Below are 55,249 nucleotides of genomic sequence, written 5' to 3'. Positions count from 1 at the left end.
GCCACTAATCCATCTCTAGCAAGCTAGAGACTTCATCGTTCGACTTGCATGTATTAGGCACGCCGCCAGCGTTCACTCTGAGCCAGGATCAAACTCTCCGTAAATAAAATCCAAAAATATTTTTAGATTAATTTAAGTGAAAAGCTGTATCCAAAAACTAGCTCAATTAAAAAATGAAATCTTTAAAATCTTAAAACAATAAGAAGTAATAGACAAGTTGTTAATTAATCAAACTAATAATAAAAATTAAATTTATTTTAAAATATAATTTAAAATCTGTTAGTTTCTTGCTTAGTTATCAAAGATCACTATGCTAAATTAATTTAATTAACTTAGTTTCAAAGTATTAAAATTAAACCTAATCTAATCATAGAACATCCGATTTTGATTATAGTTTTATTCCTAAATTCTCAAAAAAGGAAATGAAATAATACAAATCTAATACTTAAATAAAACTTAAAAATATAAAGTATTTTTATAAATATATATTAATTATATTTTAAACTTTAAATAGTTTCCTTTCTCTTTTTTAATATATCTGCTAATAAAAAAGCTAATTCTATTGCTTGGATAGCATTTAATCTAGGATCACATTGTGTAATATAATTATTTACAAGTCCAGATTCTGTAATTTTTTGTCCTCCTCCTATACATTCTGTTACATTCTGACCTGTCATTTCTAAATGGATTCCACCAGCATAGCTATTTTCTGCATCATGTATATCAAAAAATGCCCTAACTTCACCCAAAATATCATCAAACACTCTTGTTTTATAACCATTACTTGCTTTAATAGTATTACCATGCATTGGATCAATACTCCATAAAATATTTCTACCTTCCTTTAACACATCCCTTAAAACTAATGGAAAGTTATGCTTGATTTTATCTACACCCATTCTAACTATGATATTTAATCTACCACTTTCGTTATTAGGATTTAGAACATCACACAAACCAATAATTTCATCTTTAGTAATACTTGGACCAACTTTTACACCTAAAGGATTCTCTACACCTCGTAAAAATTCAATATGTGCTTCATCTAATCCTCTGGTTCTCTCGCCTATCCAAAGCATGTGTGCAGAACAATCATAATACTTGCCACTAAGACTATCTTGTCTACATAATTGTTCTTCATAGTTAAGCAATAAAGCCTCATGAGAAGTATAAAATTCAACTTCATTAAATTCTCTTGCTTTATCTAAATCTATTCCGCAAGCTTCTATGAATTTTAATGTTTCTGTAATTCTTTGTGCTAGTTCTTCAAACTTTTGACCAAAAGAATTATTTTTAACGAACTCAAGATTCCACTTATGAACTTTACTTAAACTCGCAAACCCACCTTGTGCAAAGGCTCTAAGAAGGTTAAGAGTTGAGGCACTTTGATTATATCCTTGTAACATTCTCTCTGGGCTTGGTTCTCTATCATCTTTTGTAGTCTCTATTCCATTTATTATATCTCCACGATATATAGGAATTTCCACTCCATTAACATTTTCTGTATCACTAGAGCGAGGTTTTGCAAACTGACCTGCTAATCTACCTACTTTTATTACAGGAGAGCTGCCAGCATATGTTAAAATTGCACTCATTTGAATTATTACCTTAAACATATCTCTAATGTTAATTGCATTAAATTGTCTAAAAGATTCTGCACAATCTCCACCCTGAAGCAAAAAAGCCTTTCCTTTTACTGCTTTTCCTAAATGTTCCTTTAGTTTTTCTGCTTCACCTGCAAAAACCAATGGCGGGTAGGTTTTTAATTGTTCTTCAACACTTTTTAATAAATCTTTATCTTTATATATTGGTTGCTGCTTGATATTAAATTTTCTCCAACTTTTTGGATTCCACTCTTTCATTATAATAATTCCTTAATAATAAATTTTATAAGGAATCATATTATCAAAATAGTATTAAAAATTGCAAGAATACATTAATATTTAAAGATTATTTTCCTTCATAAACCTGTCTTGGACGAGTTATTCTTGCTCCTGATTTAATATGTTCTATTACTTGTGAGCACCACCCCGGCATTCTTCCTATAACAAATATAGGAGTAAATAAACTAACTGGAATTTTTAAAGCTGTTAAAATTATACCCGAATAAAAATCAACATTTGGGTATAGTTTTCTTTCTATAAAGTATTCATCTTTTAGTGCTACTTCTTCAAGCTTTTCTGCTATATCACTAAATTTTGCATTCATCTTTATGCCTTTTTTATCAAGCTCATCTTTTAAATTCTTTATTGCTTTTGCACGTGGATCATAACTCTTATAAACACGATGCCCAAACCCCATTAATCTGAATGGATCATTTTTATCTTTTACCCTATCTATAAATTTAGGAACATTGCTTACATCGTCAATTTCTGCTAATTGATTTAATACTTTCTCATTAGCTCCACCGTGAGATGGTCCCCATAAAGCATTAATCCCCGCACTAATTGCAGCATAAGGATGAACCCCTGTTGAAGCTACATTTCTTACAGTTGTTGTAGAGGCATTTTGTCCATGCTCTGCGTGAAGGCTAAAAATCTTATCCAGTGCTTCCACCTCTAAAGGGTCTATCTCAACTTCACCATCAATATTAACGCCTAATTTCCCATAAGGAAATGCCCTAAGCATATATAAAAAATTTTCCACATAAGAACGAGAAATATCTGGGTAAATATAAGGATAACCTATGGAATTACGATAAGAGAATGCAACCAAAGTAGTAATTTTTGCAATCATTCTTTTTGCCATCATTTGATAACCATTATCATCACTTATATCTACATAATCTTTATAGAAAGTAGATAATGCACCGACAGCTGAAGAAAGATTTGCCATAGGATGAGCTCCATCTGGAAATGCTTTAAATATATTTATAAGCCCCTCGTGTAAAAACCCTAGTTGTCTTAATTCTAAATCAAATTCTTTAGACTCTATATCATTTTTTGGTAATTTATCACTTATTAATAATTGACAAATATCTGTAAATTTATATTTAGATACCAAATCTTGAATGGGAATCCCTCGATACAATAAAATACCATTATTTCCATCTATATAGCTAATAGTTGATTTACAGCCTGCTGTCGAAGCATATCCGGGGTCATAAGAAAAAATGCCTGTTCTCTCAAATAGCTTACCAAAATCAATAGCCTTTGGACCTCTTGTGCAATTAATCAAGTCAAAATTAAATTTTTCACCAGTTGAATTATTAATAAGTGTAATAGTATTATTTTCCATTGTAATCTCCTAAATATAATAATATCATTGATTATATTATCAATATTAATCATAATAACAAAAAGCTTTAGCTTTAAAAATAAAATTTAAAAACTAAAGGGCTTAATAAAATTGAAAAATTACAAATTGTATAAGTTTATTAAGATAACTTTAGATTAATATTTTAATTATAAGAATCATTAAGCAATAAAATAGCTATATTAAAAAGATTGAAGTTTGATGTTATTATAATAATAGATTACTAGTTTAAAATTATGGTATTTTAGATTCTAAATTTTTAGTTTTAGAAGAATCTATGCCAATATGAGTTTCTATTATTTTTAGTTTCTTATCTATGCCAACACTTACAGTTACTTGATTTAGTAAAACCCAAAGAGATAATAAACCAATAAAGAGTGAAATAAATACTGAAACTAATGAAATTTTAATTGCCAAAATTGCTTTTTTGTAAATCTTATTAATATCATCTGACATAATATTTCCTTAATAAAAATTTAATAATTACACTTATTATCATACCAAATACTGCACTCATAACAACACAAGCACCAATGCTTAAATTGTAATAATAAGAAATAAATATACCTGTAATAATAAATAAAAATGAAAGCATAGAAGAGAATATCATCATTTGTTTTAATGAATTTACAAACATTCCTATGATATAAGCTGGAATACTGAGTATAGCTAAAACTAATATCAAGCCAGCTACACTCATACTCATAACAATTCCGAGCGATATAAATATAAAAATAACCAATAGAAATAAATTAACATTAATATTTTTTAATTTACAAAAAATTTCGTCATAAGAAATGCTTAAAATTTCTCTATAATAAAATCCAATAAACAATAAAAGCAAAATATCATATATACTAATCACTAAAATATCTTTACTAGAAACTGCTAGAATTGAGCCAAATAAATAGCTTGTCATATCACTTGCATAACCCGGGGTAATATCTATTAAAATTACCCCTAAAGCCATACCAAAAGCCCAAGAAGCTGCAATAAAAGAATCTATATTAGTTTTTTTATATAAAATAAAATATAGCAATACTAAAGACATTACAACGCTTACAATAGATGCTCCTAACATAGTATTAAAGCCAAAATAAAGTGCTAATCCAACTCCACCAAATGCACTATGAGCTACTCCACCACTTAAGAATACCACTCTATTTGAAACTATCAAAGAACCTATAATTCCTCCACAAATAGAGATTAAAAATGCAATAATAATTGCATTTTTAATAAATTGAAATGCAATAATATCAAACAAATATCTTCCTTAAATCATTAATAGAACTACTTTAAATCGCTATAAAATCTATCAATATCAAAGCTTTTATTTAGATATTTCACTATTTCTATAGTATCAATTTCTGCATTACCAAGACAGCTAGTAGCTCCTGGTGATGGGGTCATATTAAATGTTAATCCTTTTTTTGTAATTATCTTTTTCTCTCCTAATTCAAGTTTTTTAGAACTCATATCAATAACTTGCGGTCTAACTTCACCAAAACCTTTTGCATAAGTTAAATCCTGTAATTTTAAAGAAGGAATAATTTTTCTTGCATCTTTGATAAAGATTCTTTTCCCAATAATAGGCAGCTCAAAAGCAATATTTCTAAAAACATAGCTTCTAATTTCACTATCTTTTAACAAATCCAATCCAACTTTTAAAGCACCTAATTTAAAATCTATTAATAATAATTCACTACTTAAATTACCAAATAAATGTTCAGAACGTTCTAATTTTGGCATAGTAATAGCTGTAGGTCCAAGCCTCGTATGACCACTTAGTGCAATATCTGGATCTCCGTGTAATGCAGCAAATGGTAATTTTGGATTCTGAACTGTATAAACTTTTCCTCTTAAAATACTACCAGGAACAAAATAAAAGCTTCCTGCAACAGGAAGACAGCCTAAATCTTTACCATACCCGCATTTTTGAGCAAGAGGAAGAGAATATGAACCTGCATTTACAAGAATAAATTTAGCATTTATTATGCTATTATCATTAGATTGTATCATATAGCTTCCATCTGCATTTTGTTTGATTTTAGTAACCTTAAAATTAGTTATTATTTTATTATTTGGATTTGCTTTTATAGCTTCTTTTGCAAAATTATCACTTAAAACCTCAAAATTCATTCCACACCAAGACTCATTATAGCCAGATGCTACGACATTTTCTATTCTATCATCACCATTCATAGATTCTATAATTTTTGGTTCAATTTTCTTAATCTCATTTTTATTGAAAAATTTAAGTCCATCAAAAATTTCACTAAATTCTTTATGTCTATTTGTTATAAACTCACATTCCTCATCACCAACACCAATAGCTAGTTTTTGCATTTTAAAAATTGCCTTATTTTGAAGACCTTTATTTAGTGCATAATGCATTAATTTATCTGCTGAAATTTTAACTTTTTTTGCTTTCTGTGCTGTGTAATTCGTCTCTATTGAACCATCGTGAATTGTTTGGGAATTTGCCTTAGAGCTAGAGCTAATAGAAGCTAGTTTATCACATTTCTCAAGTAAAACAATTTTGTTAATATCTGTATATTCACTTAAAGTATAAAAAGTAGCACAACCTGAGATTCCACCACCAATGATTGCAACATCAAAATTGTTATCCATTTTGATTCCTTTCTTATTTAACCTTTATTCTTTCTATTAATTTCTTCATAAAAACGTCCATAAATTCCTAATTTATTTTTAAAACTATCAAAATCTACAATTTCATTATTTATAAACAAAACCTTGTTTACATATTCAGATAAATTAGAAATATCATGACTAATAAGTATTATAGTATGATTAATATTTATTTGTTTTAATAACTTATAAATTTCTTTTTGTGTAAGCATATCTATATTTGATGTTGGCTCATCAAAAATTAATAATTTTGGCTTACCACATAACGCCCTAGCTATCATTACACGTTGTCTTTGACCACCTGATAGACTGCCTATTGCTCTATATTTTAAATTCTCTATTTCTAATTTTTGCATTATATCCAATGCTTCCAATCTATCATTCTTTGTGATTTTGTAACCAAATCTGCTCTTCTGCAAAAACCCCATCAATACTACATCAAAGGCTTGTATAGGAAAATCCTTATTTATGCCTGTATCCTGAGGAGTATAGCCTATAAGTGAATTTTTGCTAAATAAGGTTACATTAGGATATATTATACTTCCACTAGTTGGTTTCAATAATCCTAATAAAATCTTTGCAAGAGTGCTTTTACCTCCACCATTTGGTCCAATAAATGCTATAAAATCGCCTTGAGAAATGCTAAAGTTAATGTTTTTTAACACAAAATTTACATTATATTTAAAATTAATATCCTTGCATATTATAATCTCACTCATCTTTACTCTTTTGATAATAAATCAATAAAGTAATTTATATTATTTAGCCAATCATATTCAAGTGGATCAACGACATCTATTCTTATCCCTGCTTCTTTTGCTATTGCAATAGCACTTTTTTGTGAAAATTGAGGTTGGACAAAAATCGTTTTGATGTTGTATTTTTTTATTAAATCTAATATATCTTTTGTATGAGATATTTTTGCCTCTTTACCATCTAGTTCTATTGAATATTCAATCAAACCAAGCTCTTCTGCAATATAATTCCAAGCAGGGTGATATACTAGAAAAGATTTATTTTTATCTTTTATTTTATTTTTTGCATCTAAAAATGCTTTATCAATTTTTTCTAAAAAATCATTTAAATTTTTTTCATAGATTGCCTTATTGTTAGAATCTAGGTTTATTAAAGTTTCTGCAATCTGTTTAATATGACTCTTTGATAAAACAAATGAAAGCCAAATATGTGGTGCGTGTTTATGACTATGATTATTGTTGTGATTGTGATTAAAATATTTTTTAGATTCCATTTCATTTAATGGTGGAACTATTTTCATATTTTTATTTACAGCTTTAAATCTATCCAACCACGCATCTTCAAAAGGCATACCTATATTAAAATAAACACTTGATTTATTGAGCTCTAATAGCTGTTTCATACTTGGTTCATAAGTCTCTGGGCTTTTTCCTTTATCAACCATAATATTAACATCTACTAAATCTCCTGCAATTTGTTTTACAAAAAAAGCCTGTGGAATAATACTTACACTAACATTAATCTTTGCATATAATGTTGCACAAAATAATAATGTAATTATAAAAAATACTCTCATGTTATACCCCTTTAGTAATTATAGTATGTAATTTTAAAATTTTAAAATTAACATAAATAACTAAAATTATCTATATTTGATAAACATTAAATTAATTTATTTTAAAAATATTTAATAATATTAACTCAAGACTTAAACAATTATGAAATTAATATTTCCTCTTTTATCTTTAATCCAAACCCATCTAATGCAATATATTGTTTATTTTTATGTGTAACTAATAAATTAAAGTCTGTAATTTTTAAATATTTTAGAATCTGTGCCCCTATACCAAAGGTTTTATTTTCAATAATATTAGTATTTTTATCTCCATTAATAAAAATAAAATATCCCCCATTTTTTTTAAAAAATTCTATTGATTTAGACAAAATACTAAACTCTTCATTTTCAAGAAGTCCTAAAATGTTATTGAAAGTATGAAATTTAATATTAGGAGATTCTGAAAACTTATACACTATATGCTTTAATCCCAAATGATCTATAAATACAATTTTATTGCAATCAATTCCAAAAAAAGAGGTGTTTCTCTCTTCTATTTTATTGACTAATTGCTCATATTGAAGCTTATAATAAACTAAGTCAGATACATATAGAATCTTTAGATTATGCTTTTTTGCGAACTTAATAACAAAGTCATCATTATTATTAGCCATGCTACCATCATTTTTCATTAATTCACAAATGACAGAAATAGGCTTTAATCCAGCTAATTTACAAATATCAACACTTGCTTCAGTATGCCCTGTTCTCACTAAAACACCACCTTTTTTTGCAATCAAAGGAAAAATATGTCCAGGACGTGCAAAATCACTTGGTTTAGAATCCTCATTACATATTAATTTTATAGTTAAGTCCCTTTCAAATGCTGATACACCAGTCTTAGCACTTTTAGCATCAACTGAAACTGTAAAAGCTGTCTCGTGATTTGAGCTATTATCATTTACCATTAATGGAAAATCTAACTTTTTTGCTATATCGCTAGTAATTGATACACATAACACTCCTCTAGCTTCTGTTACTAGAAAATTTACTTTTTCAGGTGAACTAAATTCTCCTGCATAAACTATATCACCTTCATTTTCTCTATTTTCATCATCCATTATTATTATCATTTCACCATTTTTTATAGATTTTATTGCTTCATCTACCCTTTTTAACTGCATGAAGATTCCTTAAAAATAGTTTATTAAATCAAAAATTATAGCAGAAATTCTACTTGACAATGCTAGATTAAATTAAATATAATTCCAGTTTCATTGCATTTCTTTAAATATATTATTGGGGTATAGCCAAGTGGTAAGGCACCTGGTTTTGGTCCAGGCATTCAGAGGTTCGAATCCTTTTACCCCAGCCAATTTATATATTTATTTTTTATTTTATTTATTTAAATATTTACTTCTTTTATTGACGCGGGATAGAGCAGTTCGGTAGCTCGTTGGGCTCATAACCCAAAGGTCGATGGTTCAAATCCATCTCCCGCAACCAATTAGAATAACTCAAAATAAAACTTAGTTAAATATACAATTAAATTATTTAAAATGTAACTTTCTTAAACCTTGATTAAAATATTTGATTTTAAAAATAAATTAAAACAAACTGTAAAATTTTTAAAAATACTTATAAACTTAGATAAAAGTAAAAGAAAGAATACAAGAAAGCTAAGAAATAAAATATAGACTTCTAAATTTTCTCGTAATTAACTCTTAATATCTTATACTCGTTACTTACCGTAGCATTATGATAAAGTAATTTATATGCAGTTTTTGTTTGGCAGATACTTAATAATTACAAACTTGATACTGACAAAATTTATACAAACTTAATAATAGAAATTAAAGCCATAAATAAAAAATATTTAGCTTTAAGCATAATTAGATAGTTCTTATAAAGGAAAAAGCTGTTGATAATTGACTTAACTCTAGCATAGAACAATATTTCAAATATTATTGATAAATAAGTTTATCTTAGAAAACTAATGAAAGAGTTGTTTGTAGCAAAGCAAGGATTTTTGTTGCCCCATAAAGTGCGGAAGTTAATCAAAGAGCTGTTTATAATAGAATATAAAAAAGAAAAAACTAAACTTATATATGATATGTTTCAAAGAAATATAAGTTAAAATTATTTCTTTATTTAAAATATTAATTAAAGAATTAAGAAAAAATAAGGAAACATAGCATTTATAAAAAAATAAAAATTGAAAAAGGAAATTAAGGTTTGAAATTTTATATAAAACCAACAGAAGAACACCCTAATAAGACAAAAGAATGCTCTTATAAAAGAGGGGATTCTTAAGCTTTTTACAGCAGAAAGCTATGAAGAAACAGCAAAAGAAGAAAGGTTAAGTAACAATTTAAATGAAGATTATGAAGTGGTAGAGTTTGAAGTAAATGATAATTTAAAAATCAAAGCTTTTAAAACAATGCTTGAAGGAACAGAAACTTATAGGCAAACACCACTAGATCCAAACATCATCACCAAACCTTTACTATATACAAGCAAAACAAATCCCCAAAGGCTTAGATTCCCCAAACAAAAGTAAGCAAAGGCAAATATAGGAATCCTTAAGGCTTATAAAAAGGATAAGCACACCCCCATACTTTCTTAGAAGACTTCACAGCCTTAAGCAATCTACACAATGAAATCTATAACATAGATATAGAGCAAGAAATACAATTAAGAGCTTTTGTTTATGAGGAGCAAAAAACTTATACCCCCTTGAAAGAAATAAAAGATAATACCAAGCAAATTAAACAAAATCACGCCTTACAACAAGGCAACATCACCAAAACCATTATCACAGATAAATTAAGATATAATGACATAGCAGAGGAAGAGATTAAATGGGCTTTTAAGGGCTTTTAAGGTTGTAGAGGGAGCTTACTTGGCTGATGAGAAGAATACAAGTGAAAAATCCTAAAGAAAATAATAATAAGAATCCTAAGACGAAATAATGCCTTTCCTTCTCTTGGAAGCAAACAAATCTTTAAAATCTCAAATAAATAATGAGAATATAAAAAAAGGATTCTGACAATAAAGCAAACATTTCTCCTAAACTCTCCTCTATCCCAAAAGATTATATAGAATTAGAGAATAAAAAAGGGGTTTGTATTACTTTAAAGCTAAGTGATATATTTGATAAAGAACTCTTAAACAACAATGCAGATAAAAAACACTCATTGATAAAAACATTATCTTCTTTGCTTATGCAATAAGTCCTGCCTATTGTATTTATAATAAAAAAGATAAAAAAATCTTAAAAGATAGAATTACCTCCATAGAGCTTAAGATAGTAGAATCTCGTTTTGTCTTAGAATTTGATGGAAAATCTCTTATATTATTAGAGAATGAGAGAAAATTAGGAGAATGGGAGGCAAGAAGTGGAATACCATTAGAGACACTACAAGAAGATTCTAAAGAAAACAAACAAAGAGAGAGATTTGCAATCAAAGCCAATGATACAACAAGCTTTTATCATGATGAGTTTTTACATAAAGAAGATTCTACCAAACCCACAAAAGAAAGTGTGCATTCTATTAAGATTACTTATAATCCCAACGCATTAAACTTACAAAAAAATCCAATGTGATTTTAAAGAGGAGTTATGTTATTTCTTCCAACACTTACAACTAAAAGAAGATTCTATAATTCCTTTAAGGATAAAATATCAAAAAAGAATCTTAATTCTTATAGAGAGGTTTAAACAAACAAGTGAATCTACAAAGGGAAGAATGAATATTTATAAAGATAACAAAAGAGTAGATAAGAATGGAAATATTATAGGAGAGAAAACAAAGCAATATGAATATTTTAACCCTAGTTCTTTACTAGATAAAGAACCCTATGCCTATATATTAGAGAGACAAGGTCCTGATGCAATAACAGGAGAGATTAAGCTTAGAATCCCTAGTGGGAGATATGATACAACTTGGCATAATGGGGGGGGGTAAGTTTAGAAATACTCTAAAACTTCATAATGATTTTATAGGAGTAGATAGAAATATCCTTATTCATAATGGTAATTCTCCTAAAGATTCTAATGGGTGTTTATTAATAAATAAAGTTTTTAAAGATAAGATACAAACTACAATAGAAGTAGATAATATTTTACAAATAGGTAAGAAAGGTGAATTAAAAGAACTTATAAAAAATGAATTTAAAAAACTATTAAAATAACAAAAGATAAAAAAGAATTTGTAGATATAAACAAATTTGTACAAAACAATATTGAAGTTAGGATAGAGAATGGATTTAAGAGAGAGGGTAGGGGTATGAGGTGGAGAAAATACCTATTCTTTCAAAAGAGCAAGATAGAAAACAAAGTATTATTAACAACACACCTACTATATTTAATATTGAGGGGTATGAGGAGGGTTGCTCTAGCAATATTCCTTAGCATCAGAAACACGATTTTGAGGAAGTTGCAGAAAATCAATATATAATTGATAAATTGTATGTAAAAATATTGAAACAAATCATATAGACCATAATAGATTAGTTAAGGCAATTATTTACCTAGAATCTACATGGATATTATGACGCTTATTATCCTTGAAATAAAACTTTTCATCCTAATGAATGTAAATTATGATTATTGGGTAGAGCTAGCAAATCAATTTAATTTCACAAAAGAACAAGTTAAAAAATAATAAAGAAATAAATATTAGAATGGGTTATGAATTGGTTAAAAGAATCATTGAAAGATTAGAAAATCCAACGATTGAAAAAATCGGCACACTCTATAATTCTTTAGCTAAAGAGAAAATAGCAGGTTATGGGAGGATATTAAAATATTATTATGAAGAACAAAGTTGGCTAAAGCCAAAGCCTCCAACTTTTCAAGACTTCATAGAGTTTATGCAAAACAATCCACCCTCTACAAAAGGATTTTAGATGTTAGGTATGTCGCTTCAGTATTGGTTTAATGGTGATTGTCTTATTGATTGTTAAGAGAAAATCTTTCATATTTGGTTTTTGGTTTGTTTTCTTCCATTTTCTAGCTTCATATATATGGTGAATCCTCAACTCTACATTATGCGTATGGAATGGGAACTCAAGAAGTAAGAGAAGTTTGGTTTGGGATTCTCTTTGCAAGTTTTGCTTGGGCAATGATAATGTTTTTCACACATTGATAATATATTTTATTTTTAGAGTTTTATTTGTTTATTTAATGAAAGATTGGTTTAAATGATTGAAAAAATAGATATCACTCATTCAAGCATTAATAACACTACAAACCTTAATCAAGATTCCATTACAACACAAGCTAATCTAGAATCCAAAGATTCTACTAATTCTACTTATACTCTAAAAACTACTTTACAAAAAGATAAAGCTTATTCTACTCTAGGAATAGAATTAAAATCTCCTAAAGATTTAGATACCTTTAATAATAATGGAAACTTTAATATTAAACTAACAAATATTGATTTAAAAGAAATAGAAAATAAAAGTAATAATGCAATCACTAAAGATTCTACAATCTTTATTTATACTAAAGATTTAAAAACAAAACTTTATTGCTAAATTAAAAGATAATGCACTCTTCTTTAATATTAATCTTGATAGAAACATTACAAAAGATGAATATAATATATAAACTTAATAGAACCTAAACTTATCTTTCTCTCTTTTATCCCTTTTAGAAGTAATTATGAAGCAAACAATAATACACAAAAGCTACAAATCACTTCTGAATATTTAGAAAAAGGATATATACAAAGAGAGTTTAGAATACCACTTGTTGATTTAAGAAAAAGTGAGATGGTTAGAGAGTGAGAGAATCTTATTATCAAAATAAACTCTTAGTGAATAATGTCTATGCAGAAATAAAAGAAAGAAATAATATAGATAATAAATAGATAATAAGATAATATAGATAATAAAGGCATTACAAATAATAAAGACTATGTATTTAATCTCTTACTATTCTCTAACTTCTAAAAACATTCCTAATCAATATCAATCCACACAATAACAACACAATCTATTCACAAAATAATCCCTATCAATCTATTCTCATTACTCTTAAAGCTTATTATAACCAAGATACTATTCCTAATAAAAATCAACACACAGAAAAACAAAAGTAAATCTATCAACAACAAAAGAAAGAAACAAAATGGGGATATATCATAGGAAGCCCTAATCAGTCTATACCTGTAAAAGAAAATAAAACATTCCAAATACTCAAAGACAAATATGATAATGAACTTCAAGGTGAGGAAAAACCTACACTTTAAACAAGAATGGCTTAATCAAACAATAAGAATCTATGCCTTTATAGAAAATCCCAATCATAAAGTAGGCAATACCTTTTATTTCTACACACCTATGGAGTTTAAAGAAGAGGGATTAATTGATGTAAGTGATGAGTTATTTGCTTTGCTGATAGGGGCAAAAGCAAAAGCTGTTTATCATCATATCTATAATGCAATAAATGAAATTGCTAATCTTGGTAGGGGCAAGCTAGATAAAATAGATGAAATACCAGCAAGGATGCTTTATAGCCAAGAAACAAGAAGTGGTATAATGAAAAACTAGAAAGAATATGGAATCCATTTCGCGAAATAAAAGACTTAAGACAACAAGCAGAAAGATTATACGAGTTAAGAAATAGTATTAAGTAACAAACTAGAGACTTTATGGAAGATAGAATTATGGCTTTGTGGTTAAACATTAAGCCAAACTCAAAAATCAAGCCTTTTTAATTTTATGTCAAAAAATATAGCAAAGAAATCAAAAGTTAAAATGATGTATATAGAAAAATCATTGGTAGTTCTAAAAAAGCAAACCCAAAAGTCAATAATAAATATCTTAAAAAATAAGGAATAATTATGGATAAGCAAAATGATACCAAAGAATTAAGTGATAGAGAGTTTTTAGAAAAAAGAGACCCCAATAATATTATTTGGTATGAAAAAGTATATGATTGAGGGTAATAAGAGGTGGCAATTTGAAATATTGGGATTTGGTTATTCAGATGCCTTTGAGTATTGTCAAGATATATGGTTAGCTTTTCATTGTAATATTGTTTTGATAGATTTTAAAGACCTCATAGATACTATGGCTTGGGATTTTAGCATTAATGATATACGATGTGTGTGATATTATGATGATTTTTCTGCCCATCATTATGTTTTTCCATTCAATGAAACTAAAGAAAATCTCAATAGACTTGAAGAGTTTGTTAAGATTATCGTTAATGAACTTAACAGACTTGCGATAGAAAAAAGCATTGAGCCTTGTATCTAAATAGACGAACTTATCTTAAGAGAGATTAGGAGATAGGATCTTAACACTTGAGGAAAGAGCAAAATTTCACTTTAATTTTCGCAATCAAGTTAGACAGGCAGCACGAGAGAAAATGAAAGATAGAAAAAAGGCAAGAGAGCTTGAGATGAAAAAGAAAAACAAAACTTGGGAATAGTGGGTAAAAGATTTAAAGAGGGATAAGGGATTTACAACAATGGAAGAAGTTTATCATTATACTATTGAATCTTCAGGTAGAACAAGAGCAAGCGTTAATGAAAAATTAGGAGTAAAGCCAAAATAAGAGGGATAATATAATATTTAATTTTATAAAAATATATTTAATAGGAGAAAAATAATGCAAAATAGAGAGACAGAAAAAATTACTTATTAGAAATCTTATTGAGAAAAACACAATCATTTAGATTATCATATAGAAAATATTTATGAAGATGCTTGCCCCTACTGCCTTGAACTCTAGCAAAATATAAACATTATAATGTAGTATTAGACAAGAAAAACTTAAAGAATGCTTGATAGGACAAGGGTTAAAACAAATAGACAAATTCAATCATCATAGATGCTCCTATAAAGAAGATAAACTTAAAAATAAACGAGATAGTGCTTCAACAAAATAAGCTTATCTTAAAGATAGAAAGATTATACAAACTCACAGGATAAGTTTATTATAAAATTTATAGATGATAATTAATTTGTATATATTTTAGTGTGTAAAAAATATGTTATATATTATTAAAAGTGTAAGAACATAAAAAGAAAAATCTAAGATTCTATGTAGAGCTTGATTGGGAAGAATTTTATTTAAAATTTCCTTTGATGAGGGAGCTAGGGGGGGGGAATGCTAAAAATACAATTACAAAAACCTAGCTATAGCTATCAAGGCATACTTAATCCAATAATACCAACATACAATGGAAAGATTCTAACAACAAGGCATACCTAATCCAATAATACCAACATACAATGGAAAGATTCTAACAAAAGGTTTTTTAGCAGGGATACAAAAATTTATCGAAAACAAAAAAGATATTATCAAAGAAATAAGAGATGATAAATCCACTCTGCAAGTAACTGCCAATCTCTTAGAGATAGTAAATAATCCAAAAGAAGCAAATGTCAATAATAAGATATTTTCTATCACTGCAGATTCTACCAACCTAAGAGAATGCCAAAAACTACTTGATGATATAAAACCAAGCAATTTAAGGCGACATCAAATGCAATATTATGGCATTTCTGATACTTACTTTGGAATGGGATATATTGCTAATATATTAAATGAAAAATCAAACCAAGCCATAGCCCTAGTTAATCAGTTAATCCTGTTAAGATCTCCAATCATAGGGTGGGGGATAACCCACAAAAGTGTTACCTCTTTAAGTAAAATTTCTATTTTGAATCCAAAATCCAAATTTTAGATAAAATACTCGCATAGGACACTTTCTACGCCCTTTCTGGTAAATTTCAAATCTATTATGTCCTAGATAGATTTGAGGTAGAAAAAATAAATGATAAAGAAATAGCTACTTATCCTACGCAAATAAAAGCTTATGTTGATGATGGATTTGATTTTATCATTGAAAAGCCCGAAGATGCGAATCAATTTGTAGGTGTATGGAATTATGAGACTATGGAGTTTATTATGGATAAGAGTTCTTTTGCATTGGCGAGGGAAATAGCTCATAAATATATATCTTTGGTAGATACTACAGATAACATCAAACAACCAAACGAAAACACAATGTTTAATCAAGACTACAACAACACCCAAAATTATTTTAACTTGGGCTGTGATTTTAGAATCCTTACTTCTAGCTTCAAAGATATAGAAGTGTATCCTTTATCAATGCCAATAAGTGTGAGGATTGATGAAAATGTGTGAGCTAAATGAGAAGCTATATAGTCCATCACATATTGATGATATATTTCCCATTCTTGTAGGTTATGGGGTAATACTTTTTATTTGGCTTGCAATTAAGCCTATTTATAAAACGATACATAAAAAAGATTTTATAAGATATTGGGGTGTTTGTGGTATAGCATATTGGATATTAACAATCGTTCTTTGGAAAATTTATAAGTTTTTTAAGCTTGATGCTCTTATCTTTGAAGTATGGGCATTATCTATTGTTTTTTGTATTGTGTCTGTTGTGTATTTTATGGTTTTTAGATTTCTTAGCCACCAAGAAATCATCAAAGAATCTTTGAGTAAAAAGGAAAAAATAGGGATTATTCTAGCAAGTTTTATACATTTTTTAATTTCACCGATACTCACCATACCTATTGTAATTATACTAAGCGAGGCAATAAGAGAATGTTAAAGATACAAAACAATTACCAAAACACCCAAAATTATTTTAACTTAGGCTGTGATTTTATCGTTACAAGCAAGACTTTCAAAGATATAATAGTGCCACAAGATTCTGATTCAAAATGGATATTTATGATAAAAATAAAAAAGGCAATCAATGACTGATGGTTGGGGATTTTTAGTGTATATAATCATATATCCTATGATTTTTATTGGTATTATATCATTTTTTGTTGCTTTGCTTCTTCTTTAAATGGCAGAGCTTTTGTAATTTCTTATATTCAAAAAGTTTTTGGATTGCTTGGCTATTTCCATATTATTTATTGTTAATTATTGTCTGTATTACCAATGAATGGGGACTATTGAAACTTTATATTTGCATATTGTCTTTACCCATAGTATATCAATCAAGAAAATGGTATATGACTAATAGAAAAAATAAAGCAATAAATATTTTTTTCAATTTGGATTATTCCAATAAGCATTATTTCACTCTTCATTCATCTTGGAATCATAGCTTTATATTTGTTCTTTAAAGCACAAGGATAAAGCTATGTTTAACATTGATTAAACAAAATTATAATACAAAATAACATATAAATATATTTTACAGGAATCTGATAATAAAAAATGCAGAAATATTTGAGTGTGAAGTTGTAATTGTAATAAAAAGGAAATAGCTATTATTTTCTATTTTAATTTTGATAAAAATAGGTATTATCCAAACAGAAAAACTTTTTTTATTGCATTATGTTATATACAAATCTTTAATGCTTCTATCCTTATTTATACTTGCATACATAATGTATGTAAAATTTCTTTCAAAATCCATTGCCAATAAATTTATATATACTTTCCTAAATATAATTATAAAAAATCTACTTGATTAACTTAAATTAAAAATGGCAGCTTGTCACATATTATAGAATTATATATTTAAAATATAGATTGTAACATTGATATATTTTTTAATGATTATTAATATTTTATTTTGATTTTATTTAATCTAACTAAATGTGTTTTATATAAAATTTAGATATTTTGTAGGTGGTGTCCCCAATTGGATTCGAACCAATGGCCTTACGATTAGGAATCGTATGCTCTATCCTGCTGAGCTATGAGGACTATTTTATACAAATGATAGCGATAGATTATTATAATCTATCGCTATTTAACGTAGCTTATTTTTTGCTAACTTTAATTTTAGCAACTTCGTCTTTAAGTGCTTTACCAGCCTTAAATTTAGGAACCATTTTTTCTTTAGTTTTATAAGTTTTATTTTGTCCAGGAATTTTTCCTTCTTTAGCAGCTTGAACTGCAGTCTCAAATTTGCCAAAACCAACTAACTCAACGGTTTCTTTTTTTACTAATACTTTTCTAACAGCATCTGTAAAAGCAGTAATGGCTTTTTCAGCTTCTTTTTTTGTGTCATACCCACCAACTTTTTTCACTTCTTCAATAAATTCAGACTTGTTCATTTTCTTCTCCTTTATATTTTTTATTATGAACGCCGTAATTATAATATATTTTTGATAATTTGCAATACTTAATTGCCTAAATTTCGTTACTTTTAGAATTTTTACATTAAAAAACAAGCCAAAATACAATATTTTAATGATATTAAAACCTATATTTGTAAGCAATTTAGACTAAAACAACTCTTTAAAGTTAGTTATTAAAATATTTTTTATAAAATTATAGAGTTATTTTTTAGAAGAGATTAAAACATTGAAAACCTTTAAAATATTAATTATTGGCATTTTTATTATTACAAATATTCTTATGTGTAACGAACAAAACACATTAGATATTCTTAAGAATACTAAGTTAAAAGAAACTTACTATGAACCCACAAGTAAAGGTGGGTATTTAGGATTAAGTGTTGGTATACTTTTTGTTGCATCTTTTACAACCGCAGGAATCCTCTATACTATGCCAGAAAAAGTTACTAAGTGGAATAAAAAGGAGATAAAATATATTTTTAGAAACTATAAAAAGAAGGTTTCTAAAGGTCCTGTTGTAGATGACGATGAATTATGGTTAAATTACATAGCTCATCCATATTTTGGGGCATTATACTACATTCAGCCTAGAATGGCAGGATTTGATTGGAGTGAATCTGTATTCTTCTCATTCCTTGCATCGACATTCTTTTGGGAATATGGTTTAGAAGGATTTGCTGAAACACCTAGCTGGCAAGATATAATTATCACACCAGCTATTGGCTCTCTTTTGGGTGAGGGATTTTATAGAATTATTAGATATATCCAATTAAATGACAATAAACTATTTGATCAATGGTGGCTTGGTAAAGGTATAATTTGGATATTAGACCCTATTGGAAGCTTAATTTATAGCACAGGACTTGGAGAGCTATTTGGAATTTATAATAAAAATAAAAAAATACAATTCATTTCAACACCTATATTGCCAAACGGCAAAGGAGGTGTTCAACTAAGCTTTATAATTAATTTCTAAACATTAATTTCACTTAATGTGCTTCAAAAATCATATATTCAAATCTCTGTGCTATTGCCCTAGCACGAGATAAAATCTGCTCTGCAATATGAGATTCAAAAATAATATTTAAACTCTCTTCAAACAAAGAAAGCCATGAGCCAAAAAGCTCTCTTTTAAAAGGTGGCAATTCTAAATGTGCCTTCATAGGCTGACCGGCATAATCACCCTCCCCCAAAAGCATTCCTTGCCAAAAAGAAGCAATCTTTGCTTTATGCTTATCCCAGCTATCATTATCTGTGCCAACCTTAGAATTAAAAATTTCTCCTAATTCACCTTTATCAACTCTAATCTTTTCATAAAAAACATTCATTAATTTATTTATGCCTTCCATATTAATCTCATTATATTTCATATATATTCCTTTTATAATAAAAACTAAATTTTAATAAAATGCTAATTTTGCAAAAATAACTATAAAAAATCCTAAAAATAATGCTATTGGATGAATGATATTTGCTAAAGGATTCTTCTTTTTTATAAAAAACTTAAAACTAAGCGAAGTAATTACCATAAGCACAATAAGCAACGCTAAAAATATCTTTATACTTAATAGAATCTGTAATTTGGTATTAAAAAAACCAAGTTCAAAATTAATCCATCTAGTCATCATTGCACCACCAGTTATTACCAACAAAAGCACACAAAATGGCATTATTTTTGTACCTCTTTGTGAAATAATTTTAAAAAATTTATCTGCTATCTCATCTCCTAATATTTTACGAATAGGTGTTAGCAAAATCACATCCGTAAAGATATAACCTAAAAATATAATAGCACAGAGTAAATGCACTACTAAAAAATATGGATACATTGCTTCCAAAAACTCTCCTAACAATTTAAATATTTAATAATTTATCCATTTCTACGCTTATAGTCATCATAATTAAACCTTTTTACTATCTTAAATTTACCATTCTTTTTTAAGATTCCAAGATAAGGTAATGGAATTCCATTAAAAGTATTATTTTTTACAATGGTATAGTGAATCATATCTTGAATAATAATTTTATCTCCAATTTTAAGCTTTTTTTTAAAGGCATAATCTCCTATAATATCTCCTGATAGACAGCTAGGAGAACCTAAACGATATGGATACTTATATAAATTTTGTAATTTCAAATCAGTATCATTTAAATTTATTATTTTAGAATCTAAAATTTCCGGAGTATATGGCATCTCAAGACAATCTGGCATATGGGTAGCTGCACTTAAATCAACAATTGCAATATTAAATTTATTATTGATTATATCCACGACTTCCCCAACTAAAACGCCACATTTCCATCCGACAGCCTCTCCGGGCTCTAAATATACATCAATATCCTTAAATTCTGCTTTAAAGTCTTTAATAATATCAATCAAAAGTTTCAAATCGTAATCTTTTCTTGTAATATGATGCCCTCCACCAAAATTTATCCATTTCATTTGATTTATATAATTACCAAAATACTTTACTACATATTCTAGGGTTCTTTTTAGCACATCACTATTTTGCTCACAATGAGTATGAAAATGCAAACCACTTACATTCTCTAGTGAATATGTTTTTAATGCTTTCTTAAATTCTTTTGGATTTATCCCAAGCCTGCTTCCTTCTATACAGGGATTATAAATATCTGGTTTTACTTCAGAATACATAGGATTTATTCTAAGCCCAATCTCTACATTTTTTTTTAATAAATGCTTATAAGAATACATTTGATTAAAAGAATTAAAAATTATATGATTTGAAAATGAAGTAAGCTTTTTAATATCTTTTTGTTTAAAAGCTGGAGAAAATACTGAAATAATTGCATTTTTATTGTATTTCCTAAATTCTTCTAAACCTAGTCTTGCTTCATAATATCCACTTGCAGTAATACCATCTAAATACTTTGCTACCATTTTAAAGCTACTCCAAAAAGCAAAACCCTTTAGTGCTAGTAATATCTTAGCATTACTTTTATCTTTAACATATTTTAGAATCTTTAAATTATCTTCTAGTTTTTTTTCTTCTAATATATAACAAGGATTTTTTAATCTCTTTGCTAATTGTTTTATCATTTTTATTCCTTTTTAGAAATATGAATAGAATCTTACAGATTTAAACTTTAAAATTTAACAGCATTTTAAGCTATAAGTTTGATAGAATCTTAAACTTATTTTAGATTTTCAAGAAGGTATAATGACACAAGAAGAGTTAAATGAATTAATACTTGGTAATTTTAATAACGAAGAAACAAAAAAAGAACCACAAAGTAATGAAGAAAATCCGCTTATAGAAACAAAAACTATAAAAATAAATGATAAAAATTTAGATATAAATCATTATCGTGTTAGTGCAGATGAAGAGTGGCCTCCACCTCCCCCTACAGGAGACCATAAGGTAGTAAATCAGCTAGATGATGTAACAAAGGGTTTAGAGGTAAAGGCTACTCAAGTTTTTGATCAATTAGAGACTATTAGCTCTAATGCAGATTTAATTTCAAAAGAAATAAAAAAAATAAAATCATATTTAGAATCTCAAAAAGAATTATTTGAAAAATTATCAAGCCAATTTCCAAATATTATAACATTTAAAGAATCTCTTAAATCAAGTAATGAAATGATAAAACAGGTAAATATAATAATAGAAAAGTCAAATGAGAATAGTGATTGTATTTTACAAGCTATGGATATAATGCAATATCAAGATATTCATAGGCAAAAAATAGAACGTGTAGTAAATATAATGCGAACTCTTGCTAAGTATTTAAACTCTATGCTAGATACTGATATAGATGATGAAAAACGCGTATCTTCAGCTACCTATATAGAAGGTGATAAAAAAAGTGATGTTGTTGATAGTGATGAAATAGAAGCCTTGATAGCCTCTCTTGGTAAAAAATAGTATCTAAATTTTATGTTACAAATAATAGATTCTAATATCCACTCATATCAATTAAAAAATAATAACTCTAAAGTAGAGCTATTATCACCTGCTGGGAATTTAGAAAAATTAAAAATAGCTATAAATTATGGAGCAGATGCTGTATATGGTGGTGTTAGCCACTTCTCACTTAGAAATCGTGCTGGTAAAGAATTTACTTATGAGAGCTTTCTTGAAGGTATAAAATATGTTCATCAAAATAATAAAAAAATCTATGTTACAATAAATGGATTTCCTTTTAATTCTCAAATAAAATTATTAAAAAACCATATTGCTAAAGTGCGTGATATGCAACCCGATGCTTTCATTGTATCCACTATTGGAGTAATGAAGTTATGCAAAGAAATAGCACCAAATATTCCTATCCATATCTCAACACAAGCAAATGTTTTAAATGTTCTTGATGCAAAAGTATTCTTTGATATGGGGGCAAAGCGGATAGTTGCAGCTAGGGAAATTAGCTTAAAAGATATTATAGAAATTAAAAAAGAGATACCAAAATTAGAAATTGAGATTTTTTGTCACGGAAGTATGTGCTTTGCATTCTCTGGTAGATGCCTAATATCATCACTACAAAGTGGAAGAGTGCCAAATCGTGGTAGTTGTGCGAATGATTGTAGATTTGATTATGAATTTTATGTAAGAAATCCTGAAAATGGTGTTATGATGAGATTAGAGGAGGAGGAAGGTGTAGGAACATATATATTTAATGCAAAAGATTTAAATCTATCACAACATTTATATGAAATATTAAAGCAAGATGTGATTAATGCAATTAAAATAGAGGGAAGAACTAAGTCTGCATACTATACAGCAATAACTACTAGAACTTATAGAATGATTTTAGATGATTTTAAAAAGGGTGTTAATCAAAAAGATTTATATGAATTTGAATTAAACACACTAAAAAATCGTGGCTTTAGCGACGGATATATAATCCATAGACCATACGAAAAGCTAAATACACAAAATACACAAAGTGCAATTAGTGATGGAAGCTATCAAGTAACTGCAAAAGTAGATGAAAGCGGAGAATTTGCAAATTGTAACCATACAATAAGAATAGGTGAAGCAAAAGAGATAATCACCCCAATAGAATCTAAGATGCCATTAGTTTGTAATGAAATAGGAGAAATTTATAAAGAAAATAATAAATTCTTTATAAATTTTAATAAGATAATATTTAAAAATGGCAGAGAAGTTAAAGAAATACATAGCGGAAACATTAATCCCTTTAAAATGCCAATAAAATTACCTCCATTTTCATTTATAAGACAAAAGTTAGATGAAACTTAAAAGCAAGGTTGTGTCATTTTTTTATAAACTAACTCCTTTGCTTCTTTATATGTTAGATTAGAATCTAGTTTAAAAGGCTCTAAGGCATAATATTTAATGCTAGCAAATGGCTTTGGGATTATAAATTTATCCCAAGTTTTTAATTGCCAAAATTTAGATGATATAGTTTGTAAAACAACAACATTTACTCCAGTTTTTTGTGCCATAGCAACAACACCATCAGCAATGCTATGATAAGGACCCTTTGGACCATCTGGAGTAATTGCTGTGTCAAACCCTTCTTTTAACTTGCTAAAAGCTTGAATTAAAACTCTTCTACCGCCCTTTGAGCTAGAACCTCTAATACTCTTAAACCCAAAATAGCTATATAACTTCACCATTAATTCACCATCAAAATGTTCACTTGAAATTACAAAGATTTTAGGATTTTTTCTTATCTTTCTATATAAGAATGGAAGCATTAAAAATTCACCATGCCAAAACACAAAAATAGCATTATTGTTATAGACATTATCGTTAATATAAAACCTATTCCTAGATGAAAAATATAATAACCACAAAACACACCAAACAAATCTTGGAATAAACAATAAAAGCAATTTTCTCTTAGTTTCTTTCTTCATTTATGCAATTTTACCAAATAGACTACCATTTTCATTTTTAGTAATAACTACATCATAAATTTCACCTAAACTTACTTCTTTACTACCCTCAATCTTAATTAACCTTCCATTATCACTTCTACCTTCAATAGAATCTATAACATTTTCAATCATCACTCTATGGGTATTATTAATTTCTTTTTTTGCCTTAGATTTCAGAATCTCTCTATGTAAGTTTTGTAAAGTCTCAAGACGACTTAAAGCAACATCTCGTGGAATCTCTTCTAAGTTGAAGGCACTTGTATTTTCTCTAGGAGAGTAAATAAAACTATAAAGTGTATCAAACCCAACTTCTTTTACAACATCTAATGTATCTTTAAAGTCATCTTCGCTTTCTGTTGGAAATGCTACAATTATATCACTTCCAATGCCAACATTTGGAACAAGCTTTTTGATTTTCTCTACTCTGTTTAAAAACCACTCTTTACTATAACCTCTTTTCATGTCTTTTAAAACATTATTTGAACCACTTTGCAAAGGCATATGAATATATTTTGAAATTTTTTTATTATAAGCAAATTCTTCTATAAACTCATCATCCATATGAAGAGGATGAGGAGATACAAACTTAATGCGTTGAATACCATCAATTTTACTTACTTCTTGCAATAAATTAGTAAAATTTACTTTTCTATGATGGTTTGAAAATCTAGCTCCATAATTATTTACATTTTGTCCTAAAAGTATAATTTCTTTAGCACCATTTTTTGCTCTAAATTCTGCTTCTTTTAATATCATATCAAGAGGTATTGAAATCTCCTTTCCTCTTGTATGCGGAACTATACAATAAGAACATTTTTTATCACAACCAATAGAAATATTTATTAATGCTCTAAAAGAAGAATCTTTGCTTATACAAAACTCATAATTGCTTTCGTCATAATTTGTAGCAACTTCAACTGCTTTTGGAATAGAAATAACTTTAGAAATTTTAGATACATTTCTAGCTCCAAGCACAAAATCAACACTTGGTGCTTTTTTAATTATCTTTTCACCCAATGCGCTTGCTGTGCAGCCACAAATACCAATTTTTGCATTCTGCTTTTTAATATTTGAATATATCCCTATTTCACTAAAAAGCTTTCTTTCTGGCTTTTCTCTTACACTACAAGTATTAATAATTATTAAATCTGCTTCTTTTGCATTTTCTGTTATAGAATAGTTTTCCTTTATCTGAAGCTCCGTTATTATATGCTCACTATCACGCATATTCATAGCACAGCCAAAGGTTTTAATAAATAATTTTTTATTCATCTTATTAATTCTAATAATTAATTATATGTAATTCATATAAAAAGCTATTTTTATCAATGCCATATCTTAGTTCATTTAAATGAACTGATTTTAAATTTTTGTCTAAAGTAGCTCTCATTTTTTGAATATCTTTTATAGGATTATCGTTATCTAGGTAAAAAGTAGCACTACCATTTGTTTCTACTTGGTTTTGTATTTCTTTTAAAGATATTGTTTGTTGTTCATCTTCTAATTCTTTTTTTGCAAGCTTTAATTCCATTAATTTTCCTTTAAAATTATATAAAATTTTGATTATATCAAAATTACTCTTAAAAATTTTAGTTCTATTTTGCTATAATATAGCATACTTTCGAACTACAAATAAGGAAAAATCTTGGATAAAATTTTAGATATTATAGAAATAATTGCCTATGAGAAAGGTTTACAAATTGATATTGTGCAAAATATAATAAAAGATGAAATTCTAAAATTAGCCAAAAGTGTTATTGATAAAAATAAAAATTTTGTTGTTGATTTTGATAAAAAAGACAAAAATATTAAACTTTTCTATAAATTAAAAGTAATTAGTGATGATGAAAAAAACATAGATTTTAATAGAGAGATATATCTTAGCAATGCAAATTCTATGGAAACAAGCAATATTTTAGTTGGAGATGAAATATTATTTGAGTTAAACATAGACGAGCTAGGATTGAATCGCAGTATAATTAGTTCTTTGTTAAAAGACATTGAAAATACTATTGAAAAAAGTATAGAAAACCAAATATTTGATAATTTAAAAAATAATATTGGTAAAATAGTAAATGGAATGGTAATTTATATTGATAAAAAAAGTGAAGATAGTATTATTGAAATAGATGGAACACGTGCAAAACTACCTCGTAAAAATAGAATTAAAGGTGAAAAATTTGAAGTTGGGCAAAATATATCTTGTATATTAAAAAATATATATATTGATAAAAAATATGGCATACAAATAGAATTAAGTAGGACTACTCCAAAATTCTTAGAAGAGCTATTAAAACTAGAAGTACCAGAAATTAGCGATGGAGAAATAAGTATAATTAAATGTGCTAGAATCCCAGGCATAAGAGCAAAGGTAGCAGTTCATTCCAACACTCCACGAGTTGATGCTGTTGGGGCTACTGTTGGTGTAAAGGGAATTAGAATAAATTCTGTAAGTAAAAAGCTTTGTGGAGAAAGTATTGATTGTATTGAATATTCAAATATCAAAGAAGTGTTTATAGCAAACTCTCTCTCTCCTGCAAAAATTAAAAACGTTAAAATAGAAGATTCTAGAGCTATTATCTCAATAAATAGCGACCAAAAACCAAAGGTTATAGGTAAAGATGGTATAAATATTCGTTTAGCATCAATGTTGCTTGAAATGGAAATAAAAATAGATGATATAGGAGAAGATAAAGTTAAAGGTATAGTCAATGAAAACAAAGAAAGTTCTGAAGAACTATTTCAATCATTATTTAAAAGCTAAATTTTACACATTAAACCTAAAGTGTAAAATATCACCATCCTGAACAATATAATCTTTACCTTCACTCCTCATAGCTCCTGCTTCTTTTGCTCCTAATTCACCATTATATTTAATAAAATCTGTATAAGATATAGTCTCTGCACGAATAAAACCTTTTTCAAAATCATTATGTATAATAGCAGCAGCTTTAGGGGCTTTAGTGCCTTTATTAATTGTCCAAGAGCGGACTTCTTTTACTCCAGCAGTAAAATAGCTTATTAAATTGAGTGTTTCAAAACTAGTTTTTATAATTTGCTCTAATCCACTTTTCTCAACCCCAATACTTAATAGGAATTCTTTTTTTTCCTCATCACTCATATCAATCATTTCTTCTTCTAACTTAGCACATATTACTATGACCTTGCTATTATTTTTAGAAGCATACTGAATTAGACTGTCTAAATATTTACTCTCAAAATCTTCACTAACATTTGCACAATATATTACTTCTTTATTACTCAAAAATCTAAGCTCTTTATCAAGATTTCTAAACTCATCACTATCCTTATTTTTAAAGGTTTTTACAGGTTTGTTTTGTTCTAAATGCTCCTTTAATGTCATAGCACAAGATAAAATCTTTGCAGAATCTTTTGAGGCTTTAGCAGAGCGATTTAATCTATCAATTCTTTTTTCTAAAGTTTGTAAATCTGAAAAAAGCAACTCTAATTCTATAATTTCTATATCATTTATAGGGTTTATTTCCCTTTCAATGTGAGTAATATTACTATCTTCAAAACATCTAACAATATGCAAAATTGCATCTACTTCTTTTATATTTGCCAAGAATTGATTACCTAAACCCTCACCTTTACTTGCACCACGAACTAAACCTGCAATATCTACAAATTCTATTGTAGAGAATTGAATTTTTTTAGGATTAACTATTTTTGCTAACTCATCTATTCTAGAATCTGGAACTTGAATGATTGCCCTATTTGGCTCAATAGTACAAAAAGGATAGTTTGCAGCCTGTGCTTTTTGTGTTTTTGTAAGGGCGTTAAAAGTAGTAGATTTGCCTACATTTGGTAACCCTACAATTCCTACACTAAGCCCCATTATTAATACTCAAAATAAAATCAACGACACTTCTAACCCCTACACCACTTGCACCATATGGATTGACATCCCATTCTTTTTCTATAAATGCAGGACCTGCTATATCCAAATGTAACCAAGAATTTTTATACTCATCTCTTATAAATTTTCCTAAAAATAATCCTGCAGTAATTGCTCCACCATATCTACTAGATGATATATTTGAAATATCTGCATTTTTAGATTCTAATAGCTTTTCTAAATGTTTATTAAAAGGCAGAATTGCCATTAACTCACCACTTTTTAATGCAATATTTTCAAAGTCTCTCTTAAGCTTATCATTATAACCCATAATTCCACTACTAAATTCACCCAAAGCCACTACACAAGCACCTGTTAAAGTAGCTAAATCGATAATATAATCTGGCTTTAAATCCTGTGCATAAGAAAGGCAGTCTGCTAAAACTAATCTTCCCTCTGCATCAGTATTCTTAACCTCAACAGAAACTCCCTCTCTAGTATGTAAAATATCATCTGGCTTATAAGCATTTCCAGAAATAGCATTTTCAACTGCACCAATAATGCCACAAACTTCAACATTAGGTTTTAACTCTGCAATAGCTTTCATTATACCAAGCACAGCACAACCACCACTTTTATCTGCTTTCATAGTAGTCATATAATCTGCTGGTTTAAGGCTTAATCCACCTGTATCATAGGTTAAACCCTTACCAACCAACACTATCTTTGCTTTTGATTTTTTTGGCTTATATGAAAGCTGTATAAATCGTGGCTCATTTGGACTTGCAGATGCTACTGCTAATATTGCATTCATTTTTTCTTTTTTAAGAAATTTAATATCTCCTACATCACAAGAAATAGAATAATCTTTTGAAATATTCTTTGCAATATCTGCTAATTTTACAGGAGTGCAATCATTGGGAGGAGTATTTACAATTTCACGCACAAAATTAATGCTACTTGCCAATATTTTTGCTTTTTTAATTTCATCTACAAAATTACTAGATTCTATTATATAAATATCTTTTAAAGATTCTTTACTATTTTTTGTTTTATAAGTGTTAAATTCATAATCTCCAAGTAAGATTCCAAGCATTAGGGCATAATTTTTCTCCCTATTTCCAAAACCCTTAATTTTAATACTTTTAATATTATATTTCTTAAGATTTTTTATTAAAAAAGCACCAGCTTCACGGATAGAATCTATACTAAAATCATCTAATCCAATATAGAATCTAAAACTATCCTGTATAAATATGCTCTCTCCAGCCTTAAAGCTAAACCCCTGAATATCAAAAAACTTCTTTTCTTTTTGACTAATTTTACTATTTTTAGCAACAAAAAGCACTTCTAAATCTGCTTCTGCATTATTTTTAATATATAAATTCACATTTTCTCCTTTGTTTGTATTTCTTGACTTAATTTATCTAACCTTTTATCAACCCTCTTTGTTTGTGTTTTAAAATAATACCAAACTCCACCACTAAAAATAATAAGCAATATTAATAAAATATATGGATGGTTTTTAAACCATAACAAAAGCTCTAAAATATTCTTGCCAAAATAACAAGCTAACAATATAGTAATAGCTGCCCAAATCCACGCACTAATTAAATTAATAATAGCAAATTTAACTGCACTATACCTAGTAAGTCCTATGCTTATTGGGATAATAGTCCTCATACCATACATATAACGTTGAATAAAGATTATTGACCAACCATACTTTTGTAATAATAAATGAGCTAATGCAAGCTTTCGTCTTTGACTAGAAAATTTCTTTTGAATATTACTTTTATTAAATCTTCCTAAATAAAAATATATTTGATCTCCTGTAAATCCACCAAGTCCAGCTATAAAAATTGCTAAAAATACATTTAAATCTCCTGTATGAGCAGCAATTCCAGCAAAAATCAACCCTAACTCACCTTCTAAAATGCTCCATACAAAAAGTATTAAATAACCCCAATCTTGAATATACTTACCCCATAAATCAATAATAAAATCTTCTATTCCCATTAAATATCCAATACATTAAAAACTTTTGTCTTCTTTTCTATCTCTTTAATACTATCAAATTCATTCAATCTTAAAATAAAACAAGCCTCTACACAAACTCCACCAACTGCATTTATTAAATTAATACTAGCCTTTGCTGTCCCACCTGTGGCTATTAAATCATCAAGTAATAAAACTCTTGAATTTTTTTTACCTCCAAATGCATCTATGTGAATCTCCATTTCATCAAATCCATATTCTAAAGAGTATTTTTCACTAACAGTTGTAAATGGTAATTTACCTTTCTTTCTAATAGGAACAAAACCAATTCCCAAGCTATAAGCAAGGGCTGAAGCAAATATAAAACCTCTACTTTCTATTCCTGCTATAAAATCTAATTTTTCATTTTTATATCTATTGTGCAAAAATTCAATTAATTCAAAAAAGATCTCTCCATTACCAATTATTGTGGTAATATCATAGAATAAAATACCCTCTTTAGGATAATCTGGAACTTTCCTAATAGAAGTTAATAGTTTTTGCTTATCCATAGTTATGCCTTTAATTTAAATTTAAAGAAGAGCTTCAATTTTTTGTTCTAATTCTCTTATTCTAGTTTTATATTTATCACTCTCAATCTTATATTGTGAATTACGTTGCTTTAAAGCTTTGATTTCATTTTTCATTGTATTCATTTCTTCAGTTAAAATATCAATATTGCCTAAGGCTCTTTGTAATTGTAATTGATGTTTTCGTATTAGTATTTCTGCTTCGTGAAGCGTTAGTTTAATAGAGGCAGAAGTTTTTTCTTCTCTTTGTGCTATATTTTTATAAAAAAAAGTTTTTATAATCATAAATAAAACAAATAAAATAAATGCTGTCAATAAAAACCACTGTGCAATTTCTGAAGCCATATTTTATAATTCCCAAAATAAAAGTGTATAATTCTAACACAAATACACTAAATTATTAGAATCTTTATATCTATTTGCCTAATTTTTATAAAAATTATTATTTAAAAAAATATTAAATCTATCTATAAAATTTTTATTATCTTTTTTATAAAATGGCATTCCATTTAAAATCACATTCATTCTATAATCTTTACTCACAATAGGTTTTCTAGTAAGCAAGTTTTCTAAAAATTCTTCTTTCCATTTATCATTTAATTCTATATGCTCTCCCTTTGCTTCAATAATACATTGGCAAATAATAGAATCTTCATTGTTTCTATTACCTATGAAATAAAAGTCTGGCTCAAACCTAGCAGCATAGTTTATATTTTGACTGCCATTGTCTAAAAACTTCCTATCATCATACAATACAAGCTCACTAAATCTCTCATTTCTAATTATAAGCCACTTACTAAAACTCTCGCTTATTCTATCTTTATTGCTTTCAATAAAGTCTAAAAAATCTTTTTCTAATTTATTTCCTACAAATTTATCAAAAATAAACCATTCATATGAAATATTACAAATTCCGCTATCTAACTTCTCTCCAAAAATCTCTTTATCATCAATTAAACTTAAAGGCTTAAGCTCCCAACTTCCAACTTCATAGGAATCTAGCTCTCTACAAAAATTATCTTTAAAATTATCTAACACAAACTTAGCTATTTTTAGCTTTATTTTTGGATTATTTATAATCTGGCGAGAATGAAGTTTAATATTTAGTTTAAATAAATATTTTTTTATAAATTCCTCCCTTGATTTAATGTCAAATTTCTTAGCCAAAGTCTTAAAACTATAAATACTATTTGGTGTATTCATAGCCTTTAAAATAATATTTATAGGTATAGAATCAAAACTAAAATCTTTATAATAGTCTCTACTTGAATGTAAATCTTGTTTCATTAAATCATCTTCTATTACACCTTTTACTTCCATAAGTGGAATTTGTAAATAATTAGTTTTAGAAATAATATTTTTAATTGTAGATTCTTTAAATAAAAGATTATTACTTGATATTTTATACAAGCTATTTGTTGCAAAATAAGCTTTTTTATAAAAACTACTCTCTTTAATGCCTTTTTTTAAACGCATAATAACTTTCTTTTTAGGTGGCTGCAATCCTAATTCTATTAGCTCTGAACTAAGCTTATTTATAAATTCATTTTCGCTTGCAGCATGGTAGCTCAAAGTCTCTAACGCCCTAAGTGGAGTAATATCACAATCAAACTTTCTTTTGTATTCTCTCTCTTTTCCTCCAAAATTATCTAAAATAAATGGAAAATACCTAGCACCCCTACCAATTAGCTGTGCTTCTTTAGTACTCTCTTTTATCGCCCCAATATTTAGCCTAACAATATCAAATAAATTTAACACATCCCAGCCCTCATTAAGCTTATCTACTGCAAAAATTGCACGAATAGGGTTATCCTTAGATTCTAAAGAATTCAATAGTATTTGCTGTTTTTGTAAGTCTTCATTATTATTTACATTTAAAATACTAAATTTATTAAACAATGATTTTATATTCTCACAAATCATACTACTACTAATATTTTTTGCCCTAAAAAATTCTCTTGCATTATAAAAAAGAGCTTCTATATCATCTTCATTTTTAGAAAGCTTTGCATAACTCTCTAAAAATTCCTCTATTAAATTAGAATCTAATCTTTCTATGAATCTTAAAAATTCTTCTTCATTCTCTTTAGATTCTGATATTTTAATACTCTTAAATAAAATCACAGGCTTTAGAAAAATATTATGCTCTTTTGCTAGAAGCTGACGATATAGATTTAAAATCACACTTCCTAAAAATCTCTCTTCTTTCTCAAGTCCATTATATTTTAGTAAAAATATTCTTTTACTAAAACCATCATTATGAAATTCTTTTAAATCATATTTAAAAATTATTTTATCACTATATTTTTCTAATACAGAATCATATTTTGGTATAGTAGCTGAAAACTCTAGCATTAGATTTTTAGGATTCTTAAGAAATGCTTTATTGATTATTATTTCCCAATTTTCTTTTAGCTCCCTTTCATTATTATTTTTAGTATTTGCATTTAGATGATGTGCCTCATCTGCTAAAAATACAACTTCTCTATTCTCAAAATCCTCTAAAGAAATAGCATTTTCCCTCTCTTCTTTAAGGGTATTAAAAAGCCCTTGAATGCTAGAAAACATAATATTTATGCAATCTTTTCTACTATCAAAAAAATTATTTATAACATTAATTTTAACAAGAGTAGAATCTAGCATTATTTGCTCTTTAAAGAGGTATTTTAGAGATTTACTATCACAAAAATTTACCTTAGTTTTTTCTAAAATGCTTAAAGAATTTACAAAAAATATAAAATCTCTATAACCCCTCTTATAGCAGTCAAGCATTAAAGCTGCCATTATTAGCGTCTTCCCACTACCTGTTGCCATATTAAACATAAGGTGATTTACATTTGGCTTTTGCCTTTGAAGCAAGTATTGTTTTAGGGCTGTGATTTGATATTCTCTTAATTCCTTAGAAAGATTATCTTTAATATAGCTTGGAATCTCCATATCATTATATTTTAATGCTACTGCTAATTCATCACTTAAAGTTTTATTCATCTTCACCCTCATTATAAAATACTTTATTAAGATTTATAGTCTCTTTATTTATTTCATAGCTTATATCTTCTAAATCATCTAAAGGGATATAATCCATATTAGAATCTAGGGCTTTAAGTAAAAATTTCTTTTTAGATTCTAAGTCTAGCTCTATAAACTCTGTATCTTTTAATATCTCTTTTAAATCTATCCTATAATCTAAAAATGCCTTTTGCCTTAAGTCTTTATAAATAGATTCTAAATCTAGACAATCATTGATTTTTAAAATTTTTTCTTTATAGATTGCATTTAGTGGCATTAGTTCAAAGTAAATAAAAGAATTAGCATAATCTAAATTTTGATTTAAAAGGGCTTGTGGATTCCACCCTACACTTTTAGAAACCCCTCCTTGCTCTCCATTTACTACCTTTTTAAGCCTCTCTTTTGTAATAGATTTAATATAATCCATTTGTTCAATCCCTATCCATCTACGATTCATTTTGTGAGCCACAGCTAAAGTCGTGCCACTCCCTGCAAAAAAGTCCATAACTAAATCTCCCTCTTTAGTAGATATTTCAATAATACGTTTTAGCAAGGCTTCAGGCTTAGGGGTAGCAAAAAGTGTGGTATTTTGCATTTGATTCTCTATATTATCATCATAAAGGAATTTAACTGCTGAAGAATTTTTATTTATAAAATCCTTAGATATTTCACTTTGCTTAATATCGCATCTCTCTTGACTTAAATCTCTTTTTTTAAGAGGGACAAGGGGGGCTTGAATTACGAAGTCGCTCCCATTATCCCCCTTTTTATCCCCAAAACCCCGGACAACGCCTTTTTGACTGTGGGTAGCAAAAAGAGCTTTAATTTCATTTGTTGCCTTAATATTTGTCGTAACTCCGCATTCTGCATTTAAAATATTACTAATTTTTATTTCTCTATCATCAGCCCTAATATATCTCATTGAAAATTCATTGCTTTTAATAATAAAACAAGTCCCACTGTTTACTTCTTCATTAAGCTTATTTTGTGTCCATTTAAATTTAGCTTTTATTTGTATTTGATTTTTATTTTTTCCATTTTCTATATAAAGTGTATCTATTAATTCCATTTTATTAAATTTATTAGCTTCAATTTTTCCTGTCAATGTTTTAAATATTATTGTGTTTTTGGGAAATTCTAAAATCCTTTCTACATTCACTTCATTTAAAATTGGAAAATCTTGTCCGCCTTTAGTAAAATCTCCATTAAAGTCAAAAATATATTTTATTTTTTCATAACACAAAATATACTCTGTTTTTATTCTAACTCTAGACAAACTATTGCTTGTTTTCTCCCACACAAAACACGTAATAAAATTCTCTCGTCCAAAAATCTCATCCATTAGTACTTTTAAGTAGGCTTGTTCATTATCATCACATTGCACAAAAATCACTCCATCATCTCTCAAAAACTCCCTTGCAATTTCAAGACGATTTTTCATAAATGTAAGCCAAGTTGAGTGATTAAAATTATCATTATAATTAAAGCTATCATTGCCTGTATTATAGGGTGGGTCTATGTAGATAAGCTTTACCTTGCCATAAATATCTTTTCTTTTTTTTAGAGTATGAAGTGCTAGGAGATTATTGCCTTTTATTAAAAAATTTGACTTATTAGAAATTTTTAAGTAACTTTTAAGTTTATCTTGTTGGGGGGGGGCGGAGCAGAATCCAAATTAGAATCTTTAGTAGCAAAATTATATAATTCAAAATTACATAAAACTTTAGGTTCATACAACCTATCTATTTCATCACTAGCTAAAATCTCATTAAAAAATATTTCTTTAGATTTTTCTTCATCTTTGCTTTGAGCACCTTTTAAGATACAATCTTTAAATGCAAAGTTTAGCACTACATTAGTTTGATTTCTTAAAAAACTACTATCACTAAGCCCTATTTTATTAGAATATTTTGTATAGGATTTATTAAGTAAATGTATATTTAAAAATTCTAAAAAATTATCTTTTAAAAAGATTAGATTAGAATCTACTTTTATAAAAAATTTATCTTTAATCTTTGGAATTTTACTTAAGAATGCTAATACCCTAGAATTATTATTTATTACCTCAATCTTTGCTTCTTGCAAACTACCAAATTCTTCTTCAATTCTCTTTAATATATTTTCCAAATATTTCTCCATTTTTTAGATCTAAAAGGTTGTAGCAATAACAACCTTTTATGTAAAATAAATTATACTTTATTATCAAGCAGTCCTTGCTCCCTCATCGCCTCATAGATTTTATCATAGCCTCTAAGCTCTGCTTCACCTACTCTTTTCCATTCATTTAAACCCTCCATTGCCATCATTTTAGCAATAATTGCATCATTCTTGCATTCATTTTGACTTAAAAGCATTTGACAAAACCCCTCTGCCTCTCCAAAATCAGGCATTACAGAAAAATTACAATGACAATATCCCGGCGAACTCCAAAAACTCTCAATCTCTGGGTAGCTACCCTCTTGCAAAATTCTTATCCAAGTGCTTGAGCCAATGCTCCCTGCATCAAGCTCACCCTTTTTAATTTTATCTAAAATATCAAATTCACTTCTACCTGTATCGCCGTGTTTGCCTACATCATTATTATGTCGAACAATACAAAGAGAAGTAGCTTTCATTTCATCACCTCTACCTCTGCCGCACTCATCAGGGGAATTAAACTCTATTATATTTAAATCTATCCCATTTCTTTGTAGATAATACAGCCCCATAATTGCAGCTTGTGCAGAATCTAAACTTCCTAAGCCAAATGTCCTGCCTTTTAAATCACTTAAATTTTTAATCCCACTATCTTTGCGAGTAATAAACTTTGTTGTAAATCCAATATCTGTATCACGCATTAAGAGTGCTTTAGCTTGATTATCAGTTGTATAAAGTGTGCGAATCCACGCTACATTTGTATTCCAAGCAATATCAATATGCCCTTTTAGAAGAGAATCTACTTGTCTTTCATAATTACTAAAAAGCACATAATCAAGCTTATATCCATAGGCATTAGAGTAATCACGGATAATGTCCCATATAGGCACTACTTTAGGATCATATGCTACCGCCCCTAAAAGTATCGTTTTCATTTTAATCCCTCCTTATTTTACAATTGCTTCACCTAGCCACACTTTAAGCACATCAAGACTAGGAGCCATAACTTGACTAGCAAGAGAATCTCGCAAATATCGTTCTAACGGTAAAAGCTTACTATAAGCTTTCCCTCCTCCAAGCTTCATTGCAAGCGTGCAAGCCTCCATTACATTATATGTAGCATTAATGCGACAAGCAAATATTTTAGAGGCAAAATCATTTTCTTTAGCATCAAAGCTTCTAGCTGCTTCTTGCACAAGGGCAAAACTACTTTGAACTTTAGTATAAATTTCTGCTAAATGGATTCTAACCATTTCTATATCAGCTAAACTTTTTCCATCTGTATAGGTTCTATTTTTACAATGATTAAGAACACAATCATAAGCTGCCTTCCCCAGCCCGCTATATACTGCACCTAATCCTGTAACAAAAATCATTGCTACAAGCCCAGCTTGATTTTCTCCATCGCCCTCTTTTCCTACTAGATATTTATCCTCAAGCTCTACACCATTATATTGCACGGGTTTAGAGGAATTACCCCTCATTCCTAACCCATCCCAAACGCCTTCTTCGTGAATAAGATTTGGAGAATCTTTACTCACTAGCCAATTATTTTTACCACCTTTTACCTTACAAGAATTAGTATAAGTTAAGTAATAATCAGCATTTTGTGCAGAAGTTACAAAGCTTTTGCGACCCTTTAAGATTCTCTTACCATTTCTTTCCTCTTCTATAATATCTGGAAGATTAAAATGTGTACCTGAGCTACTTTCACTATAAGCTAGGGCTAAAGCAATTTCACCCTTAGCAATTTTGGGTAAAAATTCTTTTTTTAATTCCTCACTACCAAAAGCCTCTAAACACGCTACGGCAGTATTGTGCATCATATAACAAAGTGCACTTGAGGCATCAAATTGAGCAAGATTATAACACGCAATAGCATGTTCCTTATCACCTCCACCTAAACCGCCATAACCTTTTGAAACAAGTAAGCCCATATAACCTTGTTTGCGAAGCTCATCATATGCTTCTTTTGGGAATCTACCTGTTTTATCTACATCTTCTGTAATGGGTAAAATATGGGTTTTCCCAAATGATTGGGTATAAGATTCAAGATTTTCTAAATTTAACATTAATTTTCCTTTGTGTTATATTTTTGTATGGTAAATCACACGGATTTCTAAACAAATAGCCTTTTAAAACCTCTTTAAAGATTAAAACTTAGAAGTTTATAAGCTACCTTTTTCACACGGAAAACTTAAGGCAAATATTGTGGCACATTTTAATTAAAATTTACATAAATTCTTACATAAAATTAGGTGTGTGTGCCTTACTTAACTCATTAGCAAGTTCTTCATCAATTCCACATTCTATTAATCTTTTAGTGCGATTTTTCTCCATTTTAGCTTTTAACTCCTCTACTGCGTCTAATCCACGCTGAATTTGTGCAGGACTATCGCCTCCACCTGCAAAAATCGCTAATGTTTCAATAAGAAGGCTAGATTCTCCGCTTAACTCATCAAGATAAGCTTTGCGTCTAAATACCGCCTCTTTAATTCGCTCTATTCTGTAAGGATTATTAGAGAGTGTATTTTTAACATTATTCATTCCATAGGCAACATGACGCGATTCGTCTCTTTTAGCAAGATTCAAGAGCTTCTTTGTTGGCTCATCTTGGGCATAAGATTCTAAAAATCCAAGTAAATCAATAAATGTTCCCTCACCCATAATATGGAGTAAAAAACTAGATTTAAAGTAATCATCTTCTTTAAAAAGTGTATATAAGCTTTGCTGTGTGTTTTGGCTAGAGTATTGCACCCCTAAGCCCGTGGCAATTGCCCTTTTAGTAAAGACTTCAATATGTCTTGCCTCATCGCCAATAATACTAGAAAGTAACAGAGGCACTTCTGTGTAATAAGGAGAAACTTGTGGTAAAAATTTTGCAGGAACATAAAGGGCTGAAAATTCATTCTCAACTAAATAAGTCATAATCTGTGCGATAGCAAACTCCATTTTAGGATCATATTCTCCCACTTCACTCCACGCAATATCACTGCTTGCATTCCATTGAGAAAACTTAGAATCCTCATAAATTCTTTTAAGATTCTCGCTCCAAACATCATTTTTAGCACTTAGTTCAAAATAATAAGGAACACTTGTGCTCTCTACACTAACGCCTCTAGGGGCTAATCCATGCTCTTTAGGTGATATCATAGAGGGATTTAGAGTTTGAAATAAAACCTCTTCTTTATTTGGAAGAGATGGAAAATGCGTATTAGAATGTTTTTTAATCTTATATGAGTAGCAATGTGGTAAGATTGATTTTCCTAAAAAAACTTCTCCCTTAAAACGACACCAAGATTCTAAATCACTCTCTAATTTATCATAATCGCTTACAATCTCCACAATATCACCTTTTAAAGAGAGTAAAAGAGCATTTTCAAGACGCAAGAAAAAAAGCTTGCCTAAAGGGATATGTCCCATAAAAATAGAGGAATAATGCTTCATAATAAACCTACCAATTCTTTTGCTTTATCATAAGTGGATTTAGCAAGAGGACGCACAGACTCTACTCCATCATTTAAGATATTTAAAACATAATCTTTATTATCTTGCAATCTCTTATATTCTTCTCTAAAAGGAGAAAGAACTTCAATTAACACATCTATTAATGTATTTTTAAATTCTCCATATCCCTTTCCTTCAAATTCACTCTCTATTTGTATCCTACTTTTAGCACTTAATGTCTCATAAATACCAAGTAGATTATATAGCCCCACTCTACTCTCATCAAAAACTATATTTGAATTAGAGTCTGTTGTTGCTTTTTTTATCTTTCTTTTTATTTCATCATTACTATCAAGTAAAAAAATAGCGTGATTAGGAGATTTGATACTTTTACTCATCTTAACTTTTGGATTATCTAGCCCCATAACCCTAGCTCCCTCTTGCAAAATAAGCGGTTCTGGAACTTTAAAGCACTTTCCATAATCTTTATTAAACTTAATTGCGACATTTCTAGCAAGCTCAATATGTTGTTTTTGGTCACTTCCTGTGGGAACTAAATCAACTTGATAAAGCAAAATATCCGCTGCCATAAGTGCAGGATAATTAAAAAGCCCCACATTAATATTTCTAGGATTCTTGGAAGACTTGTCTTTAAATTGAGTCATTCTACTCATATCACCCATTTGTATATTACAATCAAGTATCCACGCTAATGCAGGATGCTCATCAATATTACTTTGAATAAAAAGTGAAGATTTCTTAGGGCTAATGCCACAAGCAAGAAGCATACAAGCTAAGTTTATAGTCTGCTCTTTTAATATATTTGGGTCTTGTTTAATTGTTATAGCGTGAGAATTAACTATACAAAAGATATTTTTATATTTATCTTGCATATCTACCCAATTCTTAATTGCCCCTAAATAATTTCCTAAATGGATATTTCCTGTGGGTTGTATTCCTGAAAAAACAATCTTTTTATCCAAGCTTTACCTCCTTAATATAAATTGCTTTTATATCATCTTAATTTTTACAAATAAGACCTCAAAATCTGCTTCTAAAAAAGGATATTCAAATTTTAGCCTTTTTTTATCATAAAATGATAAATTCCCACCACCTAATAATCCGCAACCTCTTAAATATAAAAAATATTCATCTCTATTTTTAAAAACCTTTTTAAAGCTCATAATTTTAGATTGAAAAATAAAATATTTACTTAATATAGTTTCTAAATCATAACTACTTAAAAGAGGAGATTTTGTACCCAAAAAATTATGAAGATTGTTTAAACTTTTATTTGTAAAAAATGAAAATGCTAAATATTTAAAATTATTAGAATCTTTAATATTTTTCAAAATAACTTCTAAATTAGTTGCCCAATGAAGTGCTGATGAGGAGATTAATAAATCAAATTTTTGATTAAATATAAAATTTTCAAAATTACATTCTCTTAATTCAATATTCTTTATATTTGAAAGTTTTGTTGGATGCAAAGCAAGCATTGTGGGGGAATTATCAATAGCTAATAAGTAATCTAAGTTAAAATCTAAATTCTTAGCAATATTGCCACTTCCAGCACCTAAATCAAGCACTGTTCTAATATTCTTATAATCAAAAAATAAAAGCAAGATTCTAGCAATATCATTTTGAATATCGCAGTTTTTTAGGTATTCTTTTGCCCTCTTATTAAAGGAATGTCTCATATTAGATTAATTTTATCAATCCTTTGCTTATGCCTCCCACCTTCAAATGAGGTCTCTAAAAATACTCTAATAATATCACTTACTATACCAAAGCCTAATATCCTCTCTCCAAGGCAGAGGATATTTGCATCATTATGAGCTCTTGCATATTTTGCCATATATTCATTAACACATAGTGCAGCACGAATACCTTTAAAACGATTTGCCATTATAGACATTCCTATTCCACTACCACATATTAAAATTCCTAAACTATTTTCATTTGCCAATACTTCTTTACAAGCAAGAGATGCGTAATCAGGGTAATCTACTTTTATATTATCCTGTGGAAATATATTAATTAGTTTTGTAATTTTGGTATTTTTTGATAAAAATTCTAAAACCTCTTTTGCCAAAGCTAACCCAGCGTGATCGCAGCCTATAATACAAGTCATCTTATTTCCTTCATATTAATATATTAATTAGAAATTTTATTGGAATAAATATGATATTACTTAGCGGCTCTATTAGTAGTATTAACATTAATATTATTATTCCAAATCTCTCAATTTTATTAAAAAATATAGGAATAAAATCAATATTAAACTTTAATGATAAATATCCCAATGCTTGTGAGCCATCTAGGGGTGGTATAGGTAAAAGATTAAACACAGCTAAAACTATATTATAAACTACCAAGTAGTATAAAAAATAAAAAAAGATTTTACTTAATATTCCATCTTCTGCACTAAATAATAATTTAATTAATATTGCAGCAAGTATAGCCAATAATAAGTTATACAAAACTCCAGCAAGAGAAACAAAAATTGCTCCATTATAATCACCATTTTTAATAACCTCTCTAATATCTACAGGGACAGGTTTTGCCCAGCCAAATAAAAATGGGGCTTGGAGTAAAAATAATCCAAATGGAAGTAATATTGAGCCAAATAAATCAATATGTTTTAATGGATTGATAGTTAATCTTCCTTGTAATTTTGCAGTATCATCACCATATTTTAATGCAACTAGTCCGTGCATTATTTCGTGCCCTATTATTGCAACAAGAAGTGCTAAAATCTTAATTATTAATGCAAATATTAACATACCAAATTCAGGCATCTATTTAAGCTCGGATAAATCAGGTTCATAGTCTTTAGATGAATTTTTCTTTGCTAATTCCTCTAAACCATCAACACTCTTAAACATCCTCTCCCAACGAATTTTATAAATATATTTATTGCCTAATTTAGCCTCATTACTATTTGCAAGATTTAGGCTAAAGTATATAAACCAAGGAGAACCTATAATATCTTTATATGGAACAGAACCCCAAAATCTAGAATCCTCACTTCCATCTCTATTATCTCCTACCATAAAAAATTTATCATCTTCTACCTTATAATAAAAGAATTTTTCTCCATCATCATCCTTAAAACTACTCATAACAGCCCCATCAAGATTAACAAGTCTATCATATGCAACATTGTTATTTGGATTATAATGTATGCCTTTGTAAGTATCCATTAAAGGGTTATGAACAAATCTTTTACCAAAAAAACTCTTAATTTCATAACCCTTAAAATGCTCATCAATATAGCTATCTCCCTCATTTGGACGTAAATATAATCCATCTTTTCTCATAATAACCTCATCACCACCAACACCAAATGTTCGTTTTACAAAATAAATTTTTTCTAAATGTGGGGGGATAAAAATTACAATATCACCTCTAGCAGGGCGACGTCCTTCTATAATATGTCCATTTCCATTAAAATCAGGCAACACAGGGATTTCAATCCAAGGGATTCTAGGAATAGGAATTCCATAAGTAAATTTCTTAACGAATAATAAATCTCCTTCATAAAGGGTATTTACCATTGAACGAGAGGGTATTACAAAGGCTTGAGCAATAAAAAATACTACAAAAAGAACTATAACTATAGTTCCAACCCAAGTAGTTGAAAAATAATATAAATTAATAAAAAATTTTTTCATATTAAGCCTTTATGTTTGATTGTATTTTAGCTGATTTTATAGTATTTTGTAAAAGAGCACTAATTGTCATAGGTCCTACGCCACCAGGAACTGGAGTAATAAATGATGCTTTCTTGGATATTTCATTAAAATTAGCATCACCTAATATCTTATTATTTCTTTTATTAATACCAATATCAATAACAACAGCATTTTCTTTAATCATATCAGCAGTTAGGAGATTTATTTTACCAACACCAACACAAACTATATCTGCCTTTAATGTATATTGCCTTAAATCTTTAGTTAAAATATGACAAATACTAACACTAGCTCCCTCATTTAGCATCATCAATGAAAGAGGCTTGCCGACAATATTACTAGCTCCAATAATACAAACATCTCTGCCTTTAAGCGAAATATTATAATGTTTTAACAAAAGCATTATTCCAAGAGGTGTAGCAGGTAAAAAAGTATCAATATTGGCATACATTCTGCCTATATTGTATGGGTGAAATCCATCCACATCTTTATTTATATTAATACACTCTAAGATTAGATTTGTATCAATATGCTTTGGAAGTGGAAGTTGGACTAAAATACCATTAATATTTTTATCATTATTTAAAAATTCTATTTGCTTTAACAATTCATCTTGCGTGATATTCTCTGACAATCTTATTATACTTGATTTTATACCTACATTCAGACAAGCTTTTGCCTTCATATTTACATAACTGACACTAGCAGGATTTTCTCCCACTAAAACAACACAAAGAGATGGTAAGATATTATTTTCTTTTAACTTAGCAACCTCTAGTGCTAAACTTTTTTGAATTATATTACTTAAATTTTTACCATCAAGAATCGTTGCTTTATTTATCATTTAAGTCCCTAAATAACTACATAATTAACACTAAGACAAGCTTGTATTTTACTCAATTCATCCAAAGTAGAATTTGAGATATTATTATCTACAATAATCATTGCTAATGCTTCATTATTATTTCTAGCAAGCCTAAAATCCGCTATATTAATATTTGATTTCTCCATAATTTTACCAATATTACCAATTACACCAGGAACATCTGTGTTTCTAAATAAAACTATTTTACCAAGTGGTTCTATATCCATAGAAAAACCATTTATATCAACTATTCTTAATTTATCTTCATCAAAAACACAACCACTAATTGAAATGCTATTATTTGCACTAGCTGCTTCAATTGTAATTAGATTTTTATAAATACTAGCCCCTCCATCTTTTGTATTAATATTTATATTTATTCCGCGTTCTTTTGCAACAAACATTGCATTTACATAATTAATACTATCTCCTAAAGAATGCTTTAAAACCCCAAGTGTACCAAAAGTAGCTAGTGAATTTGCATATGATGCAATTTTACCACTACAAGTTATATTCAATGTTCTAATTGCACCTTTTGAAATCTGTGATATAAAAAAGCCTATTTTTTGAGAAAGTTCTAAATAAGGCTTTACAAAATAAGGTAATTCATTTTCTTTAATGGGAAGATTTAGTGCATTTGGATAGCTACTTCCTCTAGCAGCCTCTGCTGCAATAGTTGCAGCTTGAATGGATATTTTTTCTTGAGATTCTAAAGTATTTGCACCAATATGAGGTGTTACATATATATTATCTAAAGAAAGTAGAGGATTTGAATTAGAGGGTTCTTTATCAAACACATCTATCCCAAGCCACCTAATTTTTTTACTCTTTGCAGCTTCTAGTATATCTGTTTCATTATACAAACCGCCTCTAGCACAATTTATCAAAATAACGCCATCTTTCATTTTGTCTATTTCTTTTTTTGTTATGATATTTTTTGTTTCTGTATTTTTTGGAGTGTGTATAGTAATAATATCACATTTTAAAATCATATCTAAGCTTGTAGCAACTCTCACACCGGAATCTATAATGATAGATTCTTTTATATATGGGTCATATGCTATTATATCCATCTCAAAGGCTTTAGCCCTAGCAGCTACCCTAGAGCCAATATTGCCAAAACCAATAATGCCTAAAGTTTTATCTTTTAACTCTGTGCCATACCAATCTTCTCTCTTCCAAATTTTCTCATTTTTTAACTGATGATTTGCACTAGGAAAATTTCTAACAGCATTTATCATATGTGCCATAGTAAGCTCAACTGCAGCTATGGTATTTGCAGTAGGAACATTCATAACTACAATTCCTCTTTTAGAACAAGATTCTATATCAACATTATCTACACCAACACCAGCACGAACTAAAGCTTTAAGATTATAAGCAGATTGCAGGAATTTATTATCTATATCAGTAGAACTTCTAGTTATAACAACATCTGCATCGCCAATCTTACTTAAAAGCTCAATTTTGGGTAAATTAGAATAATCTAACATTTCAATATCATTTTGTTTTTTTAAAAACTCTATACCAGCATTATGTATATGGTCACAAACAATAATTTTATACTTTAACATTTCTATCCTTTTTTAATATGATAAGCAATATTGTATCTTTTTAATTCACTAATTAGATTCTGCCTCTGTTTTAGATTGATTAAAGCAACCTCTAAAGTAGCTACATTAGAGTTCTGTATATAAGTGAATTTTATATTATTGCTTTTTAAAATCTCTTTTAAACAGAATAATTTATATGAATCTAAATTTATTATTTGCAAAATATCTGTTTTATTTACATTAGAAAAATCTAAAGTGATAAAAACTTCAGGGCTAGGGTAGCTAAAATTAGGAATTTCTTTTGATGCAAGAATACTACTCCAAGTGGTAGGTTTTTTAACTTCATCTATCTTGTTTTTTTTTATATTGACACTTTCTTTAAAAGGACTTAAAAGATATGATTGCAAATCCTTTGTTGTTAATTTATTAACATAAACATTTACTGCTACAAATGCCATTAATAAAATTAATATGGATATAAAAAACAATAATATATTTGTTAATAAATTCATTTAAGCCTATCTTTTAAGATATCTCCTAAAGTCATTTTTTCATTACTATTGTAATTTTTAATTTCATCTTGCTCTTTTTTTCTTGCTAATTTTTTTACAGAAAGTCGTATCTTATTATTTTGTGTATCAATATATACAATACTTGCTTCAATACTATCACCAATTTTCAAATCATCTTTCTTTAATGGAGGCAAATCTTCATTTTTAATTAATGCATCAATATTATCTGAAATCTTAACAAATATACCAAAATTTTTTATCTCTACAATTTCACCACTAACAATATCTCCAACTTTATTTTTATTGCTAAAGGTATATACAGGGGATTCTATCATAGCTTTTCTGCTTAGAGATATTTTTTCATTCTCTTTGTCAATTTTTAAAACTTTAACTTCTATATTATCTCCTAGTTTAAGGACATTTTTGCATTTATCTTGTTTATCCCAAGATAAATCTTCATTATGCAATAATCCATCAATATTGCCAAATCTAACAAATGCACCAAAATCAGTGATTGTAGCAATATTGCCTGTTAAAATATCACCCTCTTTATATTTCTTAGTAAATTGTATAAAAGGCTTATCTACAAGTCTTTTAAGTGATACTCTTAAACGCTTTTTAGCTGGATCTAATTCTATGATTTCAACATCAATTTCTTGACCAACCTGTAAATAATCATTTGGTCTTCTAATATTTTTTTCCCAAGAAATTTCTGTAACATGCAAAAAACCCTCTATATCATTGCCAGCATCTACAAAAACACCATAAGGTTGTATGCTGCTAACTACTACCTTTATAGTATAGCCAACTTGTAAATGCTCTGTTATATCTTCCCAAGGATCTTTAATTAAAGCCTTAATAGATAGTGATAACTTAGATTTTTCTTCATCATATTTGAGAACTTTAACCTCGACTATATCACCGGTTTTATAAAGAGAAGCTGGATTTGCAAAATTTTTATGATTTATTTCACTTGAATGTACCATACCCTCAACACCATCAATATTAACAAAGATTCCAAATTGGGTTATACTAACAACCTCACCTTTAAGTGGTGTAGTAATATCTAAAATTTCTTTTATTTTTTCTTTTTTATTTTTATTTGAAATATCAAAATATTTTTTTCTAGAAGTAAAGATTCCATTGTCATTAATTTTTGTAATACAAACTCTAATAGGCTTATCAGGTATCTTTGAATCTAATTTTATAGCAGAATCTCGAATTGGTAGAAAACACTCCACATCTTCATCTATCCACCTTACAACAAAACCATTTTTATTCCTGCTAAGAATCTCTACATCTATAATCATATTAATTGCATTATTATATTTTTCTTGTATCTTTTTAATATCATTTTTAATTTTAATTTGTCTTTGTGCTTGCTTATAAGAGATTCTACCCTTGTTGTTTATAAATATATCAATTTCACTACCGACATTAAATAACAACTCGCCATTATTGTCTTTAATCTCATCAATATGCATTCTACTTTCAGCTTTACGACCAATATCAACCATAACAACATTATCATCAATTTTTATAATTTTACCTTTTTGTATGCCGCTTATGTTGCCACTATCAATATCTTTGCTTATGCTATTATCACTTTGCATAAATAATGTTTCAAATTCTTTGAAATCTTCCTTATCTTGATTGCTTAACTCAATATCATCTATTGCTATTGCCATTAAATAAACCTCACCATTTTTATAAATTAAACGCTTATTTTAAAATATTTAAGTATTATGAAGAAACTATGTCATATTGCATATAAGCTTATAAATACAATGTTATTTTATAAAACGCTTCGTATTTATACAATATTTCGTATAAAATATTTATTAATTCTTTATAAATTGTATATATAGTAATACTTAAGTAATTAATCTAAAAAAGTGGATTGATAAAATATATAAGATTCTTAAGGAGAATCTTAAAAGAATTATTTAAGTTTTGATTTAATATTTTGAACTATTTGACTAAAAGCATTTGGATTATTCATTGCCATATCTGCTAGAATCTTCCTATCTAGCTCTATATTAGCTAGCTTTAGACCATAAATAAATTTTGAATAGCTAATGTCATTTATTCTGCAAGCTGCATTAATCCTGATTATCCACAAGCGTCTAAAATCTCTTTTTTTCTGTTTTCTATCGCGGAAAGCATAATACATACTTCTTTCTAACTGCTCTTTTGCCTTTCTAAAATGCTTTCTTCTTCCGCTATAAAAACCTCTAGCTAATTTTAATATCTTTTTATGTCTTCGTCTTCTAACAACACCTGTTTTTACTCTCATTTTTTATCCTTTACCTTATAGTTTTATTTTTTAGGTGGTAGCATAAGCTTCACTTACCCATATTTATTGGGGGAATTTACAAATTAAGTTAAACACAATAACTTTTTAACCTGCTCTAAGTTACTACTATGAACATAGTGTGGGGCATTAAGACTTGCCTTTCTCTTTGGTGATTTCTTAGTTAAAATATGATTCTTAAAAGCTGAACCTCTTTTAATTAAATTTTTTTTCACCTTAAATCTTTTTGCCGCACCACGATTTGTCTTCATTTTAGGCACTACAAACTCCTTAATAATTTTATAAAAGGCAAGATTCTATCAAATAATGACAAAATATTATCTTAAAAATATATTATTAATATTTTATCTACTATGATTTAAAGATTTATAAACTTTTAAAATCTCGCAGTATTCAAAAATTTTGATTTACAATTTAATGTTTACTATAAAATTCTCTAATGATTTTCCTATCATCAAAATCAAGAATCTTATCTCCAATTATTTGATATGTTTCATCACCTTTTCCAAGCACAAGTAAAATATCATCACATTCTAATTCGCTTAGAGCTTTATGTAAAGCAATTTTACGATTAGATTCTACATAGACTTTATCTTTATCTTTAATGCCTTCCATTATATCTTGAAGTATAAAATGAGGATTTTCACTTCTAGGATTATCACTTGTTAAATATATTTTTTTTGCATAAATTGAAGCTATCTTACCCATTTCTGGACGCTTTGTCTTATCTCTATCACCACCAGCACCAAAAAGAACTTTTATTTTATTACCCAAAAATGCTTCAAACACATTCTTCATTCCATCTGGAGTATGTGCAAAATCAACTACAACTAAAGGTTTTTTATTAACAACTTCTATTCTCCCTTCCACTCCTGCAAATTCTCCTAATGCTAAAGCAATTTTATTTAATGGAATCTCACTACATAGTAACTTAACTGAAGCAATGCTAGAAATAATATTATATAAATTGTATTTTCCAATTAGATTAGATTGTATTGTTGTGCTAGAAAATTCTTTAGTTCTAAAGTCATTCCAAGATATATGTGCATTTATTTCACCCCTTAAACTATAAGCATCTACCTTTAGATTTGCATTATTTTCTATTGCATAAGTATAGGCATTTTTAACATTAAAGATAGCATTATTGCAATCTTTATTTATTAGCTTTAGCCCATCATCATTAAAAAAAGAATTTTTTACCCTTATATATTCCTCTATTGTTTTATGAAAATCTAAATGATCGCTTTCAATATTACTTAGAATCTTTAAAGAAAAACCAAGCCCTTCTATTCGATTCTGTGAAATAGCATGTGAGCTAACCTCCATAATAAAATAATCACAATTATGCTTTGATGCAATATGTATATTGTGGTATAGCTCTAGCAAGGTTGGCGTTGTAAGACCTTTTTTAGAAATCCTTATATCATTAATAAAAAATCCTCTAGTTCCACACAATGCAACTTTAAAGCCTAACGAAAGTAATATTGAATAAATACAACTAGCAGTAGTAGTTTTACCATTTGTGCCTGTTATACCTATAATCTTTGGTGTGTGGAGTAAATAGTTTTTTAATTCTAATGGAGTGACTATTTTTACATTTGCTAAATCAGAAACATATCTTTCATTTAAAGCTGTTTTTACAAAAATCACATTTTTATCTATTTCTTTAGTATTGTCTGTTAATATTTTATCTTCTAGGTTTATTATCATCTATAATCTCTTTTGCATTTACCTTATCTAGTGCTTTTTTTAGTATTGATTGAATTTTGCTATCATAAATTATTTCTTTATCTAATGTTTCAATGTATTTTATGGAAATATCAGATAAATCATTTTCAATCAAAAGTTCTAAAAATTCTATAAAATCACCTTTTTTTGTAAATACAATCCTTGTGCTAAACATTGCATATTCAAACATCTTTTTAAAATCATTACTACTTGTTATTAATTTTTTAAAATCGCTATACAAGATTCCATCTATATCATTAATTTTTGCCTCTTCAAAGTCATTTATAAACGCTGCAAAACTATTTGTATTCTTATCTAATAAGTTAATTATATTTAATATATTATCAGCAGAATCTTTTATTTTTTGAGCTTTTAGTATTTGATAATATTCAAAAATCTTTTGTGCTTGCTCTTCGTTATCACTGGCTATATCACATAATAAGATTCCAATCTTTGCCTCTTTAGAATCTGTATTATTTATAATAACCTCATTATATAAATTCATTGCAATATCATATTGTTGGTTTAAAAATGCTCTCTTTGCTTTTGATAAAATATATACTATTTTTTTAGATGTAATCTTATCATTTGAAAAATTTGATTTTTTTGCAACATCATTCTTTAAAACTTTCTTTGACAAAACATTCCCTTTAATTATATTTTATGCTTTAATTAATGCTTATTACCTCTAATTCAGGATGTATATCATTTCTTAATGCCTTCTCAATACCATTTTTAAGTGTTACATTACTACTAGGACAACCTTTACAAGCACCCTCTAATCTTACAAAAACCTTGCCACCTTTAATTTCAACCAATGAAATGTTACCGCCATCAAGTAAAATAGAAGGTCTAAGCTTATCTAACACACTCTCAACAGGCTCTATTAATTCCTCATCACTAAACATCATCATAACAACACCTTTATAATTATTATTTTAAGATTCTAGCATAAAACTATATAGAGCTATTAAACCTCTATATCTAATAATACACTATCTCCACCATAATTATTAATATGACTTTTCTTAACTTTTTCTTTATTTAAAGCAGAATCTTCTTTATCATCTTTATCTTGTTTTTTATTTGAAGAATCTTTATTAATAACTTCAACTCCTTGTGTAGGGCGAACTTCTATATTTTCTTTTACTTTATCATTAAAATCTTGCATATTAATTACACTTTGAATATTTGGATGATTTAGGTTATTTGCCTGAATTTGAGAATTAAGTGTAACATTTTGATTAATGTGAGTAATATTTCCTATTTGAGATATTGCCATAACTACCTCCTTATAGTTATTTTTTAATATATAGTGTAGAATAGTTACTATATACTACATTTGCTCCTTCTTTGATCTTTACAAACTTTCTTTTTGTATAATCGACTAAAAAATTACCACTATTAATCTTCAATAATCCAACTAATATTTCACCTGCTTTATAAATAATATCATCTTTTGGAATATTTTTTGAAGAATGTATTATCAAATGTGATGAGGGAATATCTCTAATATGCATCCAAATATCATCTGCTTTAGCATCTTTTAATAAGGCTATATTTTCTAACTTATTTTTACCAATTGAAACTTTTATATTTTCTATAAAATAACTCTCATATTTTGCCTTTATTGTATCCTTAAAGCTATGTTTATTTTTTTGTGTGATAATCTTAATATCTGATAAATTTTTAGTGTTGTTAATAAAAGATATTTTAGATTCCAAAAATGCTATATTTTGAGAAATATTTTGTATTTGAATAGAAATATTAGTTGCTTTTGCCATTAATTTCTTTGCCTTTGTAAAAAACTCATTTATCAAAGATTTATTAGGATTTATATCATCAAATACATTAAATATTAAAACATCTCCATTATAATCTTGTAATTCTATTTTGTTATTTATTATTTTTGATTCTTTATTATTTTGGAGTAATTCTCCAATTCTTACATAATTATTAGCTCTATTAATTAAATCATCTCTATTAGCTAAAGTGTTTAATAAAGCTTGTAATTTTTGTATTTTTAAATTTATAGAATCTATTGCTATAATTTTAGTTTCTTTTAGATTCTGCTCTAATTTTAATTTATGACTTATGTATAAGAAATCTAAAATGTTACTTTCTAGTTTTATTTCCTTAGGTTTATAATTTTGCTGTGGTAATGGAGAAAGCTTTATTCCATTTTTAATAATCCTGCTATTTTGAGTAATCTTACGCAAGGATTCTAATATTATAAAATTAGAATCCACAATAATTGCGTTTGTATATTTTCCTGTAAATTCCAAAATTAATATTACATTTAAAACTTTATATTGCAAACTTTTAGTTAAATATAATCTAAGGATTCTATTATTACCATCAATATTGCAATCTATAATATCTGCTTTAAAGCAGTATTTTTGAAGTGCAAAGTCAAACGGTGCTTTGTAAAATTTAGTAGCAAAATTATAACTATCATTGCAAAATATATTACTTTTGCCCTTATTTAAATCAATATAAAAAATCTGTTTATCTAAAATAAGTTTTATTAAATTATCATTAATTCTTAAAATATGGCTAATTTTTTTATAGGTTTTAAATAAATTAGCAACCTCTTGTAATACAAATAAATTCATAAATGCTGCAATTTCTCTCTTGCAAATGATATTGCCTCACTAGTTATATTTGCACCACTTATCATTCTTGCTATTTCTTGGATTCTTCCTTCTTTATCAAGCAAAGTAATTTTGCTTCCATTATTGCTCTTTTGTATTAAATAATGATTTGTTGCAAAGCAAGGCATATGGGATTGATGACTAATTGCAAAAATTTGATAATCCCTTGATAAAAGTGCTAAAACCTGTGCCACACCCTCGCTCTCACTACCACTTAAATTTGCATCAATCTCATCCAAAATCAAAATACCACTTTGTTTTGAATAATCAATCTCTAAGCAAAGAATAGCAAGTTTTAAACGATTAAACTCACCACTAGAAAATGTATTAGAATTTCCAAGCATAATTTCTAATAAATCATAGCCATTATTTCCTAAATCTATCTTCTCTAGCTTTAATCTAGGGGTATTTAACATTAATTTTTTACAATAATTTTCTAAACTTTTTATAAAAGATTCTAAATATTTTTCTCTCCACTCTCTTATTTGCTCTGCCTTAGTATATATGCTTTTACTTATATAATCTAGCTCTTTTTGAATGGAAGCTTTATTAAAAGAAATATTATTATAATGTTCCAAATCTATTTTTTTCTTTGCTAAATATTCTAGCGACCCTTCTATACTGCCATATTTATGTATAATATTACTTAATAACTCTAAACGATTTAATATATTTTCTATATCATCTTCATTAATACTTTCTAGTTTCTCTTCTTCTTGTTGTATTATCACTTCAATATCATTTAAAGTCTCTTCAAAAATTTCCTTATTTTTATCAATAGAGTTTAGAAAATTAATCAATTCTGCCATTCCATTAATAATTGGCTTTAAAGAAGAAATTTTTTCTAAAATCTTTTCTTTCTTAGATAAATCTTTTTTAACTTGCATTAATTCATCGTATTCACCAATCTTTGGATTTACAAGCTCTATTTGAGAAATCTCAAACATAGTAAATTCTCTCAATTCAATAATATTTTTTTCTTCATCCTCTAATCTTTCTAATTCAGCCTTATATTTAATAAAAGATTTGTAGTCATTGTTATAGGAATCTAATAAAATTCTAAATTCATCTTCTTTAATAGAAGAATCCAATATTTTTAATAAATTTTCATTGCTTAATTCATTAATAGAATGGGAACTTATATATTTAACATAGTTTCCAAATAAATCTTTTGCTCTCTTTTTAGAAAAAACTTGATTATTTATAAAATACTTTGTTTTATCTTTTTTAACAATACTTAAAACTAAATCATCATTATCAAATATACCAATATCTTCTAAATTAATACTACTATGCCCAAAACTCGCCTCAATTAAACTTGCATTAGCATCTCTTAAACCAAAGAGTGCCAAAATACTCTCCATCAATACAGACTTTCCACTCCCACTCACTCCACTAAAAACATTAAATCCTTTGCTAGGATTAATAACAACCTCATTAAAAGCAATAGAATCCTTAATTAAAAGTCTATTAATCATTAATCCTATAAACCCCAACCAAATTTTTCTCTTAAAACTTCAAAATAATCTCTTTGTTTATCATAAATCAATAAAGCACTTTTCTTTGATGCAAAAACTTTTAAAGTGTCAAATTTGTTAAAATTAATTATATCTTGCCCATCTATTATAATGCTAGCCATGCAATTATCAACACTAAATTCCAAATTAAACTCATCATTTAATATTAATGGTTTTTGTGTAAGCGAATGAGCACAAATAGGTGTTAGAAGAATATTTCTATTATAAGGATATACAATTGCCCCTCCTGCACTAATATTATATGCACTAGAGCCTGTTGGTGTGCCAATAATTAAGCCATCACTAAGGTAAGTATTAAAATATTTGCCATTAATCTTTGAAATTATTTTTATCATACCAGAGACAATTTGTCTTGAGATTAAAAACTCATTAACACAAAATAACTTTTTAGTTACATTATTTGAAACAAATTCACCCTCTAATAGCATATGTGAATACATAGAATAATCATTATTTTTTAACTTCATAAGAAAGCTATCAATCTCATTTAATTTAACAGAAGTCAAAAAGCCAAGTCTTCCCATATTTATTCCAAAAATAGGCTTATTATAAGATATAGAACGTCTAATTAATGATATTAAAGTCCCATCTCCACCAATACTAACTAAAACATCACTCCATTCACAAAGCTCATTAAAACTAAGCCCCTCATTTACATTAATGGAGTGAGATTTATCAATCTCTACATAAATATCATATTTTTGTGCAACTTTTTTAAATGTAAGATAAGAATCATATAAACTTAAAGTAGATGGGCGTAAAATAACGCCTATCTTATTAATGTCTAACATTATTTTTGTAAATAATAAGCTTTTATTTGAAAGCCTCTTTTATTATTTTCCTGAATGCTGGGACCCTCAAATACTGCTATATTTGAATGACCTCTAGTAATCACACTAATAGCCTCTCTTGCCCTAAATGATGCTAAACCCTCTTGCTTTAACTCAGCAGAAGGTCCAGAATAA

General features: G+C 27.9%; 64 protein-coding genes, 3 tRNA genes and 1 rRNA gene (1 of these 68 cut by a window edge). 19 read left to right on the top strand and 49 right to left on the bottom strand.

The annotated features are described in order from the left end of the window. The 9 genes from CQA44_RS04600 to CQA44_RS04560 form a co-directional block, all read right to left on the bottom strand. Window positions 1-104, bottom strand: a 16S ribosomal RNA gene (locus CQA44_RS04600); the annotation flags it as partial. Between the two features lie 402 nt (window positions 105-506). After that, window positions 507-1,862: a class II 3-deoxy-7-phosphoheptulonate synthase gene (locus tag CQA44_RS04595; protein ID WP_115546110.1), complete on the bottom strand. Its 1,356-nt coding sequence runs from the start codon at window positions 1,860-1,862 to the stop codon at window positions 507-509. Between the two features lie 88 nt (window positions 1,863-1,950). Beyond that, on the bottom strand, window positions 1,951-3,237 hold the full coding sequence (locus CQA44_RS04590) for a citrate synthase (RefSeq protein ID WP_115546109.1): 1,287 nt from the start codon (window positions 3,235-3,237) through the stop codon (window positions 1,951-1,953). Between the two features lie 252 nt (window positions 3,238-3,489). Next, the gene (locus CQA44_RS04585; protein ID WP_115546108.1) at window positions 3,490-3,711 is read right to left on the bottom strand and encodes a DUF5408 family protein; all 222 of its coding nucleotides are present in this window, start codon (window positions 3,709-3,711) and stop codon (window positions 3,490-3,492) included. Further along, the gene (locus CQA44_RS04580; protein ID WP_115546107.1) at window positions 3,701-4,519 is read right to left on the bottom strand and encodes a metal ABC transporter permease; all 819 of its coding nucleotides are present in this window, start codon (window positions 4,517-4,519) and stop codon (window positions 3,701-3,703) included. Before CQA44_RS04580 ends, CQA44_RS04585 begins: the two co-directional genes overlap by 11 nt. 26 nt (window positions 4,520-4,545) lie before the next feature. Then, on the bottom strand, window positions 4,546-5,886 hold the full coding sequence (locus CQA44_RS04575; protein ID WP_115546106.1) for an FAD-dependent oxidoreductase: 1,341 nt from the start codon (window positions 5,884-5,886) through the stop codon (window positions 4,546-4,548). A gap of 17 nt (window positions 5,887-5,903) precedes the next feature. Next, entirely contained in the window at window positions 5,904-6,623 is a 720-nt protein-coding gene (locus CQA44_RS04570) for a metal ABC transporter ATP-binding protein (RefSeq protein WP_115546105.1), read from the bottom strand. Window positions 6,624-6,625: 2 nt separating this feature from the next. Continuing rightward, complete coding sequence (locus CQA44_RS04565; protein ID WP_115546104.1) at window positions 6,626-7,456, bottom strand: metal ABC transporter solute-binding protein, Zn/Mn family; 831 nt, start codon at window positions 7,454-7,456, stop codon at window positions 6,626-6,628. 140 nt (window positions 7,457-7,596) lie between these two features. Beyond that, complete coding sequence (locus CQA44_RS04560; protein WP_115546103.1) at window positions 7,597-8,619, bottom strand: bifunctional 3,4-dihydroxy-2-butanone 4-phosphate synthase/GTP cyclohydrolase II; 1,023 nt, start codon at window positions 8,617-8,619, stop codon at window positions 7,597-7,599. 116 nt (window positions 8,620-8,735) lie between these two features. Between CQA44_RS04560 and CQA44_RS04555 the strand changes: the two genes are divergently transcribed. From CQA44_RS04555 to CQA44_RS12490, 5 genes are all read left to right on the top strand, one after another. Then, window positions 8,736-8,810: transfer RNA gene (locus tag CQA44_RS04555), tRNA-Gln, on the top strand. A gap of 54 nt (window positions 8,811-8,864) precedes the next feature. After that, window positions 8,865-8,941: transfer RNA gene (locus tag CQA44_RS04550), tRNA-Met, on the top strand. Between the two features lie 490 nt (window positions 8,942-9,431). Further along, window positions 9,432-9,572, top strand: a complete 141-nt coding sequence (locus CQA44_RS12500; protein WP_181881781.1) for a hypothetical protein — start codon at window positions 9,432-9,434, stop codon at window positions 9,570-9,572. Window positions 9,573-9,824: 252 nt separating this feature from the next. After that, the gene (locus CQA44_RS12495) at window positions 9,825-9,995 is read left to right on the top strand and encodes a hypothetical protein (protein ID WP_181881780.1); all 171 of its coding nucleotides are present in this window, start codon (window positions 9,825-9,827) and stop codon (window positions 9,993-9,995) included. 176 nt (window positions 9,996-10,171) lie between these two features. Further along, window positions 10,172-10,318 (top strand): hypothetical protein, encoded by a 147-nt coding sequence (locus CQA44_RS12490; protein WP_181881779.1) that lies wholly within the window; start codon window positions 10,172-10,174, stop codon window positions 10,316-10,318. 366 nt (window positions 10,319-10,684) lie between these two features. On the opposite strand, the gene CQA44_RS04545 is transcribed toward CQA44_RS12490, so the two are convergent. After that, window positions 10,685-10,909, bottom strand: coding sequence for a hypothetical protein (locus tag CQA44_RS04545; protein ID WP_115546102.1), 225 nt, complete (start codon window positions 10,907-10,909; stop codon window positions 10,685-10,687). A 275-nt stretch (window positions 10,910-11,184) separates the two neighbouring features. On the opposite strand from CQA44_RS04545, the gene CQA44_RS04540 reads away from it, so the two are divergent. The 6 genes from CQA44_RS04540 to CQA44_RS13165 all read left to right on the top strand — a co-directional run bounded on the left by CQA44_RS04540 (window position 11,185) and on the right by CQA44_RS13165 (window position 14,560). Continuing rightward, window positions 11,185-11,403 carry a hypothetical protein gene (locus CQA44_RS04540; RefSeq protein ID WP_115546101.1) on the top strand — a complete coding sequence of 73 codons (219 nt, stop codon included), beginning with the start codon at window positions 11,185-11,187 and terminating at the stop codon, window positions 11,401-11,403. After that, the gene (locus CQA44_RS04535; RefSeq protein WP_147289750.1) at window positions 11,372-11,629 is read left to right on the top strand and encodes a hypothetical protein; all 258 of its coding nucleotides are present in this window, start codon (window positions 11,372-11,374) and stop codon (window positions 11,627-11,629) included. Before CQA44_RS04540 ends, CQA44_RS04535 begins: the two co-directional genes overlap by 32 nt. A gap of 504 nt (window positions 11,630-12,133) precedes the next feature. After that, window positions 12,134-12,346, top strand: a complete 213-nt coding sequence (locus CQA44_RS04530; protein WP_147289749.1) for a hypothetical protein — start codon at window positions 12,134-12,136, stop codon at window positions 12,344-12,346. Window positions 12,347-12,640: 294 nt separating this feature from the next. After that, entirely contained in the window at window positions 12,641-12,979 is a 339-nt protein-coding gene (locus CQA44_RS04525) for a hypothetical protein (protein WP_115546098.1), read from the top strand. Between the two features lie 693 nt (window positions 12,980-13,672). Beyond that, window positions 13,673-13,996 (top strand): hypothetical protein, encoded by a 324-nt coding sequence (locus CQA44_RS13170; protein WP_258864898.1) that lies wholly within the window; start codon window positions 13,673-13,675, stop codon window positions 13,994-13,996. Window positions 13,997-14,416: 420 nt separating this feature from the next. Beyond that, window positions 14,417-14,560, top strand: coding sequence for a hypothetical protein (locus CQA44_RS13165; RefSeq protein ID WP_258864897.1), 144 nt, complete (start codon window positions 14,417-14,419; stop codon window positions 14,558-14,560). A gap of 1,087 nt (window positions 14,561-15,647) precedes the next feature. On the opposite strand, the gene CQA44_RS04510 is transcribed toward CQA44_RS13165, so the two are convergent. Continuing rightward, window positions 15,648-15,926: a hypothetical protein gene (locus tag CQA44_RS04510; protein WP_147289748.1), complete on the bottom strand. Its 279-nt coding sequence runs from the start codon at window positions 15,924-15,926 to the stop codon at window positions 15,648-15,650. A gap of 16 nt (window positions 15,927-15,942) precedes the next feature. Here CQA44_RS04510 and CQA44_RS04505 point away from each other — a divergent pair, with 16 nt between their 5' ends. Genes CQA44_RS04505 through CQA44_RS12485 form a run of 4 tightly spaced genes read left to right on the top strand, consistent with a single transcriptional unit; the run spans window position 15,943 to window position 17,201 of the window. After that, window positions 15,943-16,143, top strand: a complete 201-nt coding sequence (locus CQA44_RS04505) for a hypothetical protein (protein WP_115546096.1) — start codon at window positions 15,943-15,945, stop codon at window positions 16,141-16,143. Between the two features lie 50 nt (window positions 16,144-16,193). Then, window positions 16,194-16,607, top strand: a complete 414-nt coding sequence (locus CQA44_RS04500; protein WP_220272141.1) for a DUF6402 family protein — start codon at window positions 16,194-16,196, stop codon at window positions 16,605-16,607. Further along, window positions 16,600-17,046 carry a hypothetical protein gene (locus CQA44_RS04495; protein ID WP_115546094.1) on the top strand — a complete coding sequence of 149 codons (447 nt, stop codon included), beginning with the start codon at window positions 16,600-16,602 and terminating at the stop codon, window positions 17,044-17,046. Before CQA44_RS04500 ends, CQA44_RS04495 begins: the two co-directional genes overlap by 8 nt. After that, window positions 17,040-17,201 (top strand): hypothetical protein, encoded by a 162-nt coding sequence (locus CQA44_RS12485; RefSeq protein ID WP_181881778.1) that lies wholly within the window; start codon window positions 17,040-17,042, stop codon window positions 17,199-17,201. Before CQA44_RS04495 ends, CQA44_RS12485 begins: the two co-directional genes overlap by 7 nt. An 883-nt stretch (window positions 17,202-18,084) precedes the next feature. Here the strand turns inward: CQA44_RS12485 and CQA44_RS04490 are convergent. After that, window positions 18,085-18,161: transfer RNA gene (locus CQA44_RS04490), tRNA-Arg, on the bottom strand. Between the two features lie 56 nt (window positions 18,162-18,217). Continuing rightward, window positions 18,218-18,514, bottom strand: a complete 297-nt coding sequence (locus tag CQA44_RS04485) for an HU family DNA-binding protein (protein ID WP_115546093.1) — start codon at window positions 18,512-18,514, stop codon at window positions 18,218-18,220. 250 nt (window positions 18,515-18,764) lie between these two features. On the opposite strand from CQA44_RS04485, the gene CQA44_RS04480 reads away from it, so the two are divergent. Then, complete coding sequence (locus CQA44_RS04480; RefSeq protein WP_115546092.1) at window positions 18,765-19,514, top strand: DUF3943 domain-containing protein; 750 nt, start codon at window positions 18,765-18,767, stop codon at window positions 19,512-19,514. A 13-nt stretch (window positions 19,515-19,527) separates the two neighbouring features. Here CQA44_RS04480 and CQA44_RS04475 read toward each other — a convergent pair whose 3' ends face one another. Genes CQA44_RS04475 through nspC form a run of 3 tightly spaced genes read right to left on the bottom strand, consistent with a single transcriptional unit; the run spans window position 19,528 to window position 21,599 of the window. Further along, window positions 19,528-19,908 (bottom strand): group III truncated hemoglobin, encoded by a 381-nt coding sequence (locus CQA44_RS04475; protein WP_115546091.1) that lies wholly within the window; start codon window positions 19,906-19,908, stop codon window positions 19,528-19,530. A gap of 30 nt (window positions 19,909-19,938) precedes the next feature. Beyond that, a complete protein-coding gene (locus tag CQA44_RS04470; RefSeq protein ID WP_115546090.1) occupies window positions 19,939-20,376 on the bottom strand; it encodes a copper resistance protein CopD in 438 nt (145 codons plus the stop codon). Window positions 20,377-20,408: 32 nt separating this feature from the next. Beyond that, window positions 20,409-21,599 carry a carboxynorspermidine decarboxylase gene (gene nspC, locus CQA44_RS04465; protein ID WP_115546089.1) on the bottom strand — a complete coding sequence of 397 codons (1,191 nt, stop codon included), beginning with the start codon at window positions 21,597-21,599 and terminating at the stop codon, window positions 20,409-20,411. A gap of 121 nt (window positions 21,600-21,720) precedes the next feature. Between nspC and CQA44_RS04460 the strand changes: the two genes are divergently transcribed. Beyond that, a complete protein-coding gene (locus CQA44_RS04460) occupies window positions 21,721-22,425 on the top strand; it encodes a chemotaxis protein (protein ID WP_115546088.1) in 705 nt (234 codons plus the stop codon). Between the two features lie 12 nt (window positions 22,426-22,437). After that, window positions 22,438-23,760, top strand: a complete 1,323-nt coding sequence (locus CQA44_RS04455) for a peptidase U32 family protein (RefSeq protein ID WP_115546087.1) — start codon at window positions 22,438-22,440, stop codon at window positions 23,758-23,760. Here CQA44_RS04455 and CQA44_RS04450 read toward each other — a convergent pair. The 3 genes from CQA44_RS04450 to CQA44_RS04440 all read right to left on the bottom strand — a co-directional run bounded on the left by CQA44_RS04450 (window position 23,757) and on the right by CQA44_RS04440 (window position 25,935). Continuing rightward, window positions 23,757-24,320 (bottom strand): lysophospholipid acyltransferase family protein, encoded by a 564-nt coding sequence (locus CQA44_RS04450; RefSeq protein ID WP_258864896.1) that lies wholly within the window; start codon window positions 24,318-24,320, stop codon window positions 23,757-23,759. The two genes, CQA44_RS04455 and CQA44_RS04450, sit on opposite strands and share 4 nt — an antisense overlap. Window positions 24,321-24,383: 63 nt before the next feature. After that, window positions 24,384-25,676 (bottom strand): tRNA (N6-isopentenyl adenosine(37)-C2)-methylthiotransferase MiaB, encoded by a 1,293-nt coding sequence (gene miaB, locus CQA44_RS04445; RefSeq protein WP_115546085.1) that lies wholly within the window; start codon window positions 25,674-25,676, stop codon window positions 24,384-24,386. 10 nt (window positions 25,677-25,686) lie between these two features. Beyond that, on the bottom strand, window positions 25,687-25,935 hold the full coding sequence (locus tag CQA44_RS04440) for an HP0268 family nuclease (protein ID WP_115546084.1): 249 nt from the start codon (window positions 25,933-25,935) through the stop codon (window positions 25,687-25,689). Between the two features lie 114 nt (window positions 25,936-26,049). Between CQA44_RS04440 and nusA the strand changes: the two genes are divergently transcribed. Further along, window positions 26,050-27,168, top strand: a complete 1,119-nt coding sequence (gene nusA, locus CQA44_RS04435; protein WP_115546083.1) for a transcription termination factor NusA — start codon at window positions 26,050-26,052, stop codon at window positions 27,166-27,168. Window positions 27,169-27,171: 3 nt separating this feature from the next. Here the strand turns inward: nusA and ychF are convergent, their stop codons facing one another. From ychF to CQA44_RS04285, 30 genes are all read right to left on the bottom strand, one after another. Continuing rightward, window positions 27,172-28,263 carry a redox-regulated ATPase YchF gene (gene ychF, locus CQA44_RS04430; protein ID WP_115546082.1) on the bottom strand — a complete coding sequence of 364 codons (1,092 nt, stop codon included), beginning with the start codon at window positions 28,261-28,263 and terminating at the stop codon, window positions 27,172-27,174. After that, complete coding sequence (locus tag CQA44_RS04425) at window positions 28,253-29,653, bottom strand: leucyl aminopeptidase (protein WP_115546081.1); 1,401 nt, start codon at window positions 29,651-29,653, stop codon at window positions 28,253-28,255. The genes ychF and CQA44_RS04425 overlap by 11 nt, the downstream gene beginning before the upstream one ends. Continuing rightward, window positions 29,650-30,276, bottom strand: coding sequence for a DedA family protein (locus tag CQA44_RS04420; RefSeq protein WP_115546116.1), 627 nt, complete (start codon window positions 30,274-30,276; stop codon window positions 29,650-29,652). Before CQA44_RS04420 ends, CQA44_RS04425 begins: the two co-directional genes overlap by 4 nt. A gap of 5 nt (window positions 30,277-30,281) precedes the next feature. After that, on the bottom strand, window positions 30,282-30,812 hold the full coding sequence (gene apt, locus CQA44_RS04415; protein WP_115546080.1) for an adenine phosphoribosyltransferase: 531 nt from the start codon (window positions 30,810-30,812) through the stop codon (window positions 30,282-30,284). Between the two features lie 21 nt (window positions 30,813-30,833). After that, window positions 30,834-31,175, bottom strand: a complete 342-nt coding sequence (locus CQA44_RS04410) for a hypothetical protein (protein ID WP_115546079.1) — start codon at window positions 31,173-31,175, stop codon at window positions 30,834-30,836. A gap of 78 nt (window positions 31,176-31,253) precedes the next feature. Further along, complete coding sequence (locus CQA44_RS04405) at window positions 31,254-33,818, bottom strand: DEAD/DEAH box helicase family protein (protein ID WP_181881777.1); 2,565 nt, start codon at window positions 33,816-33,818, stop codon at window positions 31,254-31,256. Beyond that, window positions 33,811-35,358, bottom strand: a complete 1,548-nt coding sequence (locus tag CQA44_RS04400) for a site-specific DNA-methyltransferase (RefSeq protein ID WP_258864900.1) — start codon at window positions 35,356-35,358, stop codon at window positions 33,811-33,813. Before CQA44_RS04400 ends, CQA44_RS04405 begins: the two co-directional genes overlap by 8 nt. A 104-nt stretch (window positions 35,359-35,462) precedes the next feature. Next, window positions 35,463-35,966 carry a site-specific DNA-methyltransferase gene (locus CQA44_RS04395; RefSeq protein ID WP_181881776.1) on the bottom strand — a complete coding sequence of 168 codons (504 nt, stop codon included), beginning with the start codon at window positions 35,964-35,966 and terminating at the stop codon, window positions 35,463-35,465. Between the two features lie 62 nt (window positions 35,967-36,028). Further along, entirely contained in the window at window positions 36,029-36,910 is an 882-nt protein-coding gene (locus tag CQA44_RS04390) for a phosphate/phosphite/phosphonate ABC transporter substrate-binding protein (RefSeq protein ID WP_115546075.1), read from the bottom strand. 12 nt (window positions 36,911-36,922) lie between these two features. Next, window positions 36,923-38,047, bottom strand: coding sequence for an acyl-CoA dehydrogenase family protein (locus CQA44_RS04385; RefSeq protein WP_115546074.1), 1,125 nt, complete (start codon window positions 38,045-38,047; stop codon window positions 36,923-36,925). Window positions 38,048-38,219: 172 nt separating this feature from the next. Further along, the gene (locus tag CQA44_RS04380) at window positions 38,220-39,422 is read right to left on the bottom strand and encodes a ferritin-like domain-containing protein (protein ID WP_115546073.1); all 1,203 of its coding nucleotides are present in this window, start codon (window positions 39,420-39,422) and stop codon (window positions 38,220-38,222) included. Continuing rightward, window positions 39,419-40,405, bottom strand: coding sequence for a tryptophan--tRNA ligase (gene trpS, locus CQA44_RS04375; RefSeq protein ID WP_115546072.1), 987 nt, complete (start codon window positions 40,403-40,405; stop codon window positions 39,419-39,421). Before trpS ends, CQA44_RS04380 begins: the two co-directional genes overlap by 4 nt. A 27-nt stretch (window positions 40,406-40,432) precedes the next feature. Next, complete coding sequence (locus CQA44_RS04370) at window positions 40,433-41,122, bottom strand: methyltransferase domain-containing protein (protein WP_115546071.1); 690 nt, start codon at window positions 41,120-41,122, stop codon at window positions 40,433-40,435. Further along, window positions 41,119-41,556, bottom strand: coding sequence for a ribose 5-phosphate isomerase B (rpiB, locus tag CQA44_RS04365; RefSeq protein ID WP_115546070.1), 438 nt, complete (start codon window positions 41,554-41,556; stop codon window positions 41,119-41,121). Before rpiB ends, CQA44_RS04370 begins: the two co-directional genes overlap by 4 nt. A gap of 10 nt (window positions 41,557-41,566) precedes the next feature. Next, window positions 41,567-42,223, bottom strand: a complete 657-nt coding sequence (locus CQA44_RS04360) for a site-2 protease family protein (RefSeq protein WP_258864895.1) — start codon at window positions 42,221-42,223, stop codon at window positions 41,567-41,569. Then, entirely contained in the window at window positions 42,224-43,099 is an 876-nt protein-coding gene (lepB, locus tag CQA44_RS04355) for a signal peptidase I (protein WP_115546069.1), read from the bottom strand. 1 nt (window position 43,100) lies between these two features. Beyond that, window positions 43,101-43,964 carry a bifunctional 5,10-methylenetetrahydrofolate dehydrogenase/5,10-methenyltetrahydrofolate cyclohydrolase gene (locus CQA44_RS04350; RefSeq protein WP_115546068.1) on the bottom strand — a complete coding sequence of 288 codons (864 nt, stop codon included), beginning with the start codon at window positions 43,962-43,964 and terminating at the stop codon, window positions 43,101-43,103. An 8-nt stretch (window positions 43,965-43,972) separates the two neighbouring features. Next, a complete protein-coding gene (gene serA / locus CQA44_RS04345; protein ID WP_115546067.1) occupies window positions 43,973-45,559 on the bottom strand; it encodes a phosphoglycerate dehydrogenase in 1,587 nt (528 codons plus the stop codon). Between the two features lie 2 nt (window positions 45,560-45,561). Continuing rightward, window positions 45,562-46,050, bottom strand: a complete 489-nt coding sequence (locus tag CQA44_RS04340; RefSeq protein ID WP_115546066.1) for a hypothetical protein — start codon at window positions 46,048-46,050, stop codon at window positions 45,562-45,564. Further along, on the bottom strand, window positions 46,047-47,738 hold the full coding sequence (locus CQA44_RS04335; protein ID WP_115546065.1) for a S1 RNA-binding domain-containing protein: 1,692 nt from the start codon (window positions 47,736-47,738) through the stop codon (window positions 46,047-46,049). The genes CQA44_RS04340 and CQA44_RS04335 overlap by 4 nt, the downstream gene beginning before the upstream one ends. A 254-nt stretch (window positions 47,739-47,992) precedes the next feature. Further along, window positions 47,993-48,346 (bottom strand): 50S ribosomal protein L20, encoded by a 354-nt coding sequence (rplT, locus tag CQA44_RS04330; RefSeq protein ID WP_115546064.1) that lies wholly within the window; start codon window positions 48,344-48,346, stop codon window positions 47,993-47,995. Window positions 48,347-48,429: 83 nt separating this feature from the next. Next, a complete protein-coding gene (gene rpmI / locus CQA44_RS04325) occupies window positions 48,430-48,624 on the bottom strand; it encodes a 50S ribosomal protein L35 (protein ID WP_115546063.1) in 195 nt (64 codons plus the stop codon). A gap of 154 nt (window positions 48,625-48,778) precedes the next feature. Next, on the bottom strand, window positions 48,779-50,074 hold the full coding sequence (locus tag CQA44_RS04320; protein ID WP_115546062.1) for a UDP-N-acetylmuramoyl-L-alanyl-D-glutamate--2,6-diaminopimelate ligase: 1,296 nt from the start codon (window positions 50,072-50,074) through the stop codon (window positions 48,779-48,781). After that, the gene (locus CQA44_RS04315) at window positions 50,052-50,732 is read right to left on the bottom strand and encodes a hypothetical protein (protein WP_115546061.1); all 681 of its coding nucleotides are present in this window, start codon (window positions 50,730-50,732) and stop codon (window positions 50,052-50,054) included. Before CQA44_RS04315 ends, CQA44_RS04320 begins: the two co-directional genes overlap by 23 nt. A 28-nt stretch (window positions 50,733-50,760) precedes the next feature. Beyond that, on the bottom strand, window positions 50,761-51,006 hold the full coding sequence (locus tag CQA44_RS04310; RefSeq protein ID WP_115546060.1) for a NifU family protein: 246 nt from the start codon (window positions 51,004-51,006) through the stop codon (window positions 50,761-50,763). Between the two features lie 56 nt (window positions 51,007-51,062). Continuing rightward, window positions 51,063-51,374, bottom strand: coding sequence for a hypothetical protein (locus tag CQA44_RS04305; protein ID WP_115546059.1), 312 nt, complete (start codon window positions 51,372-51,374; stop codon window positions 51,063-51,065). Between the two features lie 16 nt (window positions 51,375-51,390). Then, window positions 51,391-52,707 (bottom strand): NFACT family protein, encoded by a 1,317-nt coding sequence (locus CQA44_RS04300; RefSeq protein WP_115546058.1) that lies wholly within the window; start codon window positions 52,705-52,707, stop codon window positions 51,391-51,393. Next, the gene (locus CQA44_RS04295; RefSeq protein WP_115546057.1) at window positions 52,704-54,224 is read right to left on the bottom strand and encodes a DNA recombination protein RecN; all 1,521 of its coding nucleotides are present in this window, start codon (window positions 54,222-54,224) and stop codon (window positions 52,704-52,706) included. The genes CQA44_RS04300 and CQA44_RS04295 overlap by 4 nt, the downstream gene beginning before the upstream one ends. Window positions 54,225-54,229: 5 nt before the next feature. Beyond that, window positions 54,230-55,075 carry an NAD(+)/NADH kinase gene (locus CQA44_RS04290; protein ID WP_115546056.1) on the bottom strand — a complete coding sequence of 282 codons (846 nt, stop codon included), beginning with the start codon at window positions 55,073-55,075 and terminating at the stop codon, window positions 54,230-54,232. Further along, window positions 55,075-55,249, bottom strand: the final stretch of a protein-coding gene (locus CQA44_RS04285) for a hypothetical protein (protein WP_115546055.1). Its footprint extends 560 nt past the window's final position; 175 of the gene's 735 nt are visible here — the last part of the coding sequence; its start codon lies off the right edge, out of view — the gene reads right to left on this strand; it ends in the stop codon at window positions 55,075-55,077. Before CQA44_RS04285 ends, CQA44_RS04290 begins: the two co-directional genes overlap by 1 nt.

This window comes from Helicobacter sp. MIT 14-3879, from assembly GCF_003364125.1.
This window is presented reverse-complemented; position numbering and strand designations above follow the sequence as displayed.

Bases quoted from the DNA above. Each gene is read 5' to 3' on its own strand.
- CQA44_RS04595 (WP_115546110.1), bottom strand. From the start codon at position 1,862: ATGAAAGAGTGGAATCCAAAAAGTTGGAGAAAATTTAATATCAAGCAG.
- CQA44_RS04300 (WP_115546058.1), bottom strand. From the start codon at position 52,707: ATGAATTTATTTGTATTACAAGAGGTTGCTAATTTATTTAAAACCTAT.
- CQA44_RS04440 (WP_115546084.1), bottom strand. From the start codon at position 25,935: ATGGAATTAAAGCTTGCAAAAAAAGAATTAGAAGATGAACAACAAACA.
- CQA44_RS04495 (WP_115546094.1), top strand. From the start codon at position 16,600: ATGTGTGAGCTAAATGAGAAGCTATATAGTCCATCACATATTGATGAT.
- CQA44_RS04290 (WP_115546056.1), bottom strand. From the start codon at position 55,075: ATGTTAGACATTAATAAGATAGGCGTTATTTTACGCCCATCTACTTTA.
- CQA44_RS04310 (WP_115546060.1), bottom strand. From the start codon at position 51,006: ATGATGATGTTTAGTGATGAGGAATTAATAGAGCCTGTTGAGAGTGTG.
- CQA44_RS04575 (WP_115546106.1), bottom strand. From the start codon at position 5,886: ATGGATAACAATTTTGATGTTGCAATCATTGGTGGTGGAATCTCAGGT.
- CQA44_RS04455 (WP_115546087.1), top strand. From the start codon at position 22,438: ATGTTACAAATAATAGATTCTAATATCCACTCATATCAATTAAAAAAT.
- ychF (WP_115546082.1), bottom strand. From the start codon at position 28,263: ATGGGGCTTAGTGTAGGAATTGTAGGGTTACCAAATGTAGGCAAATCT.
- CQA44_RS04385 (WP_115546074.1), bottom strand. From the start codon at position 38,047: ATGTTAAATTTAGAAAATCTTGAATCTTATACCCAATCATTTGGGAAA.
- apt (WP_115546080.1), bottom strand. From the start codon at position 30,812: ATGGATAAGCAAAAACTATTAACTTCTATTAGGAAAGTTCCAGATTAT.
- CQA44_RS04340 (WP_115546066.1), bottom strand. From the start codon at position 46,050: ATGAATTTATTAACAAATATATTATTGTTTTTTATATCCATATTAATT.
- CQA44_RS04390 (WP_115546075.1), bottom strand. From the start codon at position 36,910: ATGAAAACGATACTTTTAGGGGCGGTAGCATATGATCCTAAAGTAGTG.
- CQA44_RS04350 (WP_115546068.1), bottom strand. From the start codon at position 43,964: ATGATAAATAAAGCAACGATTCTTGATGGTAAAAATTTAAGTAATATA.
- CQA44_RS04590 (WP_115546109.1), bottom strand. From the start codon at position 3,237: ATGGAAAATAATACTATTACACTTATTAATAATTCAACTGGTGAAAAA.
- CQA44_RS04335 (WP_115546065.1), bottom strand. From the start codon at position 47,738: ATGGCAATAGCAATAGATGATATTGAGTTAAGCAATCAAGATAAGGAA.
- CQA44_RS04525 (WP_115546098.1), top strand. From the start codon at position 12,641: ATGATTGAAAAAATAGATATCACTCATTCAAGCATTAATAACACTACA.
- CQA44_RS04505 (WP_115546096.1), top strand. From the start codon at position 15,943: ATGCAATATTATGGCATTTCTGATACTTACTTTGGAATGGGATATATT.
- CQA44_RS04535 (WP_147289750.1), top strand. From the start codon at position 11,372: ATGATACAACTTGGCATAATGGGGGGGGGTAAGTTTAGAAATACTCTA.
- CQA44_RS04360 (WP_258864895.1), bottom strand. From the start codon at position 42,223: ATGCCTGAATTTGGTATGTTAATATTTGCATTAATAATTAAGATTTTA.
- CQA44_RS04320 (WP_115546062.1), bottom strand. From the start codon at position 50,074: ATGATAATAAACCTAGAAGATAAAATATTAACAGACAATACTAAAGAA.
- CQA44_RS04565 (WP_115546104.1), bottom strand. From the start codon at position 7,456: ATGAGAGTATTTTTTATAATTACATTATTATTTTGTGCAACATTATAT.
- CQA44_RS04475 (WP_115546091.1), bottom strand. From the start codon at position 19,908: ATGAAATATAATGAGATTAATATGGAAGGCATAAATAAATTAATGAAT.
- CQA44_RS04370 (WP_115546071.1), bottom strand. From the start codon at position 41,122: ATGAGACATTCCTTTAATAAGAGGGCAAAAGAATACCTAAAAAACTGC.
- serA (WP_115546067.1), bottom strand. From the start codon at position 45,559: ATGTTAAAGTATAAAATTATTGTTTGTGACCATATACATAATGCTGGT.
- CQA44_RS04295 (WP_115546057.1), bottom strand. From the start codon at position 54,224: ATGATTAATAGACTTTTAATTAAGGATTCTATTGCTTTTAATGAGGTT.
- CQA44_RS04485 (WP_115546093.1), bottom strand. From the start codon at position 18,514: ATGAACAAGTCTGAATTTATTGAAGAAGTGAAAAAAGTTGGTGGGTAT.
- CQA44_RS04560 (WP_115546103.1), bottom strand. From the start codon at position 8,619: ATGCAGTTAAAAAGGGTAGATGAAGCAATAAAATCTATAAAAAATGGT.
- CQA44_RS04380 (WP_115546073.1), bottom strand. From the start codon at position 39,422: ATGAAGCATTATTCCTCTATTTTTATGGGACATATCCCTTTAGGCAAG.
- CQA44_RS04570 (WP_115546105.1), bottom strand. From the start codon at position 6,623: ATGAGTGAGATTATAATATGCAAGGATATTAATTTTAAATATAATGTA.
- nspC (WP_115546089.1), bottom strand. From the start codon at position 21,599: ATGATAAAACAATTAGCAAAGAGATTAAAAAATCCTTGTTATATATTA.
- CQA44_RS04305 (WP_115546059.1), bottom strand. From the start codon at position 51,374: ATGGCAATATCTCAAATAGGAAATATTACTCACATTAATCAAAATGTT.
- CQA44_RS04460 (WP_115546088.1), top strand. From the start codon at position 21,721: ATGACACAAGAAGAGTTAAATGAATTAATACTTGGTAATTTTAATAAC.
- CQA44_RS04585 (WP_115546108.1), bottom strand. From the start codon at position 3,711: ATGTCAGATGATATTAATAAGATTTACAAAAAAGCAATTTTGGCAATT.
- CQA44_RS04405 (WP_181881777.1), bottom strand. From the start codon at position 33,818: ATGAATAAAACTTTAAGTGATGAATTAGCAGTAGCATTAAAATATAAT.
- rplT (WP_115546064.1), bottom strand. From the start codon at position 48,346: ATGAGAGTAAAAACAGGTGTTGTTAGAAGACGAAGACATAAAAAGATA.
- rpiB (WP_115546070.1), bottom strand. From the start codon at position 41,556: ATGACTTGTATTATAGGCTGCGATCACGCTGGGTTAGCTTTGGCAAAA.
- miaB (WP_115546085.1), bottom strand. From the start codon at position 25,676: ATGAATAAAAAATTATTTATTAAAACCTTTGGCTGTGCTATGAATATG.
- CQA44_RS04540 (WP_115546101.1), top strand. From the start codon at position 11,185: ATGAATATTTATAAAGATAACAAAAGAGTAGATAAGAATGGAAATATT.
- lepB (WP_115546069.1), bottom strand. From the start codon at position 43,099: ATGAAAAAATTTTTTATTAATTTATATTATTTTTCAACTACTTGGGTT.
- CQA44_RS12500 (WP_181881781.1), top strand. From the start codon at position 9,432: ATGAAAGAGTTGTTTGTAGCAAAGCAAGGATTTTTGTTGCCCCATAAA.
- CQA44_RS04410 (WP_115546079.1), bottom strand. From the start codon at position 31,175: ATGGCTTCAGAAATTGCACAGTGGTTTTTATTGACAGCATTTATTTTA.
- CQA44_RS12485 (WP_181881778.1), top strand. From the start codon at position 17,040: ATGTTAAAGATACAAAACAATTACCAAAACACCCAAAATTATTTTAAC.